The sequence below is a fragment of the uncultured Ruminococcus sp. genome, from assembly GCF_947301925.1.
Lineage (GTDB): Bacteria > Bacillota > Clostridia > Oscillospirales > Ruminococcaceae > Ruminococcus.
The window spans coordinates 1-55,402 of the sequence record NZ_CAMYUE010000015.1 but is presented as its reverse complement, the minus strand read 5'-3'; the positions used below and the strand labels follow the sequence as shown (position 1 = coordinate 55,402).

Sequence of the window (55,402 nt, the reverse complement as noted above, 5' to 3'; positions counted from 1 at the left end):
CCTGCTGCTGAGGGAAGCCCTGCTGCTGAGGATAGCCCTGCTGCTGAGGGAAGCCTTGCTGCTGAGGATAGCCCTGCTGCTGGGGGAAGCCCTGTGGCTGCTGGGGATAACCCTGCTGCTGAGGGAAGCCCTGCTGCTGGGGATAGCCCTGCTGAGGCTGCTGAGCGTAGAGGTTCGGGAAACCGCTGGCGCCCATCTGCTGTGCCTCCTCGGGATGCTCATAGAGCGAATTGAGCGAGTCGGCCTTGCCTGCGTCCTCATTATTGAATGGGTTTGCAGCGTCAACATCGAAGCCGCTTGCGAACTCGGCGGGAGCGCCAAGCTGCTCGGGAGCCTCATCGTAGCCGCTGAGGAAGTCGGGAGCTGCCGAAGCGGGAGCGAGACTTGCTGCGGAAACTGCCTCCTCGGGGGAGAGCACCACCTGACAGCTGCTGTTGTCCACGCTTGAATTCACAAGCAGTGAGATAGCCTCGTCCTCGGGTTTAAAGTAGCTGTAATCATCAAGTGAGATAACGATCATCTGCTTAGCGATGACGTGCTTTGCGGTAATAGCGGACATGACCGCTATCCTTTCCGCGGGGACCTCCTCTACAGTACCCTCATTGATGGATACCGTGGAAACTCCCGAATAGATATCGCCCGAATCGGCGACGATAAGGCAGAGACAAGCGTCATACGACGCAAGCTCGGGCCTGCTGTGTTTTACTGTTTCCGCGAAATTCTTGGCTGTGTTGTAGAGAGAACCTATTTCCATAACAAACACCACTTTTCTTAATTTATTAAACGCTTATGCGTTTTGGGATCAGACGTTCTTTTCGAGCATAGCCGCTTTTCTGTCGGCGGCTGCCTTCTTGTTTTCTGTGACCCTTTTATTCACAAGGTCGATCCTGTCCTTCAGGAGGTTCTCGTTATAGATACATGAGAGCGAGATATCGTCCTCTGTACCGAAGCGCGACCTCTTGGTGAGGTTATTGCATATTATCTCCTTGAAGGTATCGATATTAACGAGCTGACTTGTGATTATGGTATGATAATCGAGGAAGTCGTGCTCGCTTCCGAATGAGGTATAGAGGCCGTCGGTAGAGCCGTACAGAGCTATGAGCTTCCTGTTGGGAGCGTAGAAGCTGCTGAACAAAGAGGCTGCATTTGAGTTGCAGACCGAAGCCGTGACATTGGCGGGGGCGGACTCGTTGTATTCCATGGGCATTACAGCCCTTCCGTCCTCAAAAAGCGCCACAAGGCTTCCGTCGCCGATCTGTACGCCGAAGGTATAGTTATCACCCGATATACCTGCAACGAGGGTAGAGCCGTAATACGACTCGGGAGGGATAGCCTCAAACTCCTCGGGGGTGAATTTACTTTTCTCCTCATCGGTAACGGGATTTTCAGCCAGATGCTTTTCGACCTTCTTATTCCAGTTTGAGATTATCTGCTTCTCGATATTTTTGATAATGAGCTTATGGTTGGCGGGAAGGTTGGCCTCCAGCGCCTCGCGGTCCTCGTAGAACCTGTCGATGGCTTCTATGGTGGCCTCAACAGCGAACTTTGAGCCCAGGTGGCTCCTGAAGTGCTTTTTGCTTCCGTGGCCGTCGGCAACTACAGCGACAGCGTAGTGGTCGCCCACCTTGAAAGCAGAGCTGTCCTGACAAACCAGATTGGTCTTTTCATGGCTTGCGCCCATGACCGAATGGCTGAAGCCGTTAAACATGATTATTCAGTCCTCCTAACGAAATATTGCGATATTATTACCAGCCTGTATCGAAGGGGACGTCATCTCCGTCGGTCTGGGTGCTTACCAGCTCCTGGATCTGCTGACCGAGAAGCTTCTGTTTAGCTGCGAAAACATCCTCCTCACCCAGCTCGTGAGTGGTATCGTCGGAGAGAGTCATACTCTTGCTTCCGATCTGTGAAGATGTAACAGCGATTATCTTTATCATCTGAGCCAGCTGTCCGCCTGAATAAGCGTGAACGACTGTATCCTTGGAGCCTGTGAACTCGGCAAGGATATTGTCGTTTGCCTCCTGACCGATACCGAGAGCGGCCTTGAGGCCGAACTTATACCAGCTGTTGGTCTGGAGCTCTCTGAGTCCCTCCTTATAGTCGTCCGAGGGATAACCGTCGGTCATAAGGAATATAACGGGGGCGAAAGAGAGAGAGGGCGAATTCAGGAAGCTGTTTCTTGACATTCTGTGATTGAGCTCCTTGAATGCAGCGCCCATGCTTGTAACGCCGCTTGCACGGAGTCTTGCCCACTCGAATTCTTCTATCGGGATAGGTGTGGAGTACATCCATCTTACCTCTGTAGAGAAGGTGAGGACGGCCACCTTGACCTCGGTATCTGCCTCGCCGACGCGGCGTATCTCGGGGATAAGCTCCTCCATAACGGTATTGAGCTCGCCCATTTTCTTGCCCTTCATTGAGCCTGACGTATCGATCAGGAAGAAGATAACAAGGCTTTTCTTTGAAACGCTTGTTGCGCTGAGGGGATCGTCATCGAAGTCAAGAATACTATCGTCGGATACGGGAGCGGGAGAAACTGTTTCTGCTGTATCGAAGTCGTCCAGAGGAGAAACGTTCAGGTTTTCGTTCACTTCCGGTTCTGTAACATGTTCATTGCTCATAATTTACATACATCCTTTCAGTAATACTGCTTTGGGAAAGCAGTTCAGATCTTAGCTTTCACTTCGCCGAAATCGATCTCGAGCCCCTGCCATACGGGGAAGCCCTTTCCCGGGGCGATGTCGTAGAATACTCCGTCGGGCATCTTAGCCTTCCACTGCCTGTCTGAGCAGTTCTTGATACCCAGTACGCCGGGCTTCAGCTTATTCTCTACCAGCTCGCCGGCGATGGCTGTGAAGTCATCGGATTCGGGGCTTATCTCGCAGGTATAGAACTTGCAGCCGAGGTACAGGGGAGTACGGTAATCGCGGTTGCTGAATCCGATGGTAACGAATTCCATACCGCACTTGGGGCACTTGAAGGTCTTTTCGTTCTGATGGATGAACATCGAACTGAAGTTTGTCCTTCCGCAGCCGCACTGTATTATCTCCGACCTGAGGCGGATGAACAGCTTCTGCCATTCATTCTCTATTATACGCTTTGTGGGATCGGTGATACCTGTTGTGAAGGAGCGTATGAAGGCGTCCTTTATATAATCGGGGTATATCCTCCAGAACTTGATGATATTGTCGTGTATGCCTCTTACGGGACGGTTTGAATCGTCGTTGGGGTCATATACGAAAACGGCGTTCTGGCCGTAGTGCTTCAGCTCTGAGGATTCTGTAAGGCATACATCGCGGACCACCTTTTCTCCCTCCATGGGGTCGCCTCTGAAGAGGAGCTTGAAGAGCACTACTGCGAGGGAATACTTATCCGTCTGGACATTCGGCTGAGCGATGCCTCTGACGATCTCGGGAGCCATATATCCCGGTTTGCCGCCGATACCGAAGTTGCTTCCGTCGGGGGCGATGTTATCACAGTCGCAGACAAGAACGGCGCCTGTGTTCACGTTGATGAAGAAGCCTCCGTCGTTAAGGTCCTGATAGCTCTTGCCTGCACGGTGGAGCTGTCTGAATGCGTTTACGATATTGATGACGCAGGTGACCATAGCGCTGAGGGTGTTGAATTTTACGGGGCGCTTTACCGCACGTCCCGTAAGCGGGTCGATCTCCAGCTTGTAGGTATTGAGGATATCCACGAAGGAATCGAAGCCCTCGGGCTTGAGCTCCATGATATATCCGAATGTACCGTCCTCTGCCTCCTTGGTGAGGTATTTCGGCCAGAGGAACTTATTGCTGGGGGGGCCGTCATTTATGTTATTCTGGAGATTTTTGCGGAATGCGGCCGGCTTTGCCATCTTATTGATGTCGTACCATTTCAGCGCCCATTTCTGGCCGTTGAAGCGTACCAGGTAAACGATACCCTGACCGCCGCTGCCGATGACGCTGAGGACTTTGGCCTTGCCGCCGAATTCCATCTCGACCTCCTGACCTATTTCAAGCTCTATCATATGATCTCATCCTTTCCGCTGTTAGTCAAGCTCATATTCTTCAGCCGAGGTCACGAGGGCGTATCTTATTCCGGTGGCCAGACAGTATTTATGAACGTATGAGTTTTCGATGCAGTATATAGTAAGATTGGGGCAATACGAGAATGCGTTGGCGTCGATGAACTTAATGCTCTCGGGGAGGTAGAGCTTCCTGAGCTTTTCACAGCCCGAGAAGGCTTCCGCGCCGATGCTGCTGACGCTTGGCGGTATCTCGATGACTTCGAGGCTTGTACAGAAAGAGAATGTACTGTCCTCGATCTCCAGCACGCCGTCGGGTATCTTTACCACGACCAGGTTCGCGCACTGGCTGAATGCGCCCTGCTTGATTATCCTCAGACCCTCGGGGAGCTCCAGACCTCTCAGGCGCTTGCACGAGGAGAATGCGTATTCACCGATGGCAAGCAGTGAAGATGGGAGCTTGATGGTTCTGAGGGAGCCGAATCTGTCGAAGCAGAAGGCGTCAAGCTTTGTATATCCGTCGGGGATGGTGATATTTCCGCTGAGCCTGTATTTGAAGGCATTACGGGGAGTAAATACCATCTCGTTGATATCCACGGGTTTCTTTTTGGTTTCGGTCTCCTTCTTTTCAGAGCCGTTTTCATCTTCGGGGAGGACCTTCAGATGTGACTCGTAGGGCCAGCCCAGCAGGTATGTATAGCAGGCGATGACGAATTCCGAAGCGTTTTCCGCAAGGAACAGATCGCCGAGCATATAGCTCTTTGCCTTCATGACAGCTATCTCGCGGTTCTTATCTCCGAGGAGGATCTTCAGGATGCCCGTGCGGTACATATTAATAAGTAAGCGGCGTTCCTTGTCGTAATCGGGGATATGGTCGCTGAGAAGTCCGATGAATCTGTCTTTATTCATAACAGCGCGGGGGCCGTAATTGACTACGATAGACCTTAGCTCTCTCTGGAATTCCATTGTATTCTCAAAGCCTTCGATATTCTGCGGGACAGGAGCACCGCATTCGGGGCAGGCAGTAAGCTTCGGGTCAAGTTGTGCGTTGCATTTCTCGCATTGCATGGTCTCTCCTCCTGACATAAAAATATAGCAGCGCAATAAAATGCGTTTTTATATTGTTATCACGAATAGTATAGCACTTTTCCATTTTAATGTCAAGCAAAAAGGGCTTTGCGGACAAAATTTGAATTATCTTTTACAAAAATGGAGACGGTTGTTTGTGCAATATTGAAAATGCTTTTACCCTGCGTAATATCGGCTTGAAATATTATCATTCCCTCCGGGCGCGTCTTAATACTGTAAATAAATGAAGCAAAACAACTTTAGGTATAAAATTGATTAAATTGCATATAAAATTTTTGATTTTTTTGTACAGGGCGGCAAGAACGGATTTGCAAAATACAGTTGAAATTAAGTCAGAAATGTGATAAAATGGAGTATGGATATCAATGTGTAGCCTGACAGGGGTGTTACCGCAAGCTAAGACATTCAGGAACATTATCAGCATAAAGGGTCGCGGCAGGTATCCTGCGGTAGAACAGGCTTAATTGATCATAAGGAGGTTCAGTGTTATGAACAAGAAAAACAGAAGAGGTGTTTTCAAGGCGTTCACTGCCTGCACTCTGTCTGCGTTCATGCTCCTTTCGAGCGGATGCGGCAGCAAGAGCGGCAATCCCAACGCTGACGAAGACGGCACCATCTATGTTATCGGCAAGCAGCAGCTCAGCTTCTGGGACGATGTAAAGAAGGGCGCTGAGGACGCAGGCAAGGAGCTTGGCTATAATGTCGTTTACAGTGTTGCCAGCGGCGATAACGACTATTCGACACAGGGAGATGATATCCAGAAGGCTATCAAGGAAAAGGCAAAGGCCATCGTTATCGCTCCCAACGGAAAGACAGAACTCAATGACGCTCTGAAAAGAGCAGAGGACAGCGGTATCAAGATCGTTTATATCAACTCGAGAGCAGAATACAATGACGCATTGACTCTGGTGCGCTGCTCCGACACCGAAAGCGGTTCATTGGCTGCAAGAAGTGCTGTAAAACTGCTTGAAAAGGATGATCCCGAGCTGAAGGGACTCAAGAACGTTGCTATCATCGGTCATACAGCGGCAACGGCAGAAGATCGTATTTCAGGCTTTATCAATACCTTTACCAGTCTGGCTGAGGATGGCATAGTTAATATGAATGCCAAAGAGAACAATGCTGAAAAGACAAAAAGCGCTCAGGTAGAGGCATATAAGAAGAGCATAATCCTCGGAGCTCAGTGCGCTAAGCGTGACAAGGCAAAGGAAGAAGCTCTGAAGATACTCGAGGCTCATCAGGGAGAGATCTCCGTAATGTACGGAACCAATACAAATACTACCCTCGGTATCTGTGATGCTGTAAGCAGCATGGATCTTCAGGATGATATTCTCGTTATAGGTTTCAACTCCGATGCAGAGGAGCTGGGCTACATCAAGACCCACGTCCTTGACGGAACAGTAATACAGAATCCTTACATGATAGGATATGTCGGCGTAAGATTCGCAAAGAAAGCTATCGCAGGCGAAAATCTTCCCACAAGACTGGAAACGGGTGCTTTGTTCGTTGACGCTGATAATATTTCCAACGACTATGTTCAGCTCATGCTCTATCCCGATAAGGCCGGAGAAATCGCAAATGGAGGTGAGGGCTAATGGCAAAGAATAAAAAGTCAAAAGGATCGGGCGCATATATATTTGCGGGTATCCTTATCGCTATAATCTATATTATCAACACCTTCCTCGTTGAAAAGATCTACTGGGGCAACCAGGAGGTATCCAGAAAAACGGGAAGAGCCATGAATGCCCTTAACAGAATAAACGATGAGCTCACGTCCATCAATATGGATACTCTCAGTATCGCGGCAGGACTCATAAGCCCTGATGAAATGGGAATAGTCATGGGCGATACCAATAAGAGATACGGAAATATCGTTGCTTCAGAGCATCAGTTCGAGTCCATTGACGGCCTTTCGGAAGATGTAAAGAACAGATATAATTACGCTAAGGCTCTTATTACGGCTTATAAAGAAAAGCTTGACAGCCTCGGAACAGAATCTGTCGGCGATGAGGAAAAGATGAATTATATCCTGAAGCAGGATATCTATCCTCTCCAGACCACCGCTTCGGAAATGCTCGTTGCTACCATCGACGTTGTTAACGTTGATACCGAACGAATGAGCAAGCAGAATACAAAGATGGCCTTCGGTCTCATGACAGCAATGATGATCGTTGCTATCCTCGGTGAGATCGCAGTATGGCTCTTCGCAAGGAGAGCAAAGAAGGCTCGACTGGAGCTGGAGGAGCGAGAGAAGAACCTGGCAGAGGTAGACGCAAAGCTGAAGGCTACACGTCAGAAGGCCAGCGACCTTGCTGTTATGAACGTTCTTACAGGTATGAAGAACCGTTACGCTCTCGACAGCGACATAACAGACAGACTGGAATCAGGCAGATTCAATATCGCGGTATTCGATATGGATAACTTCAGAAGCATCAACGATACCTACGGCTATGACTTCGGCGACGAGTACCTCGCTTCCGTAGCTGAAAAGCTCAAGGAGGAGTTCAGCGAGGTTGCCGAGATCTACAATATCACAGGCAACGAGTTCTGCTTCGTATTCAATTCAAATATCTCCGAGAGCCAGGCAATGGGTATCGCGCAGAATATCCAGCGCGTAATGAGCAGCCCCTACGAGGTGCTCAACCTTGCGGTGCAGCTTCCCTGCTCGGGCGCTGTTTACCACTACCTGCCCGGCGACTGCCTCAACGTAAACTCACTGCTTGTCAAGCTTGATACAGCTCTGAGAAGCGTTAAGATGAACGGCGGTAACATGATCAATACAGTAATGAATATGTAAGATCGCTTACAGAACGGCTGTCAGAAATGGCAGCCGGTCTTTTTTTGCCCTGATATGGTGATTTTATATTGACAGAGAGTATGAAAAGTGATAGAATATACATACTGAATAATGAAAGGCAGGTGTCCATGGTGAAAAAATATGCGGTCTACAGCTCTCCTACGGGAGATTACTGCTACAGATATGCGGATTCCGCAGAGGCTCTCGAGGGAACAGGCTTCGAGGAAATAATCACCGAGGAACAGCTGCCTGTGGTATTTGACGGCAGGGGCGGCTATTATCACTTCAGGCCTGACGAAAGGGGCTTCAAGAAGGTCATCGAGTCCGACAAGGAGTACCCGCTGGAGCTGGAGGAGATGTACAAGCTCAACGACCCCGGGTTCAAGCTGGGGTGGATATCTCCCGACGGGGATACCTATTCCTGCGCCTTCACCAACCATAACAAGTGTGCGCAGATGATAGCACGGAAGTTCTATCCGGGCTCGCGTTTTCCCGAGAGGACGCTGGACAGGAACGGCTGGCTCCAGGTAATGGACTCCTGGGACGGCACCCGCGAGCATCACGGCCAGTTCGTGTATACCGAAAAGGGATCTATCACCAGGAGACAGGCGGACAGGCTCTTCGATCTGGGACTGTATAACAACTCGGAGGTGCAGAAGCTGATAAAGGACAGCGAGAACGACTGGTAAAGCATATCCATTGGGCGGTTTACATAAAACCGCCTTGTTTTTTGTGCAGTTTTTTTATTGACTATATTGCCGATATGGTGTATAATTATTTTATATCATACTCGATAAGTGCGTGCGGAGGAGCCTCCCGTGAGGCCCCCGTGATCGGGTGTTGCAAGGAGGATATAGTTATGGCTGAGGCAAGATTTATCAAGACAGTTACCTTCGGCGGATATGAAAAGGAATCCGTGGTAAAGAGAATGGAATTTCTCAATACACAGGTGCACGACCTCAGAAACGAGCTCAGGGAGTCAAAGCTCCTTCTGGAAGCTTACAAAAAGGGATCGGATCAGGAAAAGGCGCTGGAATCAGTGCTTTCGGAGGAGAGAGCAAAGCTCACACAGGTCCAGGTCCAGAACAACACCCTCAATCTGAAGCTGAAGGCTACAGACGACGAGAACAGCAATCTGGCACAGGAGCTCAAGGATCTTAAAGCCGAGATCGCCGAGCTGAAGGACAAGCTGAAGGCTGCCGAGTCAAAGTGCGCGGCACTTATGGCTCAGGACGAGGCCATGGCTCTCAGCAATGTTTTCATAGAGGCGCAGAAGTCCTCGGCTATGCTGGAGGGCACCGCAAAGGCAAAGGCTGCCGAGATAGAATTCAAATCAAAGAAGCTGGCAGAGGATATAGTCTCAGACGCTAACGTTGAGGCTGAGCAGATAATATATGAGGCTGAAAAGAGCGCCGCTGAAATGATCGCGGAAGCCAAGAACAAAACAGAGCAGATGGACGTAGCCTCAAATAACCTCAGAGCTGCCGCTCTTGAGGACGTGGACGTACTGAAAAAACAGGTGGAATTCATGGCAAACGCCTTCGAGACTCTCCGCGACGAGGGCATAGAGAGACTTGCCAGAGCCAGGGAACTCCTCGGCGATACCGAGAATACCCTTAAAACCGGCGGAGTACCTGTATTCAAGGCTCCTCAGGTGTTCGAGCCCGAGCTCCCCGAAAAGCCCGTTACTCTTTCCGAGAAAATGCGTGAGGACTCCAAAAACGAGGAGGAAAGACGCAGAAAGCAGGAGGAACTGGATAAGCTCAGACAGATGGCAGAGTCCATCGGGAGTAAAAAAAGCGACTCCGATAAGGATACAGCTGAAGAAGAAAAAACTGCTCCCGCAGATGACGGAAAGCAGCAGGGAACAGAGGAAAAGCCTGCCGAGGGCGAGAAAAAGGGCGGAAAGATAGATCTCGCTGCCCTTGCGGCTAAGGCTAATTCCATTGGAAAGAAATAATTGGGGAACACTTTTTGAAATGCGGTAAGGAGTTATTATAGTATGAGTGAACTTATCATTGTAAAACCCGAAAAGTGCGTTGGCTGTAACGCCTGTGTAAGAGAATGTCCCGCGCCCGAGGCCAATATGACCAAGCAGCTCGAGGACGGAAGATTTATCACTATGGTAAATCACGATAAATGTATCGCCTGCGGTGAGTGCGTAAAGAAGTGCAATCACGGGGCAAGAGACTATATCGACGATACGGACGAGTGCATCGCAGATATAATCAAGGAAAAAATAATTATCATGGCTTCACCTGCCATAAAGACCATTCTTCCCACCAAGTGGAAGGGCGTTCTGGACTGGTTCAAGAAGCAGGGATGTACCATATTCGACGCCTCCTTCGGTGCGGATATATGTACATGGGCTCATCTCAGGACGCTGGATCAGGACAAGATAGGCAATATCATCTCACAGCAGTGTCCCGCTATCGTAAAGTATGTGGAGATATACCAGCCCAAGCTCCTCCAGAACCTGTCGCCCATACACAGCCCCGCTGCCTGCAGCGCCATATACATAAAGAAGTATCTGAGAAGAAACAATCCCATAGCCTACATCTCGCCCTGTATAGCAGCGGCAAACGAGGCAAAGGATACAGAGCTCTTTGACTATAACGTTACTATCAAGAAGCTCCTTGAGTACTTCGACAGGAACGATATCAACATACCCATAGATACATCTGATGAATATGAGTACAAGTTCGACGAGCTCCAGGGACAGATGGGATCAATATACTCCCGTCCCGGCGGACTCAGGGACAATCTGTGGCTCAACGATCCTGATATGAACATCACCAACTCCGAGGGTGTCCACAAGGTGTTCGGAGAGATAGAGCTGTACAGCAAGATGCCCGAGTCAAAGCACCCCAAGGTATTCGACGTGCTCTCATGTGAGTACGGCTGTAATATAGGCCCTGCTTCAGGTACAAAGCAGACAGGCTTCGACGTTATGACAACCATGCGTGCTATAGAGAACGAGGCCAAGGGCCGCCGCAAGTCCACGGGTATCATGGGCAGAGGCGACGACAGGCTCTTCAAGAAGTTCGACGACGAGCTGAGAGTGGCAGATTTTCTCAGAAATTACAAGCCCTCCATGCCCACTCCCATACCCAGCGTTGCACAGCTGGATCCCATATTCAAGAAGATGGGTATGCACACCGAGGAGGACAGAAAGTACGACTGTCACGCCTGCGGATACGATACCTGCAAGGATATGGCTATCGCTATCTACAGAGGCCTCAATACTCCCGATAACTGTATCGTTCACGCAAAGTCGGTGCTCCTTGCGAGACACTCCGCACTCAACAGGCAGAACGAGCAGCTTGACGAGATAACCGCAGAATGTCTTGAGCTCTCCGACAAGCTGAAGGAGAACGTTGCAAAGATCAACGAGAATATGCAGAACATCGGCGAGTCCACCACGGCTACCAGCGAGAGAGCCGCAGTGGTAAAGGATCTTCTTGAGAATGTCGTTACCTTCTGTAATGACAACTCAACTATGGACGCCGACAGCGTTTCACAGCTCATATCTATACTTGAGACCACTATCTCGGCTTTCAGCGCCCTTGATGATAATGTCAGCAGGACAAACGAGAGCTCAGAGACCATAAACAAGTCCATAAACGATATCATTGCCCTTGTGGGCGAGATAAACGGAGTTCTCGGCAAGACAGACAACAAGGAAGAAAAGTCTGACGACGGGAAAAAAGAGGATAAGGACGAATAAAAGCAGCCCCGATACAGTAAGTATCGGGGCTTTTTTTCTGAGTACTCAGTCATTTACAGGGAGTTACCGTTCCATGTAAATATTATTTTTTATCTGTAATATTCTCCATAAGATTCGGGAGATCGCTGAGCCATTTCAGCTCGGGGACGGCATGGTCTATGCTGCCGAAGCCGTAGGCCGCGTGTATAAAGCTGATGCCTGCCTGTTCAGCGGCGTCGCAGTCTCCCTGTATATCGCCGACGTACCATGCTCTGTCAAGGCCGTTTCTCTCCACCACAAGAGCTATATTATCCCCCTTGCCCTTGAGGTTGTTGCCGTAGCACTCGATATCGTCGAAATACCGTTCAAAGCCGTAGTGCTCCAGAAAGGCTTCTATGTAGCCGCTCTGGCAGTTGCTGACTATATACAGATGATATTTTTTGCCGAGGCAGATAAGAGTCCGCTCCAGGTCGGGGTAGAGAACTCCGCCGTGTCTGCGGAGATAGTCGTTTTCATGCTGGCAGCACAGGTCAAGTATCTCCATGCGCTTCTTTTTCGGATAGTCCGCAAAGAGGATATCGGCTATCCTGTCCATGGTGAGACCCATTACGCTCATTACGTCCTGCTTTGTGATATCGGCGCGGTCCAGTCCCAGCTCCCTTATCTTTTCCGTCCATGACAGGGCTACATTCTCCGAGGAGTCCCAGAGAGTGCCGTCCATATCGAATATAAGGCCTTCTTTCATATTCCCTCCACCATTCTGCTGTATATTTCTCCAAGCTGCACTCTGTCGTGCTTTATGTCGTCAAGTACCGTTATCCTGCCTGCTCTGACAGTGCGTGCCTTTTCCCAGATATCGGCGAACATATCCTCGGTTATGCCGTATGAAACGGGGTTGACGTCCAGGCCGTAGGTCTTGAAAAAGTCCAGCATTCCTCCGGGGTCCTGTCCCTGGAATATGCAGGCGGGTATGCTGCCCAGAGCAACTGCGATACCGTGGGATATCTTTACATCGGGGTAGTATTCCTCGATGGCGTGTGCAAAGAGGTGCTCGCTGCCGCTGCAGGGCCGTGAGGAGCCTGCTATCTCCATGGCAAGGCCGCCCATAACGAGAGCTCTTGACAGTATCCTTATGAATACGCGGCTCTGCATATTCTTTTCGTCGCAGTGATACACCGAGTCGTAGCTCATACGGCTGAGGGCGTAGGCGAAGTCGTCAACGCGGGTATTGGTCCTTGCCGCCGAGAGCTTCCAGTCGTAGAGAGCCGTATGCTTTGCGATGGTATCGCCTATACCCGAGAGAGTCTGTCCCACGGGCGCGTTTATTATCATGTTCGTATCCACGATAATGGCTGTGGGTATCTTGCACTCAATGGTCTTGCGGGCCTTTCCGTAGGTCTCCAGCACGGAGAAGGGGGAGGCAAGGGAGTCGTTGCTCAGTGAGGTGGGCATACATATATATACCGTCTTGCTGATATGAGCGGCGTATTTGGCGGTATCGAGGACTCGTCCGCCGCCTATGCCTATGATTATCTTTATGTCCTCAACGCAGACCTTCTTTGCAATGGCAACGGCTTCATCGAAGCTTGCGCTGCCCATGGCGTATATCTCCGCATTGCCGAAATCGCGGCTGATATCGGTTATCTTGTCCTTGTAGATGCCTATGAGGAATTCCTCTGATATGATAATTGTCTTCTGACCCATAATTTCGGGGAGATATCTTCTTACTATCTCGTCGGAGTGGAAGAAGGCGTCCTCCTCCACAGCCAGACATATTGGCAGATCAAAGCTTGTTTGCCTGTTCATAATATCACCTCTGTTATTGTATTATACCATAATCCGCAGGGATTATCAATACGGATATCCTATAAAAAACTGCCCTCTTGTAAAATTACAAGGGGGCTCTGTTATAGAAAAAATCAGCTATAAAGTCTTTGGAAAAGGGGTTCGGGGTGACTCCCCGCAGTGCGGGGAGATGTCACGAAGTGACAGAGGGGACGCGCCTCCGTCAGAGGAGAACCTTTCCTCAGAAAGGTTTGTCCCCGATAATTACGCATAACTTCTATATAAGCACCACAGTTACAGACTGTGTTTTTTTATTGTTCGGGGTTTTTCAGTTCGTTGCGGAGGTGGATAGTGATATCGAGACAGAAAACGTCGTTGTCCGTACTGATATCCACATTACCGTCGTATTTCTGAACGGTATTGATGATATTGGCAACTCCGAAGCCGTGGAGCGACTTATCTGTTTTTGAGGTAACGAGCTGATTCTTACCCTTGAAGCTGACTGCGCTGAACATAGGGTTTGAGATCCTGACAAAGAAATAGCCCTGTCTGAAATCCGAATCTATGGTTATGACTTTCTCTCTGCCCTCGGTGTCCTTTGAGCAGGCCTCGATGGCGTTATCCAGCGCGTTTGAGAAGACAACGGCGCAGTCCGAGTTCTTTATGCCCATTGTAGGGGCATAGCCGTTGAATACTATCCTTGCGCCTGTTTCCTGTGCCTTTTCGTCCTTATCCGTGAGCAGAGAGTCGATGATGATATTTCCCGTATCGAATTTATTCTTGTGCTTTATTGAAAGCTCCTCGATATCGTTGATATACTCCATTGCTTTTTCGTTCTCGTTTTCGGATATGAGACTTCTCAGGCAGAGCAGATGGTTCTTGAAATCGTGTCTGAAGGCTCTGAAGTCGGAATAGAGCAGATTGATCTTGCGGTAGTATTCCACCTGATTATCCATCTGCTCCGACAGCAGAGCGGAAATGGTCCTCTGCTTATGAGCGGAAATGGTTGTGGTCATGATGGATATGAGCACCGCTATGAGACCCAGCATGGTAGGTATCATTAGGATACGCGCCATAGTCTGATGACGGGAATCGAGAGACGCCCAGATGAATATATTTATAAGATAGGCAAGGAGAAGTATCCCTGCGTACTGGAGCTTTGGTATGGAGCTCAGCTCCTGTCTTACAGCAGGTGCGGAGTTCCTTCTTCTTATCAGTATCACAAATGCCAGAAGCAGTGCGGCTTCAAATATGAAAGCGACTATGGAGAGCAGACTGTCATTTTTGATGAACTGTGCAAATATGGTAGAGTAGGTCTGGCTGGTTATTAGCGAGAGCAGACAGACATACATGATATTCAGCCTGAATTTTCCGAATATGATGGAATAGGCAATAAACTTTCCGAATATAGATAGTATGACCAGCAGAAGACGGGTGATGAAGAAGGCTGACAGAGTCTTTACGTCCATAAGTGGCAGTGAAAGCGCGGGAACGAGCAGTATGATGAAGGTCAGCAGCTTTCCGCATTTTCTCTGATGTCCCGTGGTGATGGTTATTACCTCGGTGATGATATAATTCAGAATGATGTTTGCCGCAACACAAAGTATCTGCATATCGTTTACCCGTCAGAAAGTATAGCGCTTGATGAAGTCTGTGAAGGCTTTTTTGAAAGCTGTCAGCTTCATTTTGCTTATGAGGGCGCGTTCGTTGTTATCGAAGAGTATACTTGTGGAGGTATGGGAGGTTATATGCCTGAAGCCCACCAGATAGGTCCTGTGTGAGCGGAAGAACATATCCTGCGGCAGCTTCTCCTCTATCTCCGCCAGAGTGCCCTTATACAGCACGCTGTCTTCGTTGTCTCTTATATAGCAGTATTTGCCCGAGGCCTCCACATATACGATATCCTTGATGTTTATCCTCTTGTTTGCCTCATCTGTCTTTACCAGTATATAATTGCTGTCATCAAGGTCGTGGAGGAAGCTGTCCATGGTATCGGTGAGCTTTTCCATATCTATTGGCTTGACAAGGAAGCGGAAGGCGTTTACCTTGAAGGCGTCGAACACCACATGAGGATAGCTTGTCAGAAAGACTATGGGGATATCTATGTTCTTCTTCCTGAGCTGGTCGGAGGTCTCGAGACCGTCAAGTCCGTCCATCTGGTAGTCCATAAAGATTATGTCATGCTTAATGTTGCTTGCGAGCAGGTCACGGCCCGAGGTGTAGTCGTAGTAATCAAGGTCAACGTGGCGCTGCATGGAATATTTGTCGAGATGTTCTTTGAGCATTTTGTGGAATTGAATCTTGTCATCACAGATAGCAACTTTCATAGTTCAGCTATAATACGGTATATAGCCGTATTATCTCCTTTCGTAAGTTTTTTGCGTGATCTTTTGGTCTGTTTACTCCCGAAAAACGCCCGCTCACTCCTTTTTTGTTGTTGGCCGCGGGATACGTTGCTATAATAAGCACATAGTAAAGAACACGAACCGAAAGGAGGAAGAAAAATGGGCAATTTTCTGGAGTGGCTCTTCAATGGCAGATAATCGTTATATAAGGGGTAACGATATGAGATTGTGATAAAACTAAAAACAATTGTTGCAAAACATACATTATTATTTTATCATTTAATATCTCTTTTGTCAATAGCCGACAATTACATACAGAGGCAGACCCGCACATTTATATGTGCGGCGTTTCCATAAAATAACGTATACACGTTATTATCCTACGAAAAAATTTTTTCGTTATCACATATCAAAGGAGGCAAAGGATATGCAGATAATTGAAAACCAGTCGCTGATATTACATAATCTTTTATCGTACAAGACCGAACTGCGTCTGAAGGATATCCCCGAGTTTATAAAACATATGCGCGACAGTCTCAGTGTTCTCAATATAAAGTCCAACAACAAATTCATATTCAGGATCACTGATGACGACACTTCCGAAAAGAAGATATCCGCAGAGATACTGATACCCATTGAGGGTGAATTCACCGCAGGCGACGAATACACTCTCAAGCCTGTTTTCAAGCTGATAAACGCGGTGTCGCTGAGACATGAGGGAGAGATATCCTTTATAACCGATTCAAGCGATATGCTACGGAAGTATATAAGCAATAATTCCTACGAAGCCATAACCTGTCCGTACTACAGGATAATCCGCTCGGACAACGAGCACGACTGTATAATAGATATCTACATAGGTATAAACGGCAACACACTTTAAGGAATAATATAAAGGGAAGGGACCTCAGCGGCAGCGAGCCGCCGGAGGTCTTTTTTCTTGTTATGCCGGGCAGAGAGTATGGCGGGATAACGTTTCCGGTCACAGGCCTTTGGCGGGAGCTGAGGTATGGCTGAAAAGCCCCCTCGGATACAGATAACGTAAAATAGCCGAAAAAGCATTTTTTCGTTTGCTCACTCTTAAAAATTTCCCGTTTACTCCTTTTGGGTTGTATTGAACGGCACATGATGGTAATATATGCTTGTAAGGTTCAGAGAGAACAAAAAACACTCGGGACCGACACAAAAAATACTAAGTGAAAGGAGGAAAAATAACATGGAATTCAAGATGAACGAAGTCAAGGTAAACGACATCGATATCCTTGAGGAGACAGAGGCTCCTGCATTCGGAATCTTCTGCGGCGGCGGCTGCTGGGGAATCGGATGTGCATTCTGATGATGCGGACGTAAGCTGAAACAGATCTTAGAACCGGAACACAAAACCTGATGAAAGGAGGGGACTATACATGGATTTTGAGATCGAAGAAGTTAAGATCGATGAGATCGAAGACGTAAAGATTGAGGAGGTAGACGTCCTCGAAGAAACAGAAGCACCCGGGTTCGGTTTTTTCTGCGGCGCAGGATGCTGGGGAATAGACTGAAAAATCTGACAGGATCAGAGACGAGATGCTCTGAAGCGCCTTTCATATCAGGTGAAAACTTGATGAAAGGAGAGAGAATATGGAATTCAAGATAAACGAAGTCAATGTAGATGACGTCGATATCCTTGAAGAGACAGAAGCTCCGATGTGGGGATTCTTCTGCGGAGCGGGCTGTTTCGGAATGTGGTGCAACCCATTCTAAGCTCCTTTCGGATCAGGTAAAGTAATGATGAAAGGAGGAAAAGACCATGGAATTCAAGATGAACGAAGTCAAGGTAAACGACATCGAGATACTTGAGGAGACAGAGGCTCCTGCATTCGGTATCATCTGCGGCGGTGGCTGCTGGGGAATCGGATGCGCATTCTGATGATGCGGAAAGCATATTACATTTAAAGCTTTTTTAACCATATCATTCTTAATGAAAGGAGAACCTGTAAGATGGAATTCAAGATGAATGAAGTCAGAGTCGAGGAGATCGAGATCCTCGAGGAGACAGAAGCACCTGCATTCGGTATCATCTGCGGCGGTGGCTGCTGGGGAATCGGCTGCGCATTCTGATGAGGCAGCATAACACCCTGTCCATATCCCTTATAACGGGTTATCAAAATTATTGAAAGGAGATCCTTTAAGATGGAATTCAAGATGAATGAAGTCAGAGTCGAGGAGATCGAGATCCTCGAGGAGACAGAAGCACCTGCATTCGGTATCATCTGCGGCGGCGGCTGCTGGGGAATCGGTTGTATCGGCTAATTAGTTAAGTAGAGTGTTGTTTTGGAGATGCCGCAAAGGCATCTCTGAGATGACGCGCTTCATTCACACTTGAAATGGTAAAAAGCTATGAAAGTACACTTTATTGACAAGTCGGAAGACACCTGCGTAATGTTTTTGTGCGAGTCACTCAAGTTCTACAATGTCAGCAAGTCTATAAAAAAGGTCGTCAACGATATACTTGACGGCGTTCCGAGATGCGAGATACTTGAAAAGTATAAGATGAAGGCTGAAGCATATGATAATATATGCAGGATACTCAGCGAAGACCCCGTAGAGGACGTTACGGGAGAGAAAACAGATACACTGTACAGACTCGTCCTCAATGTAACAAACAAGTGCAATCTCAACTGTAAGTATTGCTATGCCGAGGGAGGAAATTATTCCTCATCGGAATGTCTTATGAGCAAAGAGACCGCAAAGGCGGCAATAGACCTGTTTTACAGCAGGTACAAGGCGATCAAGGTGATACAGTTCTTCGGCGGCGAGCCGCTGCTCAACGAGCCTGTTATCAGATTCGCCTGTCAGTATATAACCGAGCTGTATGAGTCGGGAAAGATAGAGATGCTTCCCCAGTTCGGTACAATATCCAACGGAACGATCTATTCCGACGCGCTTGCAGAGACCATCAGCAAGTACAATATCTCAATAACCTTCAGTATCGACGGACCCAAGCCGATACATGACAGCATGAGAGTATACAAGAACGGAGACGGATCCTTCGGAAGGATACTCAATAATATAGAAAAATATAATCAGTTCTCTGTATCGCCTATGGCAGCGGAGGTAACCTACAACGCAAGGCATACGGAAAACAATTATTCAGTTATAGATACTATCAAATACCTGAAGGACGATCTCAGGATCCCCAATGTACATATTGTACCTGTTTCGGGAGATGAGAGCGTTGATTACAAGCTTCAGAACAGGGATTCCTTCAATGACGCTGTAGACGAGGCCTTCAGGGAAAAGAGCGAGAATGACAAGGATTATTCCTTCACATATCTCAGCAGGATCATCAAGTCGCTCAAAACGCGCAAATCAAACAAGTATCTCTGCGAGGCGGGCATATCTAATTACTCCGTATCATGCAGGGGAGACGTATATCCCTGCTTCATGTTCACGGATGTGGATGAATTCAGGATGGGCAATATCTTCGATCCCGTTCCCGTATTTGAGAACCCCATGTTCACAGAGATGAAGAAGAAACTGAAAAGCTTCAGCAAGTACAAATACGAAAAATGCAAGAACTGTTTCAACAACAGAGTCTGCTCGGGCTGTCTGGGTACAAATTACTTCAACAGCAACGATATAGATTATACTCCCGACGAGGAGTGTGAGATGCAGAAAAAGCTTACGGAAAAGGTACTGATAAGGCTTTCGGATATGGTATAGATCAGTAAGGAGGACGACAATGGGAATGCCATGTGTTGTTAATGATATCCGTCCCTATCTTCTGTATGAGTATAAGAACAAGGAGAATAAGTTCGCTATAGGCAGCATCAGCAGGGACCGCTTCATCGAGGTGGATGAAAGCAAGAAGAATACTGTTATGCAGGCTATAGACCTTATGGACGGCAATCATTCGTATGAGGAGATCGAACAGACGGTAAAGAAGGAAACGGGTGCGAATATCAACGCGGAGGACCTGTATTCCGTACTGGAAAAGGCAGGACTTCTGGCGGAGAAGGATGTGTCCGCACCGTCAAGGAGCGAGTTTGAGACACTCGGACTCAAGCTGTTTGAGACCGGGATCACGGGACTGAGATCGTTTTTCAGAGCCATGTCTCATCTGGCCTTCCCCACAGCCCTGCTGACAGCGGCAGCTGTGATATTCACCGTGGTGTTCGGAGCAGTAAACAGCAGATATGTCTCGTCGGTGAGCCTGCTGGGCTTTGAGGGGCACTATGTGCGCAATATCATCACCATAGTGCTCATAATGGGCGTAAGCATAATGCTGCACGAATTCGCTCATGGCATAACGGCGTCGAAATACGGGATAGTCCCGCAGAAGATATCGGTATCACTTTATCTGTATGTCAGTCCCATAGTATATATAAAGCTTCCGGGACTGTACACGATCAGGCCGAGAGAACGCATAAGCGTATGGCTGGCAGGAGTAACGGTGAACGCCCTTCTCCTGTGTACGGGCTTTATCTCGGCGATCATACTCAATCAGAACGGAGCTTCTGAATTTGCAGTAAGTGCAATGAATTATTTATGGTACGTTAATCTGGTATTCATCGTAGTAAATCTTTGTCCGTTGATGCCGCTTGATGGTTATTTTGTACTGGCGACCCTTCTCAAGATACCCAATCTCAGGAGCAGGTCGTTTGCTTCAATAAGAAACAGTATAAGAAACAAGAGCGTTCAGATGACGCCCGGACAGCTGCTCTATTTCCTTCTCAGCGTGATAGCTATGGGATATATCTTCCTGAAGGAAATAATGGCAATGGCGGGTATCTTCGCGAAGAACCTCGATAACGGGATAGGAAGTGCATTCTGGAGCGTAAAGCATTATGTGCTCCTCATAGCACTGATAATCACAGTCAAGCTCGTAAGAGCAAGGAAGATCAGGAGGGAAAGCATATGAATAATATAATCGAAGTAAAGAATTTATGCAAGACCATAAATAAGGTAGATATCATCAATGATATAAGCTTTTCGGTAGCCAAAGGAGACATCCTTGGCTTCCTGGGCCCCAACGGTGCAGGCAAGAGTACCACCATCAAGATGATGCTGGGACTGGTAAAGCCCACCAAGGGCAAGGTAGAGCTCTGCGGATACAACATAGTTGATTCGAGAGCAGAGGCGCTTTCAAAGGTAGGCGCCATGGTAGAGGCTCCCGCCTTCTACGGATATATGACAGGCTATCAGAACCTGGAGCTCTACGCCGATCTTTACGGCATAGACAAGGCAAGGATCGAGGAGGTCCTTGCACTGGTACACCTGACGGACGACAAGAACAAGAAGGTAAAGAAATACTCTCTGGGCATGAAGCAGCGTCTCGGCATCGCAAGAGCCTTCCTCAACAAGCCCGAGATCATAATTCTCGACGAGCCCACCAACGGCCTTGATCCCGTAGGTATCATCGAGATCAGACAGATCATCATGAAGCTTGCCGAGACCCAGAACGTGACCTTCATAATCTGCTCTCATATCCTGGGAGAGATCGCAGCAATGTGCAACAAAGTCATAATCATTAACAAGGGAAGGATAGTTTCCTACGGCCCTGTTGACAAGCTTGTAAGCGAAGCAGGCTGTAATACTCTTGAAGAGTACTATATCAAAGCGTTAGGGATTGATAAAATTGGTTAAACTGTTAAAGATAGAATTCAGGAAAATGCACAATTCCCGTATGTTCCTTGCAGGCTTTGCAGTGGTAACGCTTATATGTCTGGGAATATCTGCAATAGAGCTCAGCGCCAAGGGCTTCGGCATAAAGGAAGCGTCGTATACGGATTTCATGATCTACAATGCGACCTTTGTGATACCCAAGTTCTTTATCCCCCTGCTTATGATACTGCTTGCAGCCTCTGTATGGGGCAGCGAGTATGCCAACGGCATGACAAAGACCTTCATGCTCTGCAAATGCTCAAAGACGCAGTTCTACATCAGCAAGTGTCTTTTCCTGCTGATAATGTGCGCAGCAGTTTCCGTGCTCTCATTCGCGGTGCTCTCCGCAGTGAGCATACTGAAAAACGGAGCAGATCAGGTAAGCGGAAAGGAAATAGCCGATATGGCGAAGATGTATCTGCTTTCCGCAGCAGGTCTCATACCGATAACCATAATCACAGTGCTGGCATCGATCTTTCTGGGCGATTTCCAGAAAAGCTTTGCCTGCGGGATAGTAGTGCTCCTGCTGTCCATAGCGTTTGACAGCGTAGGCACAAAATCGTTCCTGTCACCAACACATTTTCTCAGCTGCAGTCCGCTGTCCCATTTCGGCATCGAAAAGCCCGAGGCCTATGCGGTGCTTGCGGCATATGCAGTGATCCTTTACCTTGCGGGTATGGTCTTTTTCAGAAAAAAGGACATATGGAGCTGAGGACATGATAGAAAGGCGGTAATAATATGACTAAGATAGTTAAAAACGAATTCAGGAAATTCTTCAAGGGAAAGATATTCATATTCGAGTTCCTTCTCATCATCGGCCTGTGTCTGCTGGGCGTAACGGCATACAAGGACATGGTGGACATTACGGTAAACGAGCTTCCCAAGTCCCAGACCTACTCCGAGGCTCTGAAGGACACCCTCAGATCAATGGACGGAGCTGAGTTCTCGAAGCTTTTCCTGACAGACTTTATATACAAGAGCTTCTTCTCATTCTTCCTTATCTTCATCGTCATCACAGCAGTCAATGTATTCTCCGATGACAGAGAGAGCGGAAATATGAAGTTCACCATACTCACAGGCGTTGAAAGAAACACTGTTATACTCGGCAAGCTCATATTCATGGTATGCTCCATATTCATGACGGTCATCTTCAATCTTGTGCTCTCACTTGTGGTGGGAACCATATTCTTCGGCGCACCTGCTTCGATGGATACTGTCCTTGAGGTAGTGGGCATGACGCTGCTGGCAGTTGTTCCCGCATTTGCAATAACGGTATTCATCGCGCTCTTATCGCAGATAAAGATAAGCTCAAAGATCATCATGGCTGTCGGCATAGTATTCACGTTCATTATGGGCGTTCTGGATACTCTTACCGGTACCAGCCGCTTCTCACCTATCGGCTCGCTGTCTGTATTCTCGGACAATGTACCTGCCATCAATCATCAGCTCCTGACGGGCTGCGCGGTATCGGCGGTATATGTGGCTGTAGGTATAGCTGCAATGATACTTATATCCTCCAGATACGAGTATTATGAATAAAAAAGGAGAGCGCTCCGCAGCCTGCGGGGCGCTTTTCTGTTGACATGACCACCTTTTCGTGTTACAATCTGAAAAGAACAGATTTTTGCGAAGGGGGAAACAGCTATGAAAAAGAATGGAGCCGAAAAGCCGAAGGGCAGGGGGCGCCTCATACGGATACTGCTTCTGCTGATATTTACTGCGGCGTTGCTGACCGCTGTCTATATCCGCACAAACCCGAAATGGAAGGCCGCAGAGCTCACTGTGGAGCCTGCCGGCAGATTCTATGACATAAGCTGTGTAGAGCCTGCGGGCACGTCTCTTGAGACAAGGATAGTTCCGCCCGAAGGCTTTGAACGTGTCCCTGCCGCAGAGGGCAGCTTCAGTGAGTATCTGCGGAAATATCCGCTGCTTCCCGATGATATAAAGCTGCCTGTTTATGACGGCTCCGCTATGGATTACTCAAATGCAGCCGCTGTATTTGACATCAGTCTGGGAGACGAGGGCTATCAGCAGTGCGCAGACAGCGTAATAAGGCTTTACAGCGATTATTTCTATGAGACAGGCCAGCTTGACAGGATATCATTCATGTTCTCCAACGGCGACGAGTGCAGCTACGACCGCTGGCGCAGGGGAAAAAGAATGCTGGTTCTTGCAAACATCTCCTGCGAGATACCTGCGGCGCTTCCCGATGACAGCCATCAGCAGTACATGAACTACCTCAAGGAGGTAATGCGTTATGCAGGCACTCTTTCGCTTCAGAAGGAATCGGAGGTCATTCCTGCAAAAGAGCTCCGTGTGGGAGATATCGTCTGCAACGATACCCATGTGGTCATGGTAGTTGACGAGGCAGTAAATGAAAAGGGTGAAAAATGCTATCTTTTCGGACAGAGCTTTATCCCTGCGGTGTGCTTCCATATATTATCAAGGACCGAGGGCAGTGAGGTCACTCCCTGGTTCACACAGGAGGAGCTTGAAAAGGACTCATTTGTGATCGGCACATTCGGATTTAAAAAGGAGGATATCCGCCGCTGGAAGGAGGGCTTCTGAAGCTCCGTAACCATACAAAAAGAAAGCTCCCGTCCGTTAACTGCGGCAGGAACTGTTTTGTATATTGCAATCTCTGCAATACAGTGTTATAATGAAGTATCTTGAATAACAGGAGCAAAGCTATGTATTACTATATAAAAAACACGCTTGAAAAGGCGAAAAAGCTGGACTTCAAAGGCAAAAGCGGTCAGTTCGTTGCGGTGCTTACGTCCGTGGAATGGCTGGAGAGCAGGGACAAGTTCGATATGGGTATCGAAATGGACATAGACCTTTCCGCTATACATTCCACAAAGGCGGAGGTAAACTACGATTCCCTGACGGGAACCTTTTCTATCCCCGACAGGAACAGTATTTCTGCTCCCAATACCAATTTTGCCTTTGCTCTCGACGAAAAGGGCATTGTCTTTATTGACGACAGCGGCTTTGTGGACAAAATTATCGGCAATATCGTAAGCTCCAAGCGCTGGACTATGCCAAGCCTTGAACGTTTCATATACGACTTTCTCGAACAGATAGTTGCCCGTGACCGGATAATCCTTGAACGTGTGGATAAGGAACTTGACACTGTAGAGTCCAATATCCTTGACGGTGAGGAAAAGGATCCTTCCCAGAGAGTCAGCCGTATAAGGAGCGATCTCAGAGATCTGCGCACCCATTATGAGCAGCTTATTGACCTCGGTGAGGAGCTCGAAGAAAACGAGAACGATTTCTTCAACGAGGATAACATAAGATACTTCCGACTGTTTACTCAGCGTGTTTCAAGACTGCGTGATATGACCGCTTCACTCCGCGACTTTTCAATACAGATACGCGACCTCTACCAGTCTCAGCTGGATATAAAGCAGAACCGCATAATGGCTCTGCTGACGATAATCACTTCCATATTCATGCCGCTGACCCTCATCGCAGGATGGTACGGCATGAACTTCAGATATATGCCCGAGCTTGAATACAAGTGGGCTTATCCTGCCGTTATCGCGGTCAGCATTGTAATTGTGATCGTCAGCCTTGTCTTTTTCAAAAAGAAAAAGTGGCTGTAAAAAATATCGGGAACAGTTCAGCTGTTCCCGATTTGTTGTATTACCTATTCCAGGCAGTCATTTTACAGCTTGATAACGACCTCGATATTGCTGTCAACAGCCTTGCGGAACTTCTCGCCGTCAGCAGGACTGCCTGCTACTGTTCCGTAGTGTATCGGGATCGCATATTCCGGACGGATAATATTCACAAGCTCCGCGGCCTGTGCAGCGTCAGTGGTGTAAGTGCCTCCTGCAGGAATGAGCGCTATTTCGCACTTTACCTGCTTGTTGTCAGGAGTGATATCCGTATCGCCTGCGATATAGATGCGTCCTTGGTCGGGACTGTCGATGATATATCCCAGCCAGCCGTTGGACTGCGGGTGGAAGGGCTTTCCGATGTTGTACGCAGGAACAGCCTCAAATCTGACACCGAAGACTTCGAACTCCTCGCCTGCGGTCACCTGCTTCACGGTCAGACCAAGCTCCTTTGGCTCGTTTACAGTGTCCGGACAGACGATAACAGTGTCCGACTTCATCACCTTGCGGATATCATCAGGGGAGTAGTGATCGAAGTGGCTGTGTGTGATGAGGATTATGTCGGCGTCGTGTGTCGCTTCTATGATGTTATACGGGTCGGAGTAGATGATTTTTCCCTCGTCGATGCGGATACTGCTGTGTTCGTTTATGGTTATGAAATCAAGCATGGCGAGACCTCCCTGTCGGTATTTTTCTACAATTATAGCATAGATCGGCGTGGATAGCAAGCAATTTTTCGTTGTTCATATAAAACCTGTGTATTATAGAGCTTTTATTGACACGGCAGTGATGCTATGGTATAATTGTTACTAAGCTAAATCGGAATTTATCAAGCTATCTGCTAAAGAAAGGATGACGCAGTGACTATGATTGAGATTTCCTATCTACAGATGTTTATTTTTATAACTCTCATTTGGATACTTGTGCGATTCATAATTGCGATCAGATTCAAGCAGTTTTCGGTAAAACGCGAACTTCAGATGCTTCTTGTATACATATGCCTTGTAGTTATTGCAAGATTTGTATACTTCCCGTTACATTTTGTTGACGGGAAAATAGGTACTCTAACGATTGGATTTTCAAAGACACCGTCTGACATGATAAGTTTAATCCCGTTCTTTTTTCTCTTTGACAGATATGATGGATGGCTTATCAATATTATCGGAAACATAGCAATGTTTATACCTGTAGGAATAGTATGGCCTATCTGTTTTCGCAAGCTTGATAATATCAAAAAAACTATGTTCGCAGGGATTTGTTTTATTATCTTTATTGAGCTGTCCCAATTGCTATGTCCCGAAAGGCATACAGATATTGATGACATAATATTAAATACGAGCGGTGTTATGATTGGAGCGTATGTTATATTTGCTATACGAAAAGCCGCAAATTCTGATTTATCTCAGTAAGCAATCCAGAAAACAATGCCCCTGAGCGTTAATTGAAACGTTCAGGGGCAAAACTTGTTTTACTCGCTCACAACAGGTATCCATATCTGGCTTTTGTAGTCAGGGGACGTCATATCACCGTCGGGATAAGCCTCGATGTCCATTTCGTAGGTGGGAGTATAGTCCGAGGTAGGAAAGAACTCTGTGCAGAGCTCGTGCCAGAGCTGCTGGATAGCCTCGGGCATGGGACCTGTACACTCGGCAACTACCCATGTTCTCGCAGGGATAGTATTCACGCGGAAGCCCTCGGGAGCAACTGTATCGGGAGCGCACTCCACAGCGATACCGTAGTCGAAGGTCTCGGCGTTGGAGTGACCGTTGCCGTAGCAGGTACCGTAGATAAAAGAGCTGTCCGATGCGTGCTCAAGCAGGGTAGTGATAGTGCCGTCGGAATGAGCTCTGCTCCAGAATCCGGGGATAGTATTCTTGTTCTGTTCACCAACAACTGTGTGCTGCTCCACCTTTTCAAGCACTGTGAATGCGCCCTTTTTAATGATGTTATAATTCATGGAATTACCGCCTTTCAAAATGATCTGCACCTTGAAACGGGAAAATGAACGGAGCCTGCCGCCCTCGCGTTTAGCCTCCGTAGGCGTTATGCCGTGGAAGCGCGTGAACGCTCTTGTAAAGCTCTCGGGAGACTCGTAACCGTATTTCAGAGCCGTGTCGATTACCTTCACGTTAGGCTTTTTCAGCTCGCTGCCGGCAAGTGTGAGCCGCCTGTTACGGATATATTCGCCTACCGTGATACCGCACAGGATCCCGAATATCTTCTGGAAATAGTACGGTGAGCACGCCGCCTGCCCGGCGATATCGGCGAGGTCAAGCTCGTCGGTGATGTGCGCTTCGATGTAGTCGATAGCCTTCTGAATACCTGTTGCTAAGTTCATTGGTTTTCCCTCCTTTAGTGTAACTCTATTATATCATCGCAGACGTGAGGTGTCCTGATATTTTGTGGCTTGTTGTGTCAGGTCATTCTTCAAAAAGGTGTCTTAATATCTGTTTGCGGTCATTTATAAACATTTTCGTTATCAGATAGCTTTGTGTATCTTCATAGTCGATCGGCTGAATTACACCGTCATCGAAGCTGAGGATAGTTGCTCCGGGGAATCCGAGCAGTATCGGCGAATGAGTTACTATGATGAACTGCGAATCGTTCTTAATGCACCTGGACATTTCAAGCATCAGCGTCAACTGTCTTTGCGGTGACAGAGCGGCTTCTGGCTCGTCGAGGATATACAGACCGTTTGACGAGAAACTGTTTTGTATTAATTTAAGGAAACTTTCTCCGTGTGATTTCTTGTGGAATTCCTGCGGAGGTGTCTTACAACCTGGTATTTTGGAATAATAATCTTCGGCTGTAGCCACATTGTAAAAGCTTTCCACTCTGAGAAAATATCCCCATTTGGCTTTATTGAAGCTTCTCACAAGTCTGAGAGCATCGTGAAGCTCGGAGTGTGAATCGTAGGTGGAAAAGCTGTAATTCAGGGTTCCGCCTTCGGGATTGAAACCGTAAGCGACAGCGATCGCCTCTAAAAGCGTGGACTTGCCGCTTCCGTTTTCACCTACAAAGAAGGTGACAGGCGTATTGAAGGTCAGTTCATCAAGTGCCTTGATAGCGGCTATTTTTCGGAGATAGCTGTAACGCGTTATCTTATCCCACTTTACTTTCAAACCGGTTAGATATAATTCGTTCGGTTCAAGCATTACTACACCTCATTTTTCTTAAAATCCAGCCTTACAAGCGCCTTTCCGTTTGGCAGAGGATAGGACTTCTGCAATATCAGTAAGTAGCCTGTCTCTTTCATAGCAGCTGTCAGCGCCTTTACCTCCATCTGGTGATGAACCTCGTCCAGCCTGTCGAATGCGTGGAGGTAGGGCGACTCCGACACCCATTGCTTCTCGTCAGTGTTAATCTGAATCACGCAGGAAACGTACTGGGGAGCAGTCTGCAAAACGGCTTTCTGAAACGCTCCGCAGCCGATGTATTCGATGAGCAGATTTGCTATCAGAAGCTGTGCCTTTGGGAGCTTTTCCACCTCGTTTATAAGGTCGATGTGCAGGCACTCCAGAACTCCCGAAAGCTGAGTATATCGCTGAGATACCGCACTGAGATAGTCCGCATTGATGTCCACTCCGTAGACCTTGTGGAACTTCCCGGGGCTGACGTGCTCAAGACCGTTTCCCCCTGCGATACCCAGCACCATTGCAGTCTCGGCAGGGTAGGAGCTGAACTGCTCCTGCATTATGGAATTCATCGCCTGAAGCTGCCGCACGGAATAAAGGCTCATATGCTTTTCGTAGTCGTCAAGACTTATTTCTTCCCATGGATTGCTCATATGCCGCACCTCTCCGGATCGTACTCGCCGTCTATCAGGAAATAATCGAGCCCGTGACTGATACAGCCGCGGAGATACTCCTGATTGTCCTGCTTCATCTCCTCGATGTCGATATCGTTGGAGAGCCGCTTTTCGATAACGTTCCCGTAGCTGACAATGTCGCTGAAATGGCTGTTTATGTAGCTTTCGCTCATAACAAGACAGATGTATTTTATCTGCGAAAGATAGTCCGCATCGAAGCTGTCCTGCCAGTCGAAGGGAATATAACAGCCCTCGATAATGAGGTTCTGACCGTTTTCAATGGCGGTCTTTATCATCTCTTTCAGAATGTCCCAGAGGTACGCCGTCAGCTTGTCGTCATCATAGGGTGTGAGCTCGGTCTGACCGCTTCTTATCAGTCCCATTTTCAGGTGGTCGATAGATAGGTAAGGGTACTTGTATTTTTCAAGCAGTCTCTGTGCGAGGAGCGTCTTCCCCGTGTGTGAAGCTCCTGTTATCAGTATTATCATAGGCTTGATCTCGGTCCTTTCTGATGTTTGCATTCATTATACCATATTTGAAGCCGGTTTTCAATTGCAGGTCTTATTTGGCTTTGAATGTTCATGTGGGAGCTGTGATATGATTATTTTATCATACAATGCGAATGAAGATTTAATAGTAAAAAAATACCGCAGAGCGAGAACTCTGCGGTATAGTTAAAAGTGATATGTTTGATAAGTGGTCGCGGACAATCGATTAAAATAATAAAAAACTGCAAACAGCTGTTTAAAGCCATTTGCAGTAAACCAATAATGTGTGTCTTTTACAAAATAGATATTTTTTTCAAGTCAAATTTTTTGAGATTTCTGAGGTTGGTGTGTCATAACCTCACGGGATTTCAAATTTTAACTCAAAATTGAAATCTGGTTTTTAAAGCAAGCACCTTGAAAAATCAAGGCGCTTTTTATTTGGTTTTATCGCTCTCCAACCTTTCAACAAATTTCACAGACCAATAACTTGAACTGTCTCAAAATTTGCGCCAGTTAATTTTTGGCTGAGTTTTAATAATTTCCAAAAAATAATAGGCTTTTCTTTAACTGGAAGTAAAGTTCTTACTTCTGGTTAATTCCATATTATAGAAGAATAAGGTATAATATGTTCATGACATCTTAAACATCCCGAGCTCTTATTCAATATCTTCCCATTTGCTCAAAATTAGTTGCCATCCAAACTGTTCAGGAAATCCTGGACGATAGCAGCGCACTCTTCTGGCTTGTCCTCATACAGGAAATGGCTGCCGGGGAGATATCGGATCTCGCAGTTCCCGAGCTTCTCAATAAACGGCTCCAGCTCTTTGCTGCGGTTCTCGGTGATCTGTTCGAGGTATTTCTCGCAGGCATAGGATTCGCGGTCTGTCTCGTTGCCGGTAAAGTCCTCAGAATTTTCTGCAATGAGATCTTCCTTGAATTCGCTTGCATCGAAGTAGGCCTGCACTTCCTCAGCGGTGCGGAAGCCGTCGCGGAAAGACAGGTACATCTTCGGGACATCGTTCGGCGAGAGAGACTCCCAAGTGGAGTTTTTGTTGATGTCAATATACTCACTCTCGGAGTAAAATGCGTCGGCAGCAAGCGTTGACACATACATGATGTCATAGGCACGCTGCTCATCAGCTGAGAGCGTTGGATCCTTTGGGATGAATGCGTGAAATGCCACATCGCCTACTCCGAGATTGGCGAGGTAGTAGAACATATCCTTACCCCCATGAGACTGCGGATCAGTGATCGGTGTCGGATATGTTCCGTCCAGATTGACCAGTGCCTCAATCTCGTCAGGGTAATTGCTCACCCAGTAGGAGGCGTACAGGCTGCCGAGAGAATGCGGCATGAGGACATACGGCTTTTCCACACCGGCATTTTCGAGCGCTGTGCGGTAGTTTTCCACGACCATTTCAACGGTCATGGCTTTTTTTGTGTCATCGCTGCCGTCATAGCCCGGACGTGAGAGGTAGATAAACTCGTTATCCTCCTGAAAATTCTCCGCAAATTCCTTCATAGAGAAACGATAGCAGGGACCTGCGCCCGAAAGCATGATGATACGATGCTTTCCGTCAGCATTGCCTGTCTTTTGCACGTTGAGGGAATAGTCCCCGACGGATGCCAGTTCGCAGAATCCTTTTTCCTGTAGGAACGTCCTGTTTTTCGAGATCATTATGCGGTGGTAGATGAACAGTCCCACCACCAACAGGATCAGCAAGATCAGCAGTACGACCAGCACTTTTGCAATGCCCTTTAAAAATTTCTTTATAATTTTCATTTTTATTCCTATTTTCTGATGCTATTTTGCATCAGCCTTTCATATATTATTGCTATCTTTAACCAGAAGTAAAAATCTTACTTCTGATTAATTCCATATTATTAGCTAATGAGTTATGCTTTATTAATAGCAATCGTAGTTGTAGACAACTCTGGAAAAGTCGAGCTTCCTGAGATTTTCAAGAGGTATCATGAAAGTGCCTGTTCCTGAGTCACCCCACATTATATCAATACCTTTTTCTCTATTTTCGACGCTGTCAAGCTCAAAGAGCAGGGTATCGCAATCTCCGAGGCTGTCGGCACTGCGGGGATCTTCCTGGGTAAATATAGGATAACCGCCAATTACTGCATCGGGAAATGTATTATCATGAATTGCATCGCTGGTTTTGTCGTCAAGATCCCACAGTGATTCAACAGGCTCGTCAGCCAGTTCGTTGTAGCATTTCAGAAAAACTTCTTCAAAGCGGAAGTCGTTAGCAGTAGCATTAATTGTATCAGGTTCATGAGCTATGAGCTTGTACTCGCCTGTAAATGGCATATAAACATCGTCATCACCGTTATACTGCGGTATCTCGTCTGCAGAAAGGAGCTGTGTCTCGTCCTTGATTATATTTTCATGGTATATAATACGAAAATTATCCTGTGCTGCAAGAGGTTCACCGATGCATTCAGAAGCCATTCCGTATAGGTCGTCGCCTGCTATAAAGAACTGCAATATGCCTTTTGTTGGAAAATCAGGGATATGAGGGAGCTTTTCAAAGTTTAGCTGTGCAAGCAGAGATAGGGGCTGGTCTTTGAATTCGTTTTTCTTTCCGCGGGGATATTCCATATTCTTCGGGAAGTAGGGTGTACCTCCGATCTTGCTGTCGAATAATCCTGGTTTTTCGTTCACAACAGTAAACTTAACAGCAGGTCTTGGTGGAAGTATCTTTCTGACATTTTCCATTACTTTTTCAATATCCATATTATCTCTCCTTTTCATCGCAGCTATGGGCTGTATAATATATTTTAATTATATATCATGCCCGATAACTTGTCAATTGACAAGTTATAAGAGATTTTTCTCTCATTTTCGGTGCTTTTATCAAATACAAAAACGTCCAAATAAAAGAGAGATTAAATTTCCCCGCTTATTGGACGTTTGAGATGTATTATTCTGTTCGTTTTCAATCCTATCAGTTACATAGGCAATTAACTGCTCAGGAGTTGGCTTCTCACCGTTTGGGCAAATCTGCCGCCAATTGGCATGTGTTTCGTCATCTGTGTTGTTGTAGCATTCGTCAATCAGATCCTGTATTACTTCCTTTACCTCAGATAAGGGAACACCGAATTCGTATGCTGCTCTTTTAAGTCCTTTTTTGATTTTGTTCATTGTAGATAACCTTCAATTGATTAAGATAATGGTACCATTATAACACATTTTTGGAGGGAATACAGCATAATAATTTGAGATATATTGTCGAATTATAGCGAAAAAAGCAACATCTCAAAGCAATGTGCATTTTCTGCACATTACTATTTCACCTGCCATTTCTCCTGATTTCCTTGGTCAGATCCATAATCGCTTCTTCAGTATCCAGACCTGTCATTACTGATTTCCCTTTTAATTCATCCTGCAGATCCAGCATGGCTGCGATTGCAGGATTTTTATTGTCAATGGCACAGTTTTTCAGCCATCTTCCGGCTTCATCAGGATTATCAATTACCCATCTGAGAAACATATCCGTAACCTGATCTACGGTGAGTCCGAGACGATTCAGGATATCAAAGAGCTTGTCTTTTTCCTCTTCCGGCATTTCAATTATTATTGTTTCCATTATTGCCTTTTCCTTTAGATTGGGATTCTTCTCGCTTTTTCAGTTCAACAACAAGATCATCCCTTAATTCCAGCCATAATTCCTTATATGGCAGCTCTTTATTATACTTCATTTTGTCCTCAATGTCGCTGATCATGACGTTGAGGTCATTTTCTGTTATTGCCTCTATATGCCGTTCTATAAATCCCTTTACTGTACTTGGCATATAGGTATACCTGCCAAGAGCATAACGAAGGGCACAGCCGACTATTGTACTGAAGTCCGTGTCAGCTTCAATGCTGAACCAGTTTGCTGGGCATAGGACTAGGTCTGCCTTGCCTTCATCGGTAATAATAAAGCCTTTGTTTTCCTTTTCAACTCTAAAAAGTATATTATCAAAGTCATCGAACAGCTTCTGCCGGTTTATTTTCTCCATATCATTGGGATCGTGATAGACATCAAGCATATTATTCCTCTTTTCTTACATATATCAGTTTAAGTGCTATATCATGTCCCCAGAATACTCTTTCTGTCTCATTCCACATTGTTTCATCCAATGCATCTTTGATATATTTGACTCCGAGTACAATCTTTATATCTTCTCCACGATCCTTTCTGTTTACAAGTTCCTCTGCAACAGCAGGCAAACCAGCGGGAGTAGTGCTTTTAAAAACATCTCCTGGTGTCAGATTATATCGTTTGCAGAAATTCAATATTTCCTCTTTCTGCTTGTCAAGTATCTCTGGGGGATCATTCCTGCTGAGACTGTGAAGCAACATATCTGCTTTTGGAGAGAAAGGCATCATTTTATTCGATAGTTCCGGATGATCCGGGTTATGCTCCATATACCATATTATTTTCTTCTCGATCTCCTTACGTATCTCAGAGGTATCATAATCGGAGTATTGTTCAGCATAATCAAGAAATTTACAAATGGATCTGCCGTATAACAGCACATCATAACCTGTATAGTGTTCCCATCTGCCGTCGGTATAAGGAACTATTTCTTTATCAAAGGAAATATACAGGAAATCATCCTTGAATAGATGATTATCTACAAAGTAATTCGGCTTGTATATCATATACTTGACGCCTGCAGTCTTCAGATATACATAATTCCTGTACATATAGATATATTTGTAATATTCGGGAAGATCGTAAGCCGTTATCTTTGTAGGGAACTTTCCCTGTGAGTAAAGGCTTTGTACTGCGTAGTATTACCGTTATATCTCCACCGGGCAGTCTGTAGATATCTCTGTAGTTAGGTTTCTTTTTCATCTTGTGCCTCCGTTAGTTCCTTGTTGAGTCTGTGTATTTCATGACGAAGAGCCTGAACTGCTACTCCGAGGGAACCTATTGCGGCTCCGATAAGGATACCTATCAGCAGTCCGATGAAAAGGTTGGTCATATCACATCATCTCCATTCCCATTTCTTCTGATGATTCTTCGTCATAAATTGAAGTTATATTGACGTATTCTCCGATTATACCAAGTGCTTCTTCATAACTGCCGGATGAAGTTATGCGTTCACACATTTCCTTTGCTTCCGTAGCCATATGATTATGGCGAAGCGTTTTTGATGCTATTCCCATGAGGTTAAAGATATTCCCGTCCTGGCCGATTAATGGACAGTCCGGTTTTTTATGCTCCTGTGACTGCTCTTTTTCTATAAAACCTCCGAGTTTATTAGGAACATAGTCGGAAAGCCATGTACCATTGAACTGATCATGTGTCTGTAATCGCCATATTGCGAGCTTTCCGATATTCAGATCTGTATCTTCAAATGGGAACATTATACATGTATGTCCATCTGTCTCAAAAACATACAGTTTACTGAACATACTGCCGTTTAGCAGTATTTCCGAGTCTGTCAGTGAAGTATTTATTCCATCTGCCCATTCCTGAACATCTCCGCCGCAGCCTTGTAATATCAGTCCTTCTTTGTCACTCATATTTCTTAGATCTTCCGAGGTTATATTGACTATTTCGGCTTCAGGGAGCTTATAGCACCTTTCAAAGCTCATATCATTTCTATCACAGTTATGATACTGGACATTTCGCAGTGAACTATGGGTAAATATAGCGCTTTTAAGATTACAGTTTTCAAAGATTATATCCCTGAGAGCGGCTTCTTCGGCAATAAGCGAATGACAATCACAGCAGGTGAAACTTATGTTCTTCAGTTCTGCAAAACACATTCCTGCGTCTGTGATATCACATAACTTGAAATCACAGTTCCTGAATATAGCGCCATTAAACTGTTTCCCTGCGAAATTCAGCCTGTCAAAGATACAGTTTTCGAATACTGCACGTTCACCTTCATTTTCCTCGTTCCATTTATTATGGAGCAAACAGGCGCTATCAAGCTCCTCCTGCGTTATTATCCTTTTTTCTCCCATATTATACCTCCGTCATTCCCATACTCATTTCTTCTGACTGATCGGGATCATATTCCCTGAACATATATATTGACATATTTTCTCCGAAAAAGTTGGGGCTGTTATCTTGATTCAGAGAGATATATCCCTGTTTTCCTAGCTCTATAGGTTCCTTAGTTATGATAGAGCCTGCGTGGTTTACAGTGACATTCTTTTCAATAGCGCAGAAGTTGCCGTTATCGTCGTGTCTTATATGATAACAGTACATTCCTTTAGGGATATCAGCATCTGTGATGCGCTCATTTGTGAATAAAGCAGGCAGATCCTCAATCTCAACCAGCTCATATTCATCGTCATATTCGATATTAACATATCCTGTTTCACTGGCATTCAGATATAAGGAGTAATCCTCTTCAAGACTTACATCCATTACCTTTGCAGCGAATTCAAGGCATTCTTTTTGACTTTCGGGGAAGTATTCTTCTACACGCTCACCATCGTAATAAACGTAACGTCCACAATTCATACCGATATCTTCATCAGCCCATTCATGCTCCATTTTTACATCAGGATACATTTCTGACAGCTTATGCAGTATTGGATGTGGAGCAGACCATGCCGTAAGAAATTTGATCTTATCATCTTGAAGGGTGGTATTTTCGGTATATCCATAGGAATTCCACTTGGTTCCCCAATTCCCAAGTCGCCAGTCATACCAGTTATTCTCACCGTAAAGCTCTCTTTCACGTATTCCCAGCGAGCCGTTATAAACGGTGTCAGGCATAGGCAGTATTTTTTCAAAATCAACCGAACCTATACCGTGTTCATCATTTTGTATTTCCTTCAGCATTGCTGAAATTCGGCTTTTATCGCCAGAGAATGAAATTACATTTGTTACATGATTAGGCATTTTTCATCTCCTTGTCTATTTTCTTTATAAATTCAGTCAGCGCAACTATAACATTGACTGTAATGATATTGACAGTAGGCAACAACTCCTTCCTTATATATGTAAAAAAGCCGTATTGATCAAACAATACGGCGTATTTAGGTTATGTCATATTCATTTGTAATTCTGGTTCTTCTTCAATACTTTGAGTTTCGGATAGTGCCTTTTTTACAACATGAAAACTGTCAACACCAGGTATGAGCCCAAGCTGTCTTCCGTTTTCAAAAGCGCAGTGTATTGTGCCTATATCATCGACGGCTATAACTTTACCCTTAGTTCCGGAAGATATTGGTCTTGGATCATCTGCCATATTATCAACACAAATGCCTGTTCCAGGAGGGTACATATCTTTATAACGTTGTATCGCCTGCCTTGATAGCTCTGTCACTTATATCATCCTTTCAGATAAAAAGATCTGTTTTATGTAATATTTCGCATTATATGTATAAGTATTGATAATCTGTGCCAGTTATGATACAAGGCTTGGAAACGCTCCGTAGAAGCTGACAATGAGCGCAGAAAAAGGATTAAGTCTGAAAACAAAAAGGCTGGACTCATAAAAGTCCAGCCTTATATAGTAAATATTAACTTAGCATAATACATAAGAAATTCGACAAAACTTCGTTAAAAATAAACAACGGATTTTGAAGTTGTTTTTATGCCGAAACGGAATCAAAATCGTCTGAAATGATGATTTCAAGGGTTCACTTCCCGTAACATCGGAGTTTTTCAGAAAATATATCTATGAAAATTGAAAATTTTTTTCAGCCATGAGAATGCAAAAAATCCCCGAAAAATCGGGGATTTTTTGTAAAATATCTATTTTGTAAAATAGACAAAGTGACCCGTACGGGAATTGAACCCATGATTCCGCCGTGAAAGGGCGATGTCTTAACCTCTTGACCAACGGGCCATATGGTAGCGGCAGTAGGATTTGAACCAACGACCAATCGGGTATGAACCGAGTACTCTAGCCAACTGAGCTATGCCGCCATAATTTAGCAGGGGTCACCTGCGACTAAATTATTATAGTACAAAAAGGGCAAAAAGTCAAGTAAAGGGATAGACTGTCCCTGAAATTTGTCGACACACACAAAATGTGAAGCTGATAGGACGGCGTAATTGGTGAAAATAACATGAATGAAGGCACATGGGAAAGGGCAGTTCCGAAAGCGCTCTTTCCCATGCTGTATTGTTACGAGTTGTCCTTTTGTCTGAAGATCAGGGCGGCGGCGAGGCCGAACAGCAGAGCCGCGGTGACTCCGCCCGATGCCGCGGTGAGACCGCCTGTGAATATACCGATGAAGCCGTCGCTGTCAACGGCTTTTCTTATACCCTCGGCCAGCAGATGGCCGAAGCCTGTCAGCGGAACGGAAGCTCCTGCCCCTGCGAAGTCGGCGAGGGGACCGTAGATACCGGCGGCGGAGAGTATCACTCCTGCCACAACGAAGCCTGTGAGTATCCTTGCGGGCGTAAGCTTGGTATAGTCAATGAGGAGCTGTCCTACAGTGCAGATAGCTCCGCCGATGATGAAGGCCTTTATGAGGTCGGTGAGCATGATTATCAGTCCTTTCTCAGGTGTATAAGGTGGGAGATAGCGGGAATGGACTCCCCCTGCTGGAGGGACATAGGCGACATGAGAGCGCCTGTGGCGGCGAAGAGTATATCGTGGAGCTCTCCTTTTTCCAGCATAGGCAGGAAGTGGCCGCAGAGCACGCTTGCGCCGCAGCCGCAGCCCGAGCCTCCGCAGTTGGTATCCTGCTGCTCGGGGGAGAATATCATAGCGCCGCAGTCGCGGTGAACCGCGGATATATCTATGCCCTGTTTCAGCAGCAGGTCTGTAAGCAGGGGACTTCCCACCCGTCCCAGGTCGCCTGTGACAATGAAGTCATAGTCCGCAGGGGAGGTACCCGTGGCGGCCAGATAGCGCTGTATGGTATCCGCGGCGGCAGGAGCCATAGCGCTGCCCATATTGTTTATATCCGAGATCTTCAGGTCGGCTATCCTGCCGATACAGCCGCCAACGACGCTGATGCAGCCCTCCCGGGAGATGACCGCGGCCCCCGATGCTGTGCAGGTCCACTGAGCGGTGGGAGTCCTCTGTCCGCCGTAGGAAAGGGGGAAGCGGAACTGCCTTTCTGCGGTGGAAAAGTGGGAGGAGGTAACGGCGGCGGCATTTTGTGCAAGGCCGCAGTCCGTGAGCAGCGAGGCGATGAGAAGCCCTTCCGCCATGGTGGAGCAGGCGCCGTATAGCCCCAGGAAGGGCACTTCAAGCTCCCGCATACTGTAAGCGGAGCCGATACACTGGTTCAGCAGGTCGCCTGCGCAGATAACGTCGATATCCTCCTTGTGTACTCCGGACTTGTTCAGCGCCAGACTGACGGCCTCCAGCTGGAAGCGGCTCTCGGCCTGTTCCCAGGTGTCCATGCCGAAGTGACTGTCGCTTATGACCTCGTCGAAGCATTCCCCCAAAGGTCCCTGCCCCTCTTTTTCGCCTGCAACAGCGGCGAAGCTCTTTATTTTTACGGGAGCCTCCGTGCGGAAAACTCCCCTTGCCATGCGTTCTGCCATAAAATCTCCTCCTTTTGGAGCTATTATGCACTGAAAGGGCGGAAATATACGCCGTAAAGCATGACACGTCCCGTATTGACCGTTTTAATGATATCTGCCGTGAGCTGCGGCAGGCTTTTTTCGCAGTGCCGGCGGACGGAAAAATTTTAGCCGTGTATGTTGCTATTGATAGAACAATGTGCTATAATGATATTTGCAGAAATGCAAATAAAATCAATAAGGAGAATGATATGAGAAAGATCGCTGTTATTGCAGCAGCTTTTGCGCTTACTGCCGCCATTGCAGGGGGCTGCGGCAGTTCCGGAAAGGCAGGCTCAAAGAAGACGAAGTCTGAAAAGGCCGCAAGTTCGGCTGCGGATGAAACCACCACCAGGGCTGAGACAGAGGAAGCGGAAGAGGAAGAGACCACGGAAGAAGCTACAGAGGCAGCTTCCGAGACTGTGGACGAAGCTCTTCAGAGAAAGATGGTGGACGAGCTCAGTTCCATAGAATGGGCAGATGATGATTCCAAGCTGAAGACAAAGACCGTGGGCGACGATAAGTTCGGTCACATTGACGTTCCCGAGGACTGGTTCCTTGACGAGGCAATGGCTGCCCTTTCGGATGATGTGCTTGTCTATGAGAACGAGCCCTATGAGGTCAACGGAAGGACCGCTATGGATACCATTATAGTCGAGGTGATGCAGCCCTTCACTCTCAAGGACAGATTCGGCGATATACTTACTTCGGCTGCCAAGGACAGCAGCGCTTCCGAGATAGCTACCGTTGCCGAGGAGCTGGACGGAAAGATGTCGTCGGGAGTTATCGTGAAGTACGATGATCTTCACAAGCTGATACTGAACCTGTTCGTTACAGACGACGCTGAGACCGAGGTCTACTTCATCAATATCGAGACCAGCGATCCCAGAGTCATGGACCTTTACAAGACCTTCAAGAGACCTGCAAAGGATTCGTGATACGGTCCGCGCAGCGTCATAAACTCTGTAAATACAAATATCCCCGAAGCGATGGCTTTATCGCTTCGGGGACTTTTTATGCCTGTATGGGGACAGTTAACCGAATATCCGGTCGTAGGCGTGCCAGTAGAGATCGTCAAGATTTACCTTTTTCTTTGTCTCGGCACCCTTGCCGCCGTCCTTGTCATAGTATCTGGGGGTGTTGCCTGCCGGCCAGGTACCGATATAGTCGTTCTTATTCGTCCAGCTGGTCGAGACAGCGCAGTATTCTGCGGTGCCGTTCCTGATAACGACGAAGTATTTATATTTGCTAACCCCGTAGAAATATTTATTTATGTGCTCGTAGAACGTATCCGAATCAAAGGGGACCGCCACATTGTCTTCGGGGTCGGAGCTTATAATGTAAAGCCCCCTGGTGTTTATGCCCTCCTCGTCCAGTTCGACAAGAGCGGTATTTGCGGCCTTTGAGATCTGATTTGCTTCAGATCTGATGACGCTCTCCTTTGACCGCTTTACGGTACTCATCATCGCAGGTATTATCATGGCAGCGCCCAGAAGGAACAGACCGAGAAAGACCAGCAGCAGTATCAGTCCCGTGTGGCTCTTTTTTTGCTGCTGATACGGTGACTGAGGATATTGCGGATAAGGGTAGCCGTACTGTGGGTACTGCTGATACCCGTACTGTGGCTGCTGCATACCGCCCTGATAGTAGTTGTTCTGCGGCGGCGCATTATATCCGCTTCTGTCGGTGCTGCACGAGCAGGTCTCGCCTGCGGAAAGGTATCTTCCGCACTGAGTGCAATAAGGCATTATCCGTACCCCCTTTTGTCTTTTTATTAATTATACATTATTTTTCCGCGGAAATCAAGCCGTCAGATATATCCCAGAGTTTTCAGCAGGAACAGCCACCCCGTAAGGGTGAATGCGCTGAGGAGAGTGGTGAGCATTACCGCAAAGGCGGTGATAGTGCCCTTGTGTCCGAAATTCTTTGCCATGACGAAGCAGCTTCCCGTAGTTGCGCTTCCAAGCATCACCAGTATGGCTATGAGCTTTTCGCCGCGGAAGCCCAGCTTCACCGCCGCAGGCAGGAATATGCAGCAGAACAGCACCAGCTTTATGAAGGCCGCTCCTGCGGTGACGGGCAGCTTTCCTTTTGCCTCCCCGAACCTGAAGGAAGCTCCCAGAGCAATGAGGGAAAGGGGAGTAGCCATGTTTCCCAGATAGGTCACCGACTTTGAGAGTATGACTGGCTGGGGTATCTTCAGCAGCGACCAGCCTATGCCTATGCCGATGCCGATGATTATGGGGTTCGTGACTATGCTCTTCAGGGTATTCAGTGCGATGGCGCCTTTGCTGCCTGTTTTCTCCTTGTCGGGAGAGGTCACTGCAAGGGTGGTCACGGCTATGATATTATAGAGCGGCACAGTTCCCACTATCATCAGAGCCGCCATGGTGGAGTGGCCGTAGATGTTGTTCACGAAGGCTATGCCGAGGATAGCGGCGCTGCTGCGGTAGGAGGCCTGGACTATCTCGCCCCTTTCCGCGCCCTTTCCCACGATGAGGGCGTATATCACGGCTATGCCCACGCTGAGCAGGGTCACGCACATACAGAACAGCACGAAGCCCCCGTCCCATACCGAGCGGAAGTCCGCTGTGGACAGGTCCATGAACAGGAGAGCGGGCAGCAGCGCACGGAACACGAACCTGTTTATCTGTGCCGTGGCATTGTCGTCCAGAAGCTTTATCCTGTGAACGAACCAGCCGAACACCATCATGAGGAATACGGGAACGGTGGCGTTAAGGCTGAATATGAGGTTTTTCAGAAACAAAGAATATCACTACCTTACGGGATAAGCGGCAGGACCGTAAGCCCTGCCGCACTGAATATCAGAATATGTCCTTTTTCTTTTTGATGTACCGCCTTATGAGGACGAACACCATTATGAGCACGCAGATAACGAGGAACAGGGGCACCGCCCAGCGGTTGGAGTTCTCGTCCTCGGCGGACTTCATATCTGTCCAGAGGGTCTGCATTTTCAGGTTTGCCTCGTCGGAGAGATTGACGAATACAGTGGTCTTGTCGGCGATGAACTGACTGTCGGGATAGGATACGGGACTGTTCTTCACATCGTCGTCCAGCATATCGTAAGCCGCCTGATGAGGTGTGGAATAGCAGATGTAGTCGATGTTTGCGAAGGCTATATCGGGCTCGCACATGAAGTTTATGTACATCTCCGCAGCCTCTTTCTGACGGGCTGTAGCAGGTATGCACATGGCGTCCACAAAGAGGTTGGTGCCGCTTTTGGGGACCACGAAATCGAGGGAGTCGTTGCCCTCCAGTATGGTAAGGGCGTCGCCTGCGTAGTACGGAGCGATAAGAGCGTCGCCTGCCTCCATTTTGTCGAACACCTCGTCCATGACATAGCCCTGGACTATCCGCTTCTGCTTTTTCAGCTTGTTGGCGGCGTCCTCCAGCTCGTCGGGGTCCTCGGTGTTGAGGGAGTAGCCCTGCATTATCTCGGCGATGGCAAAGGCGTCGCGGGGATTGTCGAACATGAGTATCTGATCGGCGTAGTCCTCGTTCCAGAGCAGGTCCCAGTCTATCTCCTCCGGTGGGATATCCACCATGGTGGTATCGTAGATGATACCCACGGTTCCCCAGGTATAGGGCACGGAGTATTCATTGGTGGGATCGTAGGCCTGATTGCGGAAGTTGTCCATGATGTAGCTGAAGTTGGGGATATTGTCCATATCCAGCTTCTGTATCATGTTTTCCTTTATCATCTTGCTTATCATGTAGTCCGAGGGTATGATGACGTCATAGGAAGCCGCGCCGCCCTTGAGCTTTGCATAGAGCTCCTCGTTTGTGGCATAGTTGGTATAGTTCACCTTTATGCCCGTCAGCTTCTCGAACTCGCTGTTTACGTCCAGAGTTCCCTCGTCTGCGCCTGTGGAGATATACTCTCCCCAGTTATACACATTTATGGAGATGTCCTTGCCCTTGAAGCGGGTATAGTAGTCGGGGTCGGATACCGTCAGTGTCTGTGCGGAGCCCTCCTCCTCGGCTTCCTCCTCGTCCTTTGCGTCGGAGGCGCAGCTCCAGAGAGTTCCCGTGCCAAGCAGGGCGGCCATTACCAATGAGAATATCTTCTTTTTCATGGTCAGTCCTCCTTTGCGCCGTTCTTTCCGGCAGCCTTGTTCTCAATGGCGTTCTTCACCAGAAGGACTATCACGACGGCTATGAAGATAAGGGTGGACAGGGCGTTGATCTCGGGAGACACCTTTCTTCTGGTCATGGAGTATATGGTTATGGGCAGGGTCTGTGAGGTAGAGCCTGTAGTGAAGTAGCTGACCACGAAATCGTCAAGGGAATAGGTGAACGACATGAGGAAGCCGCTTACCACGCCGGGCATTATCTCGGGGAGGACTACCTTGCGGAAGGCCTTGAAGGGGCTGCACCCCAGGTCCTGTGCAGCTTCATAGAGGTGGGGGTCCATCTGATTGAATTTCGGCATGACATTGAGAATGACATAGGGCACATCAAAGGTTATATGTGCGATTAGCAGGGTAACGAAGCCGAATTCCAGGTTCATTCTTGCCGCGAAGAACACGAACAGCAGCATCAGCGAGACGCCCGTTACGATCTCGGGGTTGATGATAGGCATATTGGTTATGTTCATCACCACAGCCTTTGGCACCTTTCTCATGCTGTTGATGCCGATGGCGGCGAAGGTGCCCAGAATTGTGGAGACCACGCTGGCTATGGAGGCGATGATGATGGTATTTATAAGCGAGGATATGATTATCCTGTTATGGAAGAGCCGCTTGTACCAGTCCAGCGTAAAGCCGCTGAAGACGCTCCTGCTCTTGGTCTCGTTGAAGGAGAACACGATGAGCACGAAGATAGGCACATACAGGAACAGCAGCACCAGTACCAGATAGATTTTTCCCAGTTTTTTCATAATGCCGCCTCCTTACATAAGTACCTGATCGTCGGGATCGAACTGATTCATGACGGTCATGATAACCAGGATTATCACCATGAGCACCAGCGATATCGCCGCGCCCAGGTGGGGATTGTAGGCGTTGCCCAGGAACTGCATCTCGATAAGGTCGCCTATGAGAAGATTGGAGCCGCCGCCCAGCATACGGGAGATAATGAAGGTGGAGATGGCAGGCACGAACACCATGGTGACTCCCGAGGTGATACCGGGGACGCTGAGGGGGATTATTACGCGGAAAAGGGTCTGCCGCGAGCTGCACCCCAGGTCGGATGCCGCTTCAAACAGAGAATTGTCGATCTTCACCATTACCGAGTAAAGGGGCAGTATCATAAATGGCAGGTAGTTGTATACCATGCCGAGAACTACGGCTCCCGAGGTATTTATGAGCTTGTATGGACCCAGGTCTGCAAGTCCCAGCAGGTGGTTGATGATGCCGTTGTTTCCCAGGAGAGTCATCCATGCGTAGGTGCGCAGGAGGAAGTTCATCCACATGGGGAGCATGACTATCATGAGCATAGTGCCCTGCTTGTGCTTTTCCATACGGGAGAGTATGAACGACACGGGGTAGGCCACCACGAGGCATATGGCCGTAGCCACCAGCGAAAGCCATATTGAGCGCACGAAGATGTTTGCGTACTGTCCCACGTCCGAGACATATTTAAGTGTGAATCCCTCATCGTCCGTAAGGGCGAAGAAGCCTATCATCAGCAGGGGGACCAGTATGAATATTATCATCCATACCAGATAGGGGGCGGAGAAATATTTCAGCTTCATTCTGCACTTTCCTCCGTTTTCTTCATGATATGTATATCAAAGGGATCGAAGGTCATGCCTATCATCTGTCCCACGGGCTCGGCCTTGGTGGAGTGTATCACCCACTTGTGGTCTACGCCGTCAACTACCATCTCATAGTGAACGCCCTTGAACACCACCGACTCCACTATTCCTGTCAGCTTGGCTTTTTCCGCAGGTATAACCTTGACGTCCTCGGGACGTATAACGACGTCCACTGTCTCGTTGGGGTCAAAGCCCTTGTCCACGCATTCAAAGCGGCGTCCCGTGAACTCGACAACGCAGTCCTGGGGCATACAGCCGTTGACGATGTTGCTCTCGCCGATGAAGTCGGCAACGAAGGCATTTACAGGCTCGTTGTAGATATCCGTAGGGGAGCCTATCTGCTGGATATAGCCGTTGTTCATTACCACGATGCTGTCGCTCATGGTGAGAGCCTCCTCCTGATCGTGGGTAACGTACACGAAAGTCAGCTCCAGCTCCTGCTGTATGCGGCGGAGCTCTATCTGCATCTCTTTTCTCAGCTTCAGGTCCAGAGCGCCCAGAGGCTCGTCAAGGAGGAGCACCTTGGGGTGATTGACCAGAGCTCTCGCAATGGCGACACGCTGCTGCTGGCCGCCCGAAAGACGGTTTATGGAGCGCTTTTCGTAGCCCATGAGGTTCACCAGCTCCAGCATCTCGCCCACACGCTTCACGATCTCCTTTTCGGGGGTATTCTTTACCCTGAGACCGAAGGCGATGTTCTCATAGACGTTGAGGTGGGGGAAAAGCGCATAGCGCTGGAACACGGTATTCACGTTGCGCTTGTGGGGCGGAACGCCGTTTATGCGCTTGCCGTCGAAGAACACGTCTCCGCTGGTGGGCTCCAGAAAGCCTGCGATAATACGGAGAGTGGTGGTCTTGCCGCAGCCCGAGGGCCCCAGGAACGTAACGAACTCCTTGTCCTTGATATCGAGGCTGATGTTCTTGAGGATACGCTCGCCCTCCTCGAATTCAACGATGATGTCCTTTAAGCTGACGATATTTTCCATTTTACGGATCCCTTCCTTTTTACATTATTACAGAAATGCAAAGCCGATAAAATATGATTTATTATAACACATATAAGTTTAAAAATCAATGACAGAAGGTCAGTTAATAATACATAATAAAGCAGCCTGCCGTTAGTGCAAAGTGCATAGTGCGAAGGGATTCCGCGGCGCAGGGAATATATGTCCGCAGACAGGCATATCCTTTAAGGACAATGCTTGCGAAAGGGTGAAAATATGGGTCTTACAGAAAAGGAAGCGGCGGAGAGACTGAAAGCCGAGGGTGAGAACGTCCTCGGGGAGAGCAGGAGGACGGGGCCGCTGAAAATATTCATAGGACAGTTCAGGGACGTTATGGTGATGATACTTCTGGGAGCTACGGTGATATCGCTGCTGCTGGGGGAGCTCACCGACGCAGTGACCATAATCCTCATCGTGTTCCTCAATGCGGTGCTGGGCTTTGTGCAGGAGTACCGCACGGAGCATACCCTTGAGGCGCTGCGCTCCATGACCTCTCCCACGGCGAAATGCTGGCGTGACGGGAAACTTTCTGAAATAGAGGCCTCGCAGCTGGTTCGCGGAGACGTCGTCGAGCTGGAGGCAGGGGACCGTATTCCTGCGGACTGTGCCGTGCTGAGGGCGGCAGGCTTCTTCTCCGACGAATCACTGCTTACGGGAGAATCCGTGGCGGTGGGTAAGTCTGTGGGAGATGAGGGGGATACCGACAATTCCCTCAACAAGAGCAATATCGTCTACTGCGGAGCCTCCGCCACAAAGGGCACCTGCCGTGCAAAGGTGATAGCCACGGGCATGAATACCCAGATGGGCAGGATATCGGAGATGCTCCGCGATATCGACAGGGAGCCCACGCCCCTCCAGAGGCGGCTGGCGGAGCTCGGCAGGGTGGTGGCGATAATATGCCTTGCAGTGTGCGCAGCCGTTTTCGGGGCAGGAGTGCTCCGGGGCGAGAATGTGTTCGATATGCTGATGACGGGCATAACCATAGCCATTGCCGCTATCCCAGAGGGGCTTCCCGCCACGGTGACCATAGCACTGGCTCTTGCGGTGAGCCGCATGATGAAGCACAAGGCGCTGGTGAACAAGCTCCACAGCGTGGAGACCCTGGGCTGCACCTCGGTGATATGCTCCGACAAGACGGGCACCATCACCGAGAACCGCATGACCGTCACGGAGCTTGCCACGGCAGAGGGTACCCGCTTTTTCAGCGGCATGGGCTACCGCGTCAGCGGAGAGGTCACCGACGGGGAGGGCAGTCCTGCGGATACGTCCTCGGATAAGGCTCTCGGGGAGGCTCTGCGCTGCGGAGTGCTGTGCTCCACTGCGGAGATAAGCAGGCAGGAGCCGCCCAAAGGCCGCAACAGAGGCAGCCTGACGGGAAAGGGCGAGTGGAAGGTCACGGGAGACCCTACGGAGGCGGCTCTCCTCATAGCGGCGGCGAAGGCAGGCGTCACCAAGGAGGCTCTGGGTGCTTCATGCCGCCGTCTCGGGGAGTTCCCCTTTGACAGCGAGGAGCGCTTCATGGCGGTGCATATTGCCTGCGGCGGCGAAAAGCGGATATACTTCAAGGGCGCGGAGGAGGTGCTGCTGCCGCGGTGCAGTACATATATGGACGGCAGCGGAAAAGCCCTTCCCCTTACTCCTGCCATGAGAAAAAGGCTGGGGGAGAGGGCTGCGGAGATGTCCGACAGGGCGCTGAGAGTTCTTGCGCTGGCGGTGTGCGCTTCCGGGGATATGGAGCCCCGACGGGGAGACCTGGTATTCCTGGGGCTTGCAGGCATGACGGATCCGCCCCGCGAGGAGGCAAAGACCGCTATCCGCAAGTGCGCGGCGGCCTCCGTAAAGACGGTGATGATAACAGGAGACCATAAAAATACCGCCGTGGCTGTGGCGGCAAAGGCAGGTCTGCTAAGAGGCGGAAGCGCCATAACGGGAGCGGAGCTGGACAGACTGTCCGATGAGGAGCTTGACCGCGATATCGGCAAATACACCGTGTTCGCAAGGGTGGAGCCCGCCCATAAGCTCCGCATAGTGCGAAGCTTCAGACGGCACGGAGAGATAGTCACCATGACGGGGGACGGCGTCAACGACGCCCCTGCCGTAAAGGAAGCCGATGTGGGCGTAGCTATGGGAGTTACGGGCACTGACGTCACCAAGCAGGCCGCCGACGTTATCCTCATGGACGACAACCTTGCAACACTGGTGGACGCCGTGGAGCAGGGACGCTGCGTCTACGCCAATATACGGAAGTTCGTGCGGTATCTGCTGTCCTGCAACATAGGCGAGGTGCTGACCATGTTTCTGGGCATACTCATGGGTATGCCCGTGGTGCTGCTGCCTGTGCAGATACTCCTTGTGAATCTTGTCACCGACGGCCTGCCTGCCATAGCCCTTGGCATGGAGCCTCCCGAGAGGGATATTATGAACAGACCGCCCAGGCGCTCCGACGAGGGCTTTTTCTCGGGTGGTCTCATGTGGCGGATAGTGCTGAGAGGCGTGCTCATCGGCCTGTCCACGCTTGCCAGCTTCGGCACGGTCATGCGCATGGGCGGTACACAGGAGGCCTGCCGAACTGCCGCTCTCATAACACTTGTGGTGTCCCAGCTCATACACGTTTTCGAGTGCCGCTCGGAGCGCCGTTCCGTTTTCACCATGAATCCCTTCGGCAATATGAAGCTTGTGGGAGCTGCGGCGGTATCCGCGGCGGTGCTGGCGGCGGCAGTAACGGTACCTCAGCTCCAGGTGGTGTTCAGCACGGTGGCTCCCGATACGGCGCAGCTCCTGACCTCGCTTGGCTTCAGCGCTGCGGTACCTGTTTTAGCGGCATTCAGCCGCAAGGGCAATTGAGGCGGGATAATAATAAAGCGGACGCTGTAACGTCCGCTTTATGTCATATCTCCAGCCCGAAGCTTATGGACAGGGCTGTGTCCACCTTGTTCATTGAGTTAAGGTCCAGCTCGCCCATTTTGTCCTTCAGACGCCGTTTGTCTATGGTGCGTATCTGCTCCAGCAGCACTATGCTGTCCTTGGCAAGTCCGCATTTGTCCGCCTGAACCTCTATATGTGTGGGGAGGCGGTTCTTGTCACGCTGACTGGTGATGGCAGCGGCTATCACCGTGGGACTGTGCCTGTTTCCAACGTCGTTCTGGACTATAAGTACGGGTCTTATGCCTCCCTGCTCGGAGCCTACAACGGGGCTCAGGTCGGCGTAATATATTTCTCCTCTTCTGACTGACATAGTTTTTCTCCCGATATATGATGAATTTCAGCTGATGTTCTTATTATTGCCCTTGAGGCTGAGTTTATGCAGCTTCATTTCATTATATGCTTTGGGGAGAGATCCTGCTTATGCCTTGTTTTTATGCAAAGAGGTCTCCTTTTTCCTGAAAAAGCCGGATACTGCCTTTTCGGCGGCCTTTGCGATGAACAGCCTGTACAGCAGAGCTGATATCATCACCGCTGCCGCATAGCTGAGCCATACGGCCTTGGTGGAGTAGTTCAGTCCGAGGCCTGCGTATTCGTCAACGAGCTTTACGGCGCACTGCACGGGGAAATGCACAAGGTATATCACTATGGACAGGCTGCCCAGATATGTGAGCGGGCGTATGCTCAGTATTTTACCCAGCCAGGGTATGAACAGCGCCGAAAGTATCATTGCGGGGGCGATGCCGAGTATGAACGCCATGCGGAAGTCGCCCATGAATTCGGGCCTGAATCGCAGCACAAGATAGCTGACTATCACCGCTGCGAGGCATACATAGCCCAGACGCTGATACCTGAAGCGCTCCCTGTTCCTGTATACCGTGCAGAGTATGGCTCCTGCGGAGAAGCAGGCTATGCCCCGTCCCACAAGCTCGTTCCATATGGGATAGTTCAGACCCGACAGGGTGATAGTTGTGCCGAGAAGGGTTGTGCCGAAGAAGGCATAGCAGGCGTGACGCTCGTTCTTTACGCGGTATAGTATGAAATAGAATATCAGGTAGCAGAGCATACATATGCTTATGCACCATGACGGCGCGTCAAAGGACCAGTCCTTGCCGAAGAAGCCGTCCTGCATCAGCAGGAGATTGTATATCAGGTGCTGGATATCGAAATTGCCGTAAACGAAGGTGTCGCCGCATCTGTGATAATATGCCGCTTCCAGCACCGCGGTCAGCAGGGTGAAGAACAGGAAGGGCGGGTATATCCTCCGCAGGCGCTTCACGATGAATTCTCGGAAGCCTATGCGGCGGCCTATGACTCTTTCCGAATAGCCGATCATCATTCCGAAGCCCGACAGCATGAAGAACAGCTCCACCATAAAGGAGCCGTACTTGTAGCACATGGGGAATAGGGAGAAGAAGGGGGAGCCGTCCGGGGGCGAAAAGTGCTGGTAATGCCAGAAAAATGCGATTATACAGGCGCCTATGCCCTTCAGTCCGTCAATGGCGCCGAGGTGGCCGTTGTTTTTTGCGTTCTTTTCAGTCATTTTTGTTCCTCTTTTTTCAGTTTACGGAATATGTATATCTCGATAAGGGTAACGGCAGTGCCCGCCGCGTAGCTCCACAGGTCCTCAACGGCGAAGCTGGTGCCGATAAGAGTGCGCAGGAAGGGGTTCTCAACGCCGAGGACGTCGGCGATATGCGCCTTTTGCAGGAACTCCACTGCAAAGGAGAAGGCCAGTATGCCCAGCGCGCCCCCATAGGAGCTGAACTTCCTCGGTATAAATGAGCGGAACAGGCAGTAAAGCACCCATACCACTATGACGTCTCCTATATATGAGCGTATGAAGTGATTGAAGTAGAACACTCCTATGCAGACCTCTATGCCCACAAGGACGATGAAGCCGATGATGTAGGGCAGCCGTGCTTTCATAGCGTCTCCTCCGCAAGATGGGGGAATATGCTCAGACTGCGCCTGAGTATGCCGTTCATCAGGGCAAGAGCCGTTCCGTAATTGGTAAAGGGTACGTTCTGATCCTCGGCGGATTTGCGGCGATAGGTCATCTCGCGCTCGCTGAGCATACAGCCGCCGCAGTGTATCACAAGGCTGTATGGCGACAGATCTTCGGGGAACTCCCGTCCCGAGCTCAGGGCGATGTTTATATCCTTCCCCGTGGTCTTTTTCAGCAGGGCAGGCAGCTTTACGCTGCCGATATCGCCGCACTGGCGGTGATGGGTGCAGCCCTCGGATATGAGGACGGTATCTCCGTCCTTCAGCTTCTTTATGGCAGCTGCGCCCTTTACGGCGGTGTCAAGGAAGCCCTTGTATCTTGCCATGAGTATCGAGAATGAGGTCAGGGGCACGTCCTCGGGGACTATGCGGCTGACCATTGCAAAGGCCTGACTGTCGGTAATGACCATTTTCGGCGGTGCGGAAAGCTTTTCCAGTGTATCCGCCAACTGGTGCTCCTTGGTGAATACTGCCATTGCGTTCGCGTCAAGTATGTCGCGGAGGGTCTGCACCTGGGGGAGTATCATTCTTCCCTTTGGCGCAGAGGCGTCGATAGGCGTTACCAGTACCACCATATCGCAGGGGCTGAGCAGGTCGCCCACTATGCGCTTTTCCTGCGCAGGCAGCTTTGCAAGGGCGGCTATGCGCTCCTTCAGCTCGTATATGTTTTCGCCTGTGAGGGCGCTGACCTCGAATTCGTTGTCCTTACAGACGCGCTTTTCCGAGATGTCGGACTTGTTGTACACCGTGATATAGGGGATAGCCTTTTCCCCGAAAATGCCGATGAGCTGACGCTCAGTGCCGGTAAGTCCCACAGTGCCGTCAACTATGAGGACGGCTATATCCGTGCGGTTGAGTATCTGCTTCGTTCTGCGGACCCTCAGCTCTCCCAGAGCGCCCTCGTCGTCGAAGCCGGGGGTGTCGATTATCACCACGGGCCCCAGCGGCAGGAGCTCCATCGCCTTTGTTACGGGGTCGGTGGTGGTGCCCTTTACGTCGGAGACCACTGACAGCTCCTGTCCCGTAACAGCGTTGACAATGCTGGATTTTCCTGCGTTTCTCCGCCCGAAGAAGCCGATGTGGACTCTCTCCGAGGAGGGTGTATCGTTAAGACTCATATCTATCATTCCTTTTTATTCTGTATGGGAAGCGGCTATAATTAAAAGCCGCGAAGCGTAAGCTCCACGGCTCTCATTATAGCATAAACCACTGCTTATTGCAATATAAACTTCGGATTCCCGTCGAATATGTGCAGATGTGCGGGATCGGGACAGCGCTTTATCAGCTCCGCTATGCCGATCTCGTGAAGAAGCTCAAACTCCTGTGCGGTTATGGGCACCAGCCACAGCAGGTTCACGCGGTTGCCGATGAATTTTCTCCATTTCGGACACTCCATGCCCTGTATGTATACGGGATTTATCATGAGCATCTGGGAAAAGCCTCTGATATTGGAGAAATCAAAGGTGTGGCCGTGCCAGATGAAGTCGCGCTCCACCCAGGGCATCCTTGCAACGTTTGACATCAGCGAGAACATCATCTGCGTCATGGGCTCGTGGCGCTCGAGTGCGGCAAAGCCCAGCTCTATGCGGTTGCATTCCTTGTAATGGCTGCCGAATACGGCCTCCGAGCGGGGCATTGCGAACTGGCTGACGCCCAGGGTTATACCGTATACCACGCCGTTCTTCCTGCCCTGTGCCAGAGCCTTCGGCGGGAACTTGCCGCCGTCTATGGCGTAGTATCTCTCGTGCTGACTGCCGCAGAACTCCTCGATGACTCTCAGGCATTCCTCCTGTATCTCGGGCCATGAATCGTCGGCCTCGATGTTCTCCCAGAAGGTGGAGAGGCTCTTTGCACGCTGCTCAAATGCGGGATCATCGGGCATTCCCCATGCGTAGCGGGTCTGCCCTTTGGCAAATACGGAAAAGCCGGGGAAGTCGTGAAGGCCTGCAATGGGAGGTATGGCGCAGAGCAGCCTGTCGCCGTAGAATACGGCGGCTGCGTCTCCCGTATCGTACCATTGGCATGAGAGCTTTTTGGGGTTGAGGGTTATTCCTGCGGCAGGGTGTATGGGAGCAAGATTCTCCTTGCAGAGCATGGGAGCCTTTCCGTCCTTCATGCACTCGGGATCAAAGGTCTCGGGAGCGGGCTTGCGGTTGCATACCCACAGTGCTCTGAAAAGCTTCACTCCCGTTTCGGGAGCTGTCATCAGGTACATATAGTAGGTGCTGTCGTCCTCCTCGATGACTGCGTCGATATCGCATATGGGGGAATGTGATTCAAAGATTATTTCGCTCATTCTTATCTCCTTGATTTGTGTTATTCTGTGATAAAAGCCGCACAGCGGACTTTTGCGGACAGTTCAAAGGCGGAGAACATGGGAGCCCTCCGCCGTATTATGTCTGTTCTGACAGCGATCAGAACTGTATCTGATCGATAACGCTTCTGAGCGCCTTTGCGCTGGCCTGAAGCTTAGCCACCTCTTCCTCGGTGAGCTTGGGGTATACCTCTTTCTCGATACCGTTGCTTCCTATAACACAGGGAATGCTGAGGCAGACGTCGTTTATGCCGTATTTGTCGTTTATCATGGTGGATACCGTGATTATGTTCTTTGAGTCTCGGAGAACGGTATCGCATATCTTGTTCACGCACATACCTATAGCGTAGAAGGTAGCGCCCTTTCTCTTGATGACCTCAGAGCCTGCCTTGCGCACCTCGTCGATTATCTCGTCCTCGTCAAGGTCTGCGTGATCCTGATCTGCGCAGTATTCGTCCACGGGAACGCCTGCGATATTCATGATGGACCAGGGAATGAACGAGGAATCGCCGTGCTCGCCGAATACATATGCGTGAATGCTGTTGGGGCTGAGTCCCACATGGTCTGCGATGATAGCGCGGAGACGCGAGGTATCAAGGACGGTTCCCGAGCCTATTACCTGATTGGGCTTGAGGTCGGTACACTTGAGTATGGTATATGTAAGGATATCAACAGGATTGCTCACCACCACATAGATAGCGTCGGGAGCGTACTTTGCCACCTGGGGCATTACTTCCTTGATGATATTCACGTTTGTCTGAGCAAGGTCAAGACGGGTCTGGCCGGGCTTTCTTGCGATACCGAGAGTAACTACTACGATATCGGAGTCCTTGGCGTCCTCATAGCCTCCGTCGAAAACCTCAACGTTCTCGCTGAAGGATACGCCCTGGCGGATATCCATAGCCTCGCCTGTTGCCTTTGCCTTGTTTATATCAACGAGCACTATATCCGAGCAGGTGCCTGCCACGGCAAATGTATAGGCAACTGTTGCGCCAACGTTGCCGGCACCGAGTATAGTTATCTTTGTTCCGTTCTTTTCAGCCATAGTAAAGACCTCCTACATAATACAGGGACACTCTGCGTTCTATATCTTTGTGCAGTGCCTTGCAGAGCTCCATACAATTTTATTATAATCATTAGTATGGAAAATATCAAGCGAAATCAAGCCTTTTGCGGAAAAATCGTAATTTCATACAAAACGGGGGTGGATTTAACAGGTCTTTTTCATTGGGCGGCCAATGCGGGACACCATGCGGGGGGAGAGAAGGGCGGGTGTGCATTGATGAATATTATTCTGCATATTGTGAATATTTGCGGAATAAATGAATATTTATGCAAAACCTCTTGACATTCTTATAGTAAGTAGTATAATAGTCTTATATCGCAAATCCACGCGGCTTATAAGCGGCGTTTATATTCAGGAGGTAATCAATATGGTTAATAAGAAGGATATCAAAAAGGTAGTTCTTGCATATTCGGGCGGACTTGATACATCTATCATCATCCCGTGGCTCAAGGAAAACTACAACAACTGCGAGGTAATCGCTGTTTCAGGCGACGTAGGACAGGGCACAGAGCTGGACGGCCTGGAGGAGAAGGCTATCAAGACAGGTGCTTCCAAGCTCATCATCGCAGACCTCAAGGAGGAGTTCATCCAGGATTACGTTTACCCCACCGTTCAGGCAGGCGCTATCTATGAGAACAGATATATGCTGGGTACTTCATTCGCACGTCCCATCATCGCAAAGCGTATCGCCGAGATCGCTGTTGCCGAGGGCGCTGACGCTATCTGCCACGGCTGCACAGGAAAGGGCAACGATCAGGTAAGATTCGAGCTGGCTATCAAGGCCTTCGCTCCCGAAATGGCTATCATCGCTCCCTGGAGAGAATGGGACATCAAGAGCCGTGACGAGGAGATAGACTACGCAGAAGCTCACAATATCCCTCTGAAGATAAACAGAGAGACAAACTACTCCAAGGACAAGAACATCTGGCACCTCTCACACGAGGGTCTGGATCTTGAGGATCCCGCAAACGAGCCTCAGTACGAGAAGAAGGGCTTCCTTGAAATGGGCGTTTCACCTATCGACGCTCCCGACAAGCCCACATACATCACTATCCACTTCGAGAAGGGCGTTCCCACAAAGCTGGACGGCAAGACACTCAACGGCGTTGAGATGGTATCAGCTCTTAACAAGCTGGGCGGCGAGAACGGTATCGGTCTTGCTGATCTCGTTGAGAACCGTCTCGTTGGTATGAAGTCAAGAGGCGTTTACGAGACTCCCGGCGGCGCTATCCTCTATCACGCTCACGAAGTCCTCGAAACGATCACTCTCGACAAGGAAACAGCACGTATCAAGCAGTATCTCGGCATCAAGTTCGCCGATATCGTATACAACGGCCAGTGGTACACACCCCTCCGCGAGGCTCTCACAGCTTTCGTTGACAAGACTCAGGAGAGAGTTACAGGCGATGTAAAGCTCAAGCTTTACAAGGGCAATATCATCAACGCAGGCGTAACTTCACCCTATACTCTCTACGATGAGGAAGTTGCCACATTCGATGAGGACGAGGTTTACAACCAGGCTG

Annotated in this window: 56 protein-coding genes, 2 tRNA genes and 2 pseudogenes; 19 read left to right on the top strand and 41 right to left on the bottom strand. The window is 48.7% G+C overall.

Going from position 1 to position 55,402, the window contains the following annotated elements; all coding sequences use genetic code 11:
* The 5 genes and pseudogenes from Q0Y65_RS13320 to Q0Y65_RS13300 all read right to left on the bottom strand — a co-directional run.
* Positions 1-754: pseudogene (locus Q0Y65_RS13320) on the bottom strand (hypothetical protein); the annotation flags it as partial.
* A 48-nt stretch (positions 755-802) separates the two neighbouring features.
* Positions 803-1,708: a PP2C family serine/threonine-protein phosphatase gene (locus Q0Y65_RS13315; protein WP_297960743.1), complete on the bottom strand. Its 906-nt coding sequence runs from the start codon at positions 1,706-1,708 to the stop codon at positions 803-805.
* 37 nt (positions 1,709-1,745) lie between these two features.
* The gene (locus Q0Y65_RS13310; RefSeq protein WP_297960740.1) at positions 1,746-2,621 is read right to left on the bottom strand and encodes a VWA domain-containing protein; all 876 of its coding nucleotides are present in this window, start codon (positions 2,619-2,621) and stop codon (positions 1,746-1,748) included.
* A gap of 44 nt (positions 2,622-2,665) precedes the next feature.
* Positions 2,666-4,009, bottom strand: a complete 1,344-nt coding sequence (locus tag Q0Y65_RS13305) for a serine/threonine-protein kinase (protein WP_297960737.1) — start codon at positions 4,007-4,009, stop codon at positions 2,666-2,668.
* A 21-nt stretch (positions 4,010-4,030) separates the two neighbouring features.
* Positions 4,031-5,074 (bottom strand): leucine-rich repeat domain-containing protein, encoded by a 1,044-nt coding sequence (locus tag Q0Y65_RS13300; RefSeq protein ID WP_297960734.1) that lies wholly within the window; start codon positions 5,072-5,074, stop codon positions 4,031-4,033.
* A 509-nt stretch (positions 5,075-5,583) separates the two neighbouring features.
* Between Q0Y65_RS13300 and Q0Y65_RS13295 the strand changes: the two genes are divergently transcribed.
* The 5 genes from Q0Y65_RS13295 (at position 5,584) to Q0Y65_RS13275 (ending at position 11,619) form a co-directional block, all read left to right on the top strand.
* Positions 5,584-6,690 carry a substrate-binding domain-containing protein gene (locus Q0Y65_RS13295; protein WP_297960731.1) on the top strand — a complete coding sequence of 369 codons (1,107 nt, stop codon included), beginning with the start codon at positions 5,584-5,586 and terminating at the stop codon, positions 6,688-6,690.
* Positions 6,690-7,892, top strand: a complete 1,203-nt coding sequence (locus Q0Y65_RS13290; protein WP_297960729.1) for a GGDEF domain-containing protein — start codon at positions 6,690-6,692, stop codon at positions 7,890-7,892. The genes Q0Y65_RS13295 and Q0Y65_RS13290 overlap by 1 nt, the downstream gene beginning before the upstream one ends.
* 128 nt (positions 7,893-8,020) lie before the next feature.
* Complete coding sequence (locus Q0Y65_RS13285; protein ID WP_297960726.1) at positions 8,021-8,581, top strand: hypothetical protein; 561 nt, start codon at positions 8,021-8,023, stop codon at positions 8,579-8,581.
* A 170-nt stretch (positions 8,582-8,751) separates the two neighbouring features.
* Positions 8,752-9,852, top strand: coding sequence for a plectin (locus Q0Y65_RS13280; protein ID WP_297960722.1), 1,101 nt, complete (start codon positions 8,752-8,754; stop codon positions 9,850-9,852).
* Between the two features lie 42 nt (positions 9,853-9,894).
* Entirely contained in the window at positions 9,895-11,619 is a 1,725-nt protein-coding gene (locus Q0Y65_RS13275; protein WP_297960719.1) for a [Fe-Fe] hydrogenase large subunit C-terminal domain-containing protein, read from the top strand.
* A gap of 82 nt (positions 11,620-11,701) precedes the next feature.
* Here the strand turns inward: Q0Y65_RS13275 and Q0Y65_RS13270 are convergent, their stop codons facing one another.
* The 4 genes from Q0Y65_RS13270 to Q0Y65_RS13255 all read right to left on the bottom strand — a co-directional run bounded on the left by Q0Y65_RS13270 (position 11,702) and on the right by Q0Y65_RS13255 (position 15,710).
* On the bottom strand, positions 11,702-12,343 hold the full coding sequence (locus Q0Y65_RS13270; RefSeq protein ID WP_297960716.1) for an HAD family hydrolase: 642 nt from the start codon (positions 12,341-12,343) through the stop codon (positions 11,702-11,704).
* Positions 12,340-13,404, bottom strand: coding sequence for an iron-containing alcohol dehydrogenase family protein (locus Q0Y65_RS13265; protein WP_297960714.1), 1,065 nt, complete (start codon positions 13,402-13,404; stop codon positions 12,340-12,342). Before Q0Y65_RS13265 ends, Q0Y65_RS13270 begins: the two co-directional genes overlap by 4 nt.
* Before the next feature lie 290 nt (positions 13,405-13,694).
* The gene (locus Q0Y65_RS13260; RefSeq protein WP_297960711.1) at positions 13,695-14,996 is read right to left on the bottom strand and encodes a sensor histidine kinase; all 1,302 of its coding nucleotides are present in this window, start codon (positions 14,994-14,996) and stop codon (positions 13,695-13,697) included.
* 12 nt (positions 14,997-15,008) lie between these two features.
* The gene (locus Q0Y65_RS13255) at positions 15,009-15,710 is read right to left on the bottom strand and encodes a LytTR family DNA-binding domain-containing protein (RefSeq protein ID WP_297960708.1); all 702 of its coding nucleotides are present in this window, start codon (positions 15,708-15,710) and stop codon (positions 15,009-15,011) included.
* Positions 15,711-16,155: 445 nt separating this feature from the next.
* On the opposite strand from Q0Y65_RS13255, the gene Q0Y65_RS13250 reads away from it, so the two are divergent.
* The 10 genes from Q0Y65_RS13250 to Q0Y65_RS13205 all read left to right on the top strand — a co-directional run bounded on the left by Q0Y65_RS13250 (position 16,156) and on the right by Q0Y65_RS13205 (position 24,982).
* Entirely contained in the window at positions 16,156-16,611 is a 456-nt protein-coding gene (locus tag Q0Y65_RS13250) for a hypothetical protein (protein ID WP_297960705.1), read from the top strand.
* Between the two features lie 523 nt (positions 16,612-17,134).
* Entirely contained in the window at positions 17,135-17,269 is a 135-nt protein-coding gene (locus tag Q0Y65_RS13245) for a hypothetical protein (RefSeq protein WP_297960703.1), read from the top strand.
* A gap of 79 nt (positions 17,270-17,348) precedes the next feature.
* On the top strand, positions 17,349-17,471 hold the full coding sequence (locus Q0Y65_RS13240; protein WP_297960700.1) for a hypothetical protein: 123 nt from the start codon (positions 17,349-17,351) through the stop codon (positions 17,469-17,471).
* 636 nt (positions 17,472-18,107) lie between these two features.
* Positions 18,108-19,433: a radical SAM/SPASM domain-containing protein gene (locus Q0Y65_RS13235; protein ID WP_297960697.1), complete on the top strand. Its 1,326-nt coding sequence runs from the start codon at positions 18,108-18,110 to the stop codon at positions 19,431-19,433.
* Positions 19,434-19,452: 19 nt separating this feature from the next.
* Positions 19,453-20,631 (top strand): metalloprotease, encoded by a 1,179-nt coding sequence (locus tag Q0Y65_RS13230; protein ID WP_297960694.1) that lies wholly within the window; start codon positions 19,453-19,455, stop codon positions 20,629-20,631.
* Positions 20,628-21,356 (top strand): ABC transporter ATP-binding protein, encoded by a 729-nt coding sequence (locus tag Q0Y65_RS13225; RefSeq protein WP_297960691.1) that lies wholly within the window; start codon positions 20,628-20,630, stop codon positions 21,354-21,356. Before Q0Y65_RS13230 ends, Q0Y65_RS13225 begins: the two co-directional genes overlap by 4 nt.
* The gene (locus tag Q0Y65_RS13220) at positions 21,349-22,086 is read left to right on the top strand and encodes an ABC transporter permease (protein ID WP_297960688.1); all 738 of its coding nucleotides are present in this window, start codon (positions 21,349-21,351) and stop codon (positions 22,084-22,086) included. The genes Q0Y65_RS13225 and Q0Y65_RS13220 overlap by 8 nt, the downstream gene beginning before the upstream one ends.
* Positions 22,087-22,112: 26 nt before the next feature.
* Positions 22,113-22,913 (top strand): ABC transporter permease subunit, encoded by an 801-nt coding sequence (locus Q0Y65_RS13215; RefSeq protein WP_297960684.1) that lies wholly within the window; start codon positions 22,113-22,115, stop codon positions 22,911-22,913.
* Positions 22,914-23,018: 105 nt separating this feature from the next.
* Positions 23,019-23,942, top strand: coding sequence for a DUF4846 domain-containing protein (locus Q0Y65_RS13210; protein WP_297960681.1), 924 nt, complete (start codon positions 23,019-23,021; stop codon positions 23,940-23,942).
* 122 nt (positions 23,943-24,064) lie between these two features.
* Positions 24,065-24,982: a CorA family divalent cation transporter gene (locus tag Q0Y65_RS13205; RefSeq protein WP_297960678.1), complete on the top strand. Its 918-nt coding sequence runs from the start codon at positions 24,065-24,067 to the stop codon at positions 24,980-24,982.
* Positions 24,983-25,044: 62 nt separating this feature from the next.
* Here Q0Y65_RS13205 and Q0Y65_RS13200 read toward each other — a convergent pair whose 3' ends face one another.
* Positions 25,045-25,665: an MBL fold metallo-hydrolase gene (locus Q0Y65_RS13200; RefSeq protein ID WP_297960675.1), complete on the bottom strand. Its 621-nt coding sequence runs from the start codon at positions 25,663-25,665 to the stop codon at positions 25,045-25,047.
* Positions 25,666-25,863: 198 nt separating this feature from the next.
* Between Q0Y65_RS13200 and Q0Y65_RS13195 the strand changes: the two genes are divergently transcribed.
* Positions 25,864-26,406 carry a VanZ family protein gene (locus Q0Y65_RS13195; protein WP_363293567.1) on the top strand — a complete coding sequence of 181 codons (543 nt, stop codon included), beginning with the start codon at positions 25,864-25,866 and terminating at the stop codon, positions 26,404-26,406.
* Positions 26,407-26,465: 59 nt separating this feature from the next.
* On the opposite strand, the gene Q0Y65_RS13190 is transcribed toward Q0Y65_RS13195, so the two are convergent.
* From Q0Y65_RS13190 to Q0Y65_RS13100, 19 genes and pseudogenes are all read right to left on the bottom strand, one after another.
* Positions 26,466-27,335 carry an AraC family transcriptional regulator gene (locus Q0Y65_RS13190; protein ID WP_297960669.1) on the bottom strand — a complete coding sequence of 290 codons (870 nt, stop codon included), beginning with the start codon at positions 27,333-27,335 and terminating at the stop codon, positions 26,466-26,468.
* An 82-nt stretch (positions 27,336-27,417) separates the two neighbouring features.
* Positions 27,418-28,152, bottom strand: a complete 735-nt coding sequence (locus tag Q0Y65_RS13185; protein ID WP_297960666.1) for an AAA family ATPase — start codon at positions 28,150-28,152, stop codon at positions 27,418-27,420.
* Positions 28,153-28,154: 2 nt separating this feature from the next.
* Positions 28,155-28,784, bottom strand: coding sequence for a methyltransferase type 11 (locus Q0Y65_RS13180; RefSeq protein ID WP_297960663.1), 630 nt, complete (start codon positions 28,782-28,784; stop codon positions 28,155-28,157).
* Positions 28,781-29,293: an AAA family ATPase gene (locus Q0Y65_RS13175; RefSeq protein WP_297960660.1), complete on the bottom strand. Its 513-nt coding sequence runs from the start codon at positions 29,291-29,293 to the stop codon at positions 28,781-28,783. Before Q0Y65_RS13175 ends, Q0Y65_RS13180 begins: the two co-directional genes overlap by 4 nt.
* A gap of 685 nt (positions 29,294-29,978) precedes the next feature.
* A complete protein-coding gene (locus Q0Y65_RS13170) occupies positions 29,979-31,076 on the bottom strand; it encodes an alpha/beta fold hydrolase (RefSeq protein ID WP_297960657.1) in 1,098 nt (365 codons plus the stop codon).
* Between the two features lie 123 nt (positions 31,077-31,199).
* A complete protein-coding gene (locus tag Q0Y65_RS13165) occupies positions 31,200-32,039 on the bottom strand; it encodes a YwqG family protein (protein ID WP_297960654.1) in 840 nt (279 codons plus the stop codon).
* A gap of 120 nt (positions 32,040-32,159) precedes the next feature.
* A complete protein-coding gene (locus Q0Y65_RS13160; protein ID WP_297960651.1) occupies positions 32,160-32,447 on the bottom strand; it encodes a hypothetical protein in 288 nt (95 codons plus the stop codon).
* Positions 32,448-32,595: 148 nt separating this feature from the next.
* Positions 32,596-32,892, bottom strand: a complete 297-nt coding sequence (locus Q0Y65_RS13155; protein ID WP_297960648.1) for a hypothetical protein — start codon at positions 32,890-32,892, stop codon at positions 32,596-32,598.
* Positions 32,873-33,337 (bottom strand): hypothetical protein, encoded by a 465-nt coding sequence (locus Q0Y65_RS13150; protein WP_297960645.1) that lies wholly within the window; start codon positions 33,335-33,337, stop codon positions 32,873-32,875. The genes Q0Y65_RS13155 and Q0Y65_RS13150 overlap by 20 nt, the downstream gene beginning before the upstream one ends.
* 1 nt (position 33,338) lies before the next feature.
* Positions 33,339-33,953 carry a hypothetical protein gene (locus Q0Y65_RS13145; RefSeq protein ID WP_297960644.1) on the bottom strand — a complete coding sequence of 205 codons (615 nt, stop codon included), beginning with the start codon at positions 33,951-33,953 and terminating at the stop codon, positions 33,339-33,341.
* Positions 33,954-34,132: 179 nt separating this feature from the next.
* Complete coding sequence (locus Q0Y65_RS13140; protein WP_297960641.1) at positions 34,133-34,279, bottom strand: hypothetical protein; 147 nt, start codon at positions 34,277-34,279, stop codon at positions 34,133-34,135.
* 1 nt (position 34,280) lies between these two features.
* A complete protein-coding gene (locus Q0Y65_RS13135; protein WP_363293566.1) occupies positions 34,281-34,823 on the bottom strand; it encodes a hypothetical protein in 543 nt (180 codons plus the stop codon).
* 66 nt (positions 34,824-34,889) lie between these two features.
* A pseudogene (locus tag Q0Y65_RS13130) lies at positions 34,890-35,270 on the bottom strand (pentapeptide repeat-containing protein); the annotation flags it as partial.
* 1 nt (position 35,271) lies between these two features.
* Entirely contained in the window at positions 35,272-36,159 is an 888-nt protein-coding gene (locus Q0Y65_RS13125) for an LPD28 domain-containing protein (RefSeq protein WP_297960638.1), read from the bottom strand.
* A 142-nt stretch (positions 36,160-36,301) separates the two neighbouring features.
* On the bottom strand, positions 36,302-36,586 hold the full coding sequence (locus tag Q0Y65_RS13120; RefSeq protein WP_297960636.1) for a DUF4314 domain-containing protein: 285 nt from the start codon (positions 36,584-36,586) through the stop codon (positions 36,302-36,304).
* Positions 36,587-37,039: 453 nt separating this feature from the next.
* A tRNA-Glu gene (locus Q0Y65_RS13115) sits at positions 37,040-37,111 on the bottom strand.
* A 3-nt stretch (positions 37,112-37,114) separates the two neighbouring features.
* Positions 37,115-37,191 (bottom strand) — tRNA-Met (locus Q0Y65_RS13110).
* 202 nt (positions 37,192-37,393) lie between these two features.
* Positions 37,394-37,756, bottom strand: coding sequence for a stage V sporulation protein AE (gene spoVAE / locus Q0Y65_RS13105; RefSeq protein WP_297960633.1), 363 nt, complete (start codon positions 37,754-37,756; stop codon positions 37,394-37,396).
* A gap of 5 nt (positions 37,757-37,761) precedes the next feature.
* Positions 37,762-38,769, bottom strand: a complete 1,008-nt coding sequence (locus tag Q0Y65_RS13100) for a stage V sporulation protein AD (protein WP_297960630.1) — start codon at positions 38,767-38,769, stop codon at positions 37,762-37,764.
* A gap of 230 nt (positions 38,770-38,999) precedes the next feature.
* Between Q0Y65_RS13100 and Q0Y65_RS13095 the strand changes: the two genes are divergently transcribed.
* Positions 39,000-39,725 carry a hypothetical protein gene (locus Q0Y65_RS13095; protein WP_297960627.1) on the top strand — a complete coding sequence of 242 codons (726 nt, stop codon included), beginning with the start codon at positions 39,000-39,002 and terminating at the stop codon, positions 39,723-39,725.
* Between the two features lie 96 nt (positions 39,726-39,821).
* On the opposite strand, the gene Q0Y65_RS13090 is transcribed toward Q0Y65_RS13095, so the two are convergent.
* From Q0Y65_RS13090 to potA, 6 genes are all read right to left on the bottom strand, one after another.
* Positions 39,822-40,535, bottom strand: a complete 714-nt coding sequence (locus tag Q0Y65_RS13090) for a hypothetical protein (RefSeq protein WP_297960624.1) — start codon at positions 40,533-40,535, stop codon at positions 39,822-39,824.
* Positions 40,536-40,597: 62 nt separating this feature from the next.
* Positions 40,598-41,554: an AEC family transporter gene (locus Q0Y65_RS13085; RefSeq protein ID WP_363293564.1), complete on the bottom strand. Its 957-nt coding sequence runs from the start codon at positions 41,552-41,554 to the stop codon at positions 40,598-40,600.
* A gap of 58 nt (positions 41,555-41,612) precedes the next feature.
* A complete protein-coding gene (locus tag Q0Y65_RS13080; protein ID WP_297960621.1) occupies positions 41,613-42,884 on the bottom strand; it encodes a PotD/PotF family extracellular solute-binding protein in 1,272 nt (423 codons plus the stop codon).
* A 2-nt stretch (positions 42,885-42,886) separates the two neighbouring features.
* Complete coding sequence (locus tag Q0Y65_RS13075) at positions 42,887-43,687, bottom strand: ABC transporter permease (protein WP_297960618.1); 801 nt, start codon at positions 43,685-43,687, stop codon at positions 42,887-42,889.
* A 12-nt stretch (positions 43,688-43,699) separates the two neighbouring features.
* Positions 43,700-44,503 carry an ABC transporter permease gene (locus Q0Y65_RS13070; protein ID WP_297960616.1) on the bottom strand — a complete coding sequence of 268 codons (804 nt, stop codon included), beginning with the start codon at positions 44,501-44,503 and terminating at the stop codon, positions 43,700-43,702.
* Positions 44,500-45,552: a spermidine/putrescine ABC transporter ATP-binding protein gene (gene potA / locus Q0Y65_RS13065; protein WP_297960613.1), complete on the bottom strand. Its 1,053-nt coding sequence runs from the start codon at positions 45,550-45,552 to the stop codon at positions 44,500-44,502. Before potA ends, Q0Y65_RS13070 begins: the two co-directional genes overlap by 4 nt.
* A 234-nt stretch (positions 45,553-45,786) precedes the next feature.
* Between potA and Q0Y65_RS13060 the strand changes: the two genes are divergently transcribed.
* On the top strand, positions 45,787-48,414 hold the full coding sequence (locus Q0Y65_RS13060) for a cation-translocating P-type ATPase (RefSeq protein ID WP_297960610.1): 2,628 nt from the start codon (positions 45,787-45,789) through the stop codon (positions 48,412-48,414).
* Positions 48,415-48,457: 43 nt separating this feature from the next.
* Here the strand turns inward: Q0Y65_RS13060 and Q0Y65_RS13055 are convergent, their stop codons facing one another.
* From Q0Y65_RS13055 to Q0Y65_RS13030, 6 genes are all read right to left on the bottom strand, one after another.
* Positions 48,458-48,805, bottom strand: a complete 348-nt coding sequence (locus Q0Y65_RS13055) for a type II toxin-antitoxin system PemK/MazF family toxin (protein WP_297960607.1) — start codon at positions 48,803-48,805, stop codon at positions 48,458-48,460.
* 108 nt (positions 48,806-48,913) lie between these two features.
* Positions 48,914-50,035: an acyltransferase gene (locus Q0Y65_RS13050; protein ID WP_297960604.1), complete on the bottom strand. Its 1,122-nt coding sequence runs from the start codon at positions 50,033-50,035 to the stop codon at positions 48,914-48,916.
* On the bottom strand, positions 50,032-50,421 hold the full coding sequence (locus Q0Y65_RS13045; RefSeq protein ID WP_297960601.1) for a DUF2809 domain-containing protein: 390 nt from the start codon (positions 50,419-50,421) through the stop codon (positions 50,032-50,034). Before Q0Y65_RS13045 ends, Q0Y65_RS13050 begins: the two co-directional genes overlap by 4 nt.
* Positions 50,418-51,617 (bottom strand): [FeFe] hydrogenase H-cluster maturation GTPase HydF, encoded by a 1,200-nt coding sequence (gene hydF / locus Q0Y65_RS13040; RefSeq protein ID WP_297960596.1) that lies wholly within the window; start codon positions 51,615-51,617, stop codon positions 50,418-50,420. Before hydF ends, Q0Y65_RS13045 begins: the two co-directional genes overlap by 4 nt.
* A 95-nt stretch (positions 51,618-51,712) precedes the next feature.
* Positions 51,713-52,795: a suppressor of fused domain protein gene (locus Q0Y65_RS13035; RefSeq protein ID WP_297960593.1), complete on the bottom strand. Its 1,083-nt coding sequence runs from the start codon at positions 52,793-52,795 to the stop codon at positions 51,713-51,715.
* A gap of 118 nt (positions 52,796-52,913) precedes the next feature.
* Positions 52,914-53,858 (bottom strand): L-lactate dehydrogenase, encoded by a 945-nt coding sequence (locus Q0Y65_RS13030; RefSeq protein ID WP_297960590.1) that lies wholly within the window; start codon positions 53,856-53,858, stop codon positions 52,914-52,916.
* 388 nt (positions 53,859-54,246) lie between these two features.
* Between Q0Y65_RS13030 and Q0Y65_RS13025 the strand changes: the two genes are divergently transcribed.
* Positions 54,247-55,402, top strand: a 1,156-nt coding sequence (locus Q0Y65_RS13025; RefSeq protein ID WP_297960587.1) for an argininosuccinate synthase, incomplete at its 3' end; no start/stop codon positions are given.

Excerpts from the sequence above, each read along its gene's own strand:
- Q0Y65_RS13315 (WP_297960743.1), bottom strand. The coding sequence starts at position 1,708 with ATGTTTAACGGCTTCAGCCATTCGGTCATGGGCGCAAGCCATGAAAAG.
- Q0Y65_RS13310 (WP_297960740.1), bottom strand. The coding sequence starts at position 2,621 with ATGAGCAATGAACATGTTACAGAACCGGAAGTGAACGAAAACCTGAAC.
- Q0Y65_RS13305 (WP_297960737.1), bottom strand. The coding sequence starts at position 4,009 with ATGATAGAGCTTGAAATAGGTCAGGAGGTCGAGATGGAATTCGGCGGC.
- Q0Y65_RS13300 (WP_297960734.1), bottom strand. The coding sequence starts at position 5,074 with ATGCAATGCGAGAAATGCAACGCACAACTTGACCCGAAGCTTACTGCC.
- Q0Y65_RS13295 (WP_297960731.1), top strand. The coding sequence starts at position 5,584 with ATGAACAAGAAAAACAGAAGAGGTGTTTTCAAGGCGTTCACTGCCTGC.
- Q0Y65_RS13290 (WP_297960729.1), top strand. The coding sequence starts at position 6,690 with ATGGCAAAGAATAAAAAGTCAAAAGGATCGGGCGCATATATATTTGCG.
- Q0Y65_RS13285 (WP_297960726.1), top strand. The coding sequence starts at position 8,021 with ATGGTGAAAAAATATGCGGTCTACAGCTCTCCTACGGGAGATTACTGC.
- Q0Y65_RS13280 (WP_297960722.1), top strand. The coding sequence starts at position 8,752 with ATGGCTGAGGCAAGATTTATCAAGACAGTTACCTTCGGCGGATATGAA.
- Q0Y65_RS13275 (WP_297960719.1), top strand. The coding sequence starts at position 9,895 with ATGAGTGAACTTATCATTGTAAAACCCGAAAAGTGCGTTGGCTGTAAC.
- Q0Y65_RS13270 (WP_297960716.1), bottom strand. The coding sequence starts at position 12,343 with ATGAAAGAAGGCCTTATATTCGATATGGACGGCACTCTCTGGGACTCC.
- Q0Y65_RS13265 (WP_297960714.1), bottom strand. The coding sequence starts at position 13,404 with ATGAACAGGCAAACAAGCTTTGATCTGCCAATATGTCTGGCTGTGGAG.
- Q0Y65_RS13260 (WP_297960711.1), bottom strand. The coding sequence starts at position 14,996 with ATGCAGATACTTTGTGTTGCGGCAAACATCATTCTGAATTATATCATC.
- Q0Y65_RS13255 (WP_297960708.1), bottom strand. The coding sequence starts at position 15,710 with ATGAAAGTTGCTATCTGTGATGACAAGATTCAATTCCACAAAATGCTC.
- Q0Y65_RS13250 (WP_297960705.1), top strand. The coding sequence starts at position 16,156 with ATGCAGATAATTGAAAACCAGTCGCTGATATTACATAATCTTTTATCG.
- Q0Y65_RS13245 (WP_297960703.1), top strand. The coding sequence starts at position 17,135 with ATGGATTTTGAGATCGAAGAAGTTAAGATCGATGAGATCGAAGACGTA.
- Q0Y65_RS13240 (WP_297960700.1), top strand. The coding sequence starts at position 17,349 with ATGGAATTCAAGATAAACGAAGTCAATGTAGATGACGTCGATATCCTT.
- Q0Y65_RS13235 (WP_297960697.1), top strand. The coding sequence starts at position 18,108 with ATGAAAGTACACTTTATTGACAAGTCGGAAGACACCTGCGTAATGTTT.
- Q0Y65_RS13230 (WP_297960694.1), top strand. The coding sequence starts at position 19,453 with ATGGGAATGCCATGTGTTGTTAATGATATCCGTCCCTATCTTCTGTAT.
- Q0Y65_RS13225 (WP_297960691.1), top strand. The coding sequence starts at position 20,628 with ATGAATAATATAATCGAAGTAAAGAATTTATGCAAGACCATAAATAAG.
- Q0Y65_RS13215 (WP_297960684.1), top strand. The coding sequence starts at position 22,113 with ATGACTAAGATAGTTAAAAACGAATTCAGGAAATTCTTCAAGGGAAAG.
- Q0Y65_RS13210 (WP_297960681.1), top strand. The coding sequence starts at position 23,019 with ATGAAAAAGAATGGAGCCGAAAAGCCGAAGGGCAGGGGGCGCCTCATA.
- Q0Y65_RS13205 (WP_297960678.1), top strand. The coding sequence starts at position 24,065 with ATGTATTACTATATAAAAAACACGCTTGAAAAGGCGAAAAAGCTGGAC.
- Q0Y65_RS13200 (WP_297960675.1), bottom strand. The coding sequence starts at position 25,665 with ATGCTTGATTTCATAACCATAAACGAACACAGCAGTATCCGCATCGAC.
- Q0Y65_RS13195 (WP_363293567.1), top strand. The coding sequence starts at position 25,864 with ATGATTGAGATTTCCTATCTACAGATGTTTATTTTTATAACTCTCATT.
- Q0Y65_RS13190 (WP_297960669.1), bottom strand. The coding sequence starts at position 27,335 with ATGAACTTAGCAACAGGTATTCAGAAGGCTATCGACTACATCGAAGCG.
- Q0Y65_RS13185 (WP_297960666.1), bottom strand. The coding sequence starts at position 28,152 with ATGCTTGAACCGAACGAATTATATCTAACCGGTTTGAAAGTAAAGTGG.
- Q0Y65_RS13180 (WP_297960663.1), bottom strand. The coding sequence starts at position 28,784 with ATGAGCAATCCATGGGAAGAAATAAGTCTTGACGACTACGAAAAGCAT.
- Q0Y65_RS13175 (WP_297960660.1), bottom strand. The coding sequence starts at position 29,293 with ATGATAATACTGATAACAGGAGCTTCACACACGGGGAAGACGCTCCTC.
- Q0Y65_RS13170 (WP_297960657.1), bottom strand. The coding sequence starts at position 31,076 with ATGAAAATTATAAAGAAATTTTTAAAGGGCATTGCAAAAGTGCTGGTC.
- Q0Y65_RS13165 (WP_297960654.1), bottom strand. The coding sequence starts at position 32,039 with ATGGATATTGAAAAAGTAATGGAAAATGTCAGAAAGATACTTCCACCA.
- Q0Y65_RS13160 (WP_297960651.1), bottom strand. The coding sequence starts at position 32,447 with ATGAACAAAATCAAAAAAGGACTTAAAAGAGCAGCATACGAATTCGGT.
- Q0Y65_RS13155 (WP_297960648.1), bottom strand. The coding sequence starts at position 32,892 with ATGGAAACAATAATAATTGAAATGCCGGAAGAGGAAAAAGACAAGCTC.
- Q0Y65_RS13150 (WP_297960645.1), bottom strand. The coding sequence starts at position 33,337 with ATGCTTGATGTCTATCACGATCCCAATGATATGGAGAAAATAAACCGG.
- Q0Y65_RS13145 (WP_297960644.1), bottom strand. The coding sequence starts at position 33,953 with ATGATATACAAGCCGAATTACTTTGTAGATAATCATCTATTCAAGGAT.
- Q0Y65_RS13140 (WP_297960641.1), bottom strand. The coding sequence starts at position 34,279 with ATGACCAACCTTTTCATCGGACTGCTGATAGGTATCCTTATCGGAGCC.
- Q0Y65_RS13135 (WP_363293566.1), bottom strand. The coding sequence starts at position 34,823 with ATGAGTGACAAAGAAGGACTGATATTACAAGGCTGCGGCGGAGATGTT.
- Q0Y65_RS13125 (WP_297960638.1), bottom strand. The coding sequence starts at position 36,159 with ATGCCTAATCATGTAACAAATGTAATTTCATTCTCTGGCGATAAAAGC.
- spoVAE (WP_297960633.1), bottom strand. The coding sequence starts at position 37,756 with ATGCTCACCGACCTCATAAAGGCCTTCATCATCGGCGGAGCTATCTGC.
- Q0Y65_RS13100 (WP_297960630.1), bottom strand. The coding sequence starts at position 38,769 with ATGGCAGAACGCATGGCAAGGGGAGTTTTCCGCACGGAGGCTCCCGTA.
- Q0Y65_RS13095 (WP_297960627.1), top strand. The coding sequence starts at position 39,000 with ATGAGAAAGATCGCTGTTATTGCAGCAGCTTTTGCGCTTACTGCCGCC.
- Q0Y65_RS13090 (WP_297960624.1), bottom strand. The coding sequence starts at position 40,535 with ATGCCTTATTGCACTCAGTGCGGAAGATACCTTTCCGCAGGCGAGACC.
- Q0Y65_RS13080 (WP_297960621.1), bottom strand. The coding sequence starts at position 42,884 with ATGAAAAAGAAGATATTCTCATTGGTAATGGCCGCCCTGCTTGGCACG.
- Q0Y65_RS13075 (WP_297960618.1), bottom strand. The coding sequence starts at position 43,687 with ATGAAAAAACTGGGAAAAATCTATCTGGTACTGGTGCTGCTGTTCCTG.
- Q0Y65_RS13070 (WP_297960616.1), bottom strand. The coding sequence starts at position 44,503 with ATGAAGCTGAAATATTTCTCCGCCCCCTATCTGGTATGGATGATAATA.
- potA (WP_297960613.1), bottom strand. The coding sequence starts at position 45,552 with ATGGAAAATATCGTCAGCTTAAAGGACATCATCGTTGAATTCGAGGAG.
- Q0Y65_RS13060 (WP_297960610.1), top strand. The coding sequence starts at position 45,787 with ATGGGTCTTACAGAAAAGGAAGCGGCGGAGAGACTGAAAGCCGAGGGT.
- Q0Y65_RS13055 (WP_297960607.1), bottom strand. The coding sequence starts at position 48,805 with ATGTCAGTCAGAAGAGGAGAAATATATTACGCCGACCTGAGCCCCGTT.
- Q0Y65_RS13050 (WP_297960604.1), bottom strand. The coding sequence starts at position 50,035 with ATGACTGAAAAGAACGCAAAAAACAACGGCCACCTCGGCGCCATTGAC.
- Q0Y65_RS13045 (WP_297960601.1), bottom strand. The coding sequence starts at position 50,421 with ATGAAAGCACGGCTGCCCTACATCATCGGCTTCATCGTCCTTGTGGGC.
- hydF (WP_297960596.1), bottom strand. The coding sequence starts at position 51,617 with ATGAGTCTTAACGATACACCCTCCTCGGAGAGAGTCCACATCGGCTTC.
- Q0Y65_RS13035 (WP_297960593.1), bottom strand. The coding sequence starts at position 52,795 with ATGAGCGAAATAATCTTTGAATCACATTCCCCCATATGCGATATCGAC.
- Q0Y65_RS13030 (WP_297960590.1), bottom strand. The coding sequence starts at position 53,858 with ATGGCTGAAAAGAACGGAACAAAGATAACTATACTCGGTGCCGGCAAC.